The following is a 54,695-nucleotide window of genomic DNA, read 5'->3' on the forward strand; positions in this document are numbered from 1 at the left end:
CGCGGCACTGGCACCGCGGCGCACCCGGGCAGCCGACGCCGGACTGGGTGCTCCGGTTCTGCTACGGGATGTGGCTGGCGGCGTTCGCGTTCAAGCTGGTCGGCTCGTCGTGGGACATGTCGTGGCACTTCATGTGGCTGCGCGACGACCTGGCGCCGCCGCACCTGATCAACACCGTCGGCACGGTGATCATCGTGGTGCTGGTGGCGATCCACAGCTACACGGGCCTGGGCGCCGACCGCCGCTCCCTGCGCTTGATGCAGATCGGCCTGCTGGTGTTCCTGGTGGCGGCGCCGCTGGACGTCATCAACCACCGCGTCAACGGCCTGGACCTGACGGCGTGGAGTCCGTCACACATGATGCTGTACCTCGGCACGGGCATCATGCAGGCGGGCGTGCTGCTGGGCTGGCTGAAGTACGCGCCGCCCGGCCGCTTCCGCACCGGCGTCCTGCTCGGGCTGTGGGCGTTCTTCCTGGAGAACACGTTCTTCCCGAACGGCCAGCAGGAGTACGGGATCCTGGGGCTGCGCGCGTGGGAGCGCGGCGAGCCGGAGGCCGAGAAGTCCCTGCTGGACTTCGCGGCCAACCAGATCGGCCACCCGGTCGACCGCACGGCGGTGCTGCACTTCACGATGCCGATCCCGGAGTGGGTGTACCCGCTGTGGGGCATCGGCGCGATGGCGTTGATCTTGGTCTTGGCGCGCAAGACGCTGGCCTTCCGCTGGGCGGCAACCTCGGTCGCGCTCGCGTACGTGGCCTACCGGTCGGTGATGTGGCCGCTGCTGCTGGGCCTGGGGTTCCCGGTGTCGACGGTGCCGTTCTACCTGCTGTTCGTGGGCCTCGCGGTGGACCTGGCGTTCGCGATGGGTTCGGGCGTCCTGCGCGCCGGCGCGGGAGCCCTGCTGGTGACGGCGTTCGGCTACGGCGCGCTGTGGCTGCAGTCCCAGTTCCGCCCGTGGGTACTGGGCGACGCGCACACGGAGTCGGCCCCACCGGTCGCGTACTGGACGGCGGCGGTGGTCCTGGCGGGGGTGTTCGCCCTCTGGGCAGCGGCCGGCCCGGCGACGCGGCGGTGGTCCGCGAAGCGGGTAACGGCGTAGCACACGGTGCTACATTCGGCTGGTGAACGTCATCAGCCAGCGCGAGTTCCGGAACAACTCGGCGGCGATCATGGACGCTGTCGAAGCCGGCGAGACGTACCACGTCACCCGGAACGGCGTGGAGATCGCCGAACTGCGGCCGTTGTCCCGTCGGCAGCGGTTCACCGCGGCAGAGCTGGTCGAGCGGCACAAGCGACTGCCCCGGGTCGACGCGGCCGAACTGCGGCGCGATGCCGACGGGTCCTTCGGCGACGATCGCATCAGCGACGACGACAACCCGCGGGAGCGCGCTCGTGGCTGACCGGCACGCCACCGGCGTGCTCGACACCTGCACCTACCTCGAGCTCGGCAGCTTGGACCCGGCAACGCTCCCGGAATTCCCGGAGATCACCGCCGTGACCATGGCCGAACTCCACCAGGGCGTCGTCATGACCGCGGATCCGGCCACGAAGGCCATCCGGAACGAGCAACTGGGCGCGGCCATCGCCGAATTCACCCCGCTGCCGTTCGACGGTGAGGCCGCCGTGCGGTACGGCACGCTGGTCGCGCTGACCACCGCCGCGGGCCGGTCACCACGACCACGCCGGCCGGATCTGATGATCGCCGCGATCGCGTCCGTCAACGGCCTGCCGCTGTACACCCGCAACGCGAAGGACTTCCGCGGTCTCGAGAGCCTGCTGGAAGTCGTCGAGGTCTGAACACGACGAAGGGGCGGCACTTTCCCTGTGAAAGTGCCGCCCCTCCGCGCGTGGCTACTTGAGCTTCGTGCCCGCCGAGCCGAGAGCCTGGCAAGCCTCGACCACGCGCTGGGCCATCCCGGCCTCCGCGGCCTTCAGGTACGAGCGCGGGTCGTAGACCTTCTTGTTGCCGACCTCGCCGTCGATCTTCAGGACGCCGTCGTAGTTCTTGAAGAAGTGGTCCACGATCGGGCGGGTGAACGCGTACTGGGTGTCGGTGTCGACGTTCATCTTCACCACGCCGTAGGACACCGCTTCGCGGATTTCCTCCGGCAGCGAGCCGGAGCCGCCGTGGAAGACCAGCTCGAACGGCTTCGACCCGGCGTCGAGGCCGAGCTTCTTCGCCGCGGCTTCCTGGCCGCCCTTGAGCACGTCGGGGCGGAGCTTGACGTTGCCCGGCTTGTACACGCCGTGGACGTTGCCGAAGGTCGCCGCGAGCAGGTAGCGGCCCTTCTCCCCAGCGCCGAGGGCGTCGATGGTCTTGAGGAAGTCGCCTTCGGCGGTGTAGAGCTTTTCGTTGATTTCGGCTTCGACGCCGTCTTCTTCGCCGCCGACGACGCCGATCTCGACCTCGAGGATGATGTGCGCGGCCGCGGTCTTGGCCAGCAGCTCGGTGGCGATCTCGAGGTTTTCGTCGAGGTCGATGGCGGAGCCGTCCCACATGTGGGACTGGAAGAGCGGGTTCTGGCCGTTCTTGACGCGCTCGGCGGAGATCTCGATGAGCGGGCGGACGAAGCCGTCGAGCTTGTCCTTGGGGCAGTGGTCGGTGTGCAGCGCGACGTTGACGTCGTAGCGCGCGGCGACGACCTGGGCGAACTCGGCCAGCGCGGTCGCGCCGGTGACCATGTCCTTGACCTTCTGGCCGGAGGCGAATTCGGCGCCGCCGGTGGAGAACTGGATGATGCCGTCGCTCTCCGCCTCGGCGAACCCGCGGATGGCGGCGTTCACGGTCTCGGACGAGGTCACGTTGATGGCGGGGTAGGCGAACTCGTTCGCCTTCGCCCGGTCCAGCATCTCCGCGTAGACCTCGGGGGTCGCGATGGGCATCGGTATTCCTCCTTGGCAGGGATGGGTCCCGACCGCATCGTACGAGGTGTACCGCCGCCGCACACCGGTCCCCGCGCAGAAACTTTTCCGCACGTGGGATCGGTTCAGAAGGGGGTGCGTCCGACCGCCGGGCGCACCGGCGGCCGGACGGAGATCACAGCAGTTCGGCAGCCAGCGCCCGGTAGCCGGGCCACGGGTCTTCGTTCAGCACCTGGACGACCACCTGGTCCGCGCCCGCCTCCAGGTGGGCCGACAGGCCGCGGGCGATCGTCGCGGCGTCGCCGTGCAGGGCCAGCGCGTCGACCAGGCGGTCGCTGCCCTCGCCGGCCAGATCTGCGTCGGTGAACCCGAGTTTGCGCAGGTTGGCGACGTAGTTCGACAGCCCCAGGTAGTACTTCACGGTGTTCCGCCCGATCGCCCGCGCCTCGGCGGCGTCGGTACCCAGGACCACCTTGTGCTCCGGGGCCAGCAGCGGGCCCGCGCCCAGGATCTCCCGGGTGTCGCGGGTGTGCTCCGGCGTCGTCAGGTACGGGTGCGCGCCGGCCGTGCGCTCGCCCGACAACGCCACCACCTTCGGCCCCAGCGCCGCCAGCGCGCGACCGGCGACGGGGACACCCGCCTTGTCCAGGCCGTCCAGGTAGTCGACCAGCGCCGCGTACGGCTTCTTGTACTCCTTCGTCGCTTCGCGGTGGCCCGCGCCGACGCCGAGCAGGAAGCGGTCCGGGTACTTGCCCGCGATCCGCTCGTACACCTTCGCGATCGACGCCGGTTCGTCCTGCCAGATGTTCACGATGCCGGTCGCGATGACCAGCCGGTCCGTCGCCGCGAGCAGGTCGTCCACGGACGCGAGGTCGGCCGCGCCGGGCGAGCCGCCCAGCCAGATCGCCCCGTAGCCGAGCTTCTCCGCCTCCGCCGCGAACTCCGCGTCGACGTTAGCGTGGTACCGCCAGATCCCGAGCTTGCCCAGTTCGATAGCCATGGAACACTCCAACGCGTGGGACGGCGATTTTCCTCCCGGATCGGCGAACTAACGTCGGGGACATGACCAAGCTGGGAAACACCGACCTCGACGTGTACAGGCTCAACCTCGGCGGCAACGTCTTCGGCTGGACGGCCGACGAGCCGCAGTCGTTCGCCGTGCTCGACGCCTACACCGCCGCCGGCGGCAACTTCGTGGACTCCGCCGACCTCTACGGCGGAGGCGGCGGCTCCGAGGAGATCCTCGGCAACTGGCTGGCCGCGCGCGGCAACCGGGACGACGTCGTCGTCGCGACCAAGGTCGGTATGTGGGAGGGCCGGCCGGGCCTGTCCGCGAAGAATATCCAGGCCGCGGCGGAGGACTCGCTGCGCCGCCTCAAGACCGACCGCATCGACCTCTACTACGCCCACCTCGACGACGCGGACACCCCGCTCGAGGAGACGCTCGAAGCCTTCGACGCGCTGGTCCGCGCGGGCAAGGTGCGCTACCTCGGCGCCTCCAACTACACCGCCGAGCGACTCGCCGAAGCACTGTCCATTTCGGACCGCAACGGGTTCGCGCGGTACGCCGTGCTGCAGCCGCACTACAACCTCGTCGAGCGGGACTACGAGCGCGACCTCGCCCCGCTCGTCGAGCGCGAAGGCCTGGCCACGCTGCCGTACTTCTCGCTGGCGAAGGGCTTCCTGACCGGCAAGTACCGCACGAAGGGCGACGTGACCGACAGCCCGCGCGCCGCCCGCGCGGAGTCCTATTTGGACAACGGCGGCGAGCGCGTGCTGGCCGAGCTCGACGAGGTCGCGAGCGCCCACGGCGTCTCGGTCGCCACGGTCGCGCTCGCCTGGCTGCGGCAGCAGCCGACGGTCGCCGCACCGATCGCCAGCGCCCGCACACCGGAGCAGCTCACCGACCTGATCGCGTCCGTCACCCTCGACCTGACTCCCGACGAAGTAGCGTCACTTTCGTAGGGAAAGTGACGCCTACTCTTGGGTAGCTTACTGCGGGTAAGTTGAGGTACGGTGCCCTCAAGTGACATCAAGGAGGGCACCGTGGCCAACCCGTTTTCGCTGCTGAGCGGCACCAAGAAGGTCGACGGGAAGGTCGTGCTGATCACCGGCGCGGCCCGCGGCATCGGCGCCGGACTGGCCGAACGGCTCGCCGCGCGCGGTGCGAAGGTCGCCCTCGTCGGCCTCGAAGCCGAAGAGCAGAAGAAGGTCGCCGACCGGATCGGGCCGAACGCGCACGCCTGGGAAGCCGACGTCACGAGCTGGGACGCCCTCGAAAAAGCGACGAAGGGCGTCGTCGAGCACTTCGGCGGGATCGACATCGTCATCGCCAACGCCGGCATCGCGACCGCGGGCTTCGTCCGCTCGGTCGACAAGGCCGCGTTCGAGAAGGTCATCGAGGTCGACCTGCTCGGCGTCTGGCGGACGTTCCGCGTCACGCTCCCGCACGTCATCGAGCGCAAGGGCTACCTGCTCGCCATCTCGAGCCTCGCCGCGATCACGCACGCGCCGGGCATGGCGAACTACGCCGCCGCCAAGGCCGGCGTCGAGGCGTTCTCGAACAGCCTCCGCGCCGAGGTCGCCCACCTGGGCGTCAAGGTCGGCGTCGCGCACCCGACGTGGATCCGCACCGACCTGGTCGAGAGCGCCGACGCGCACCCCGTGTTCGGCAAGCTCCGCGCGTCGATGCCGGGCCTGATCGGCAAGACCTACCCGCTCGACACCGCGCTGGACGACCTCGAAGCGGGCATCCTCAAGCGCGCCCGGACCATCCACGTGCCGCGCTGGGTCGGCGGGCTCAAGCTGCTCCGCGCGTTCCTGCCGCCGATCATCGAGATCGGGTCCCGCAGCCGGGTACCTTCGGCGGACAAGGCCGCGCTGGCCGACATCGAGGCGCGCGGCGCGTTCGAATCGGCGGTCACCGGCCACGGCGGGCGAGCCGCCACCAAGGGGTGAACATGTCCCGTCGCGATCAGATCCGGATGACCGAGGACGAGGTCCGCGAGTACCTCGCCGGCCAGCAGGTCATCAACGTCGCCAGCGTCGGCCCGAACGGCCGGCCGCACCTCGCGCCGCTCTGGTACTTCCCGCACGAGGACGGCGTCGCGACCTGGACGTACGGCACCTCGCAGAAGGCCAAGAACTTCCGGCGGCTCCCCGAAGCGACCGTGCTGGTCGAGGACGGGGACAGCTACGAGAAGCTCCGCGGCGTCTCCTTCGAGGCCGACGTCGAGATCGTCGAGGACACCGCCGAGGTCACCCGGATGGGGATCGAGCTCATGCAGCGGTACGCGGGCGCCAAGCCGGGCGACCCCGTGCCCGACGAGCTGCGGGCCTTCATCGCAGGTCAGGCACCGAAACGCGTCGGGCTGATCTTCCGGCCGACGAAGGTCGCCAGCTGGAACCACGGCAAGCTCGGCGGGACGTACTGAACGGTAGGGAGTACTTCCAAGTAACTGTTACCTGAGGTAACGTCATCTGGGCAGCATCCTCGAAGCAGCGGAGGCCGACAGATGACCGAGCGGTTCAAGGTCGTGATCGTGGGCACCGGGTTTTCCGGGCTCGGCCAGGCGATCCAGCTCGAAAAGGCCGGCATCCGGGACTACGTGGTCCTGGAGAAGGCCACCGAAGTGGGCGGGACCTGGCGGGACAACTCGTACCCCGGGTGCGCGTGCGACGTGCAGTCGCACATGTACTCGTTCTCGTACGAGCAGAACCCGGACTGGTCGCGGTCGTTCTCGCCGCAGCCGGAGATCTTCGAGTACCTCAAGGGCGTCGCGGACAAGTACCGGCTGCGCGAGAAGATCCGGTTCGGCGTCGAGCTCACCGGCGCCCACTGGGACGAGCGCGAGCGCCGCTGGACGGCGACGACCAAGGACGGCCGCGAGTTCGTCGCGCAGTTCCTCGTTTCCGGCGTCGGCGGCCTGCACATCCCGCAGGTGCCCGAGCTGCCCGGGATCGCGAAGTTCAAGGGCCAGACCTGGCACTCCGCGCAGTGGAACCACGAATACGACCTGCGCGGCAAGAGGGTCGCCGTGGTCGGCACCGGCGCCAGCGCCGTCCAGTTCGTGCCGAAGATCGCCCCCGACGTCGCCGAGCTGACGCTGTTCCAGCGCACGCCGCCGTGGATCATGCCCAAGCCCGACCACGCGATGCCGTCGTGGGCGCAGACGCTGTTCAAGCGCGTGCCCGGCACCCAGCGGGTCTACCGCAACGCGCTGTACTGGCTGCTCGAAGCGCGCGCCATCGGCTTCAACGGCCACCCGGCGATCATGAAGGCCGGTGAGCTGATCGCGAAGCGCAACATCGCGAAGGGCATCAAGGACCCCGCGCTGCGCAAGAAGGTCACGCCGGACTACACCATGGGCTGCAAGCGCGTCCTGATCTCCAACGACTACTACCCGGCGCTGGACCGGCCGAACGTCGACGTGAACACCGCCGGGATCAAGGAGGTCAAGGCGCACTCGATCGTCGACTCCGCCGGCGTCGAGCACGAGGTCGACGCGATCGTCTACGGCACCGGCTTCAAGGTCACCGACGCGCTGGAGTACCTCGACATCACCGGCGTCGACGGCCGCGACCTCGCCAAGGAGTGGGCGGCCGAGGGGATGCGGACGCACAAGGGCATCACCGTGTCCGGCTTCCCGAACCTGTTCTTCCTGCTCGGCCCGAACACCGCGCTGGGCCACAACTCCGTCGTGTTCATGATCGAGTCGCAGTCGAAGTACGTCGTCGACGCCATCAAGCTCGCCGACTCCCGCGACGCCGCCGCGCTCGACGTGCGGCCGGGCGTGCAGGAGAAGTTCCAGCGGGAGATCCAGGACAAGCTGGTCAAGGGCGTGTGGACGCAGGGCGGCTGCAAGAGCTGGTACCTCGACGCCAAGGGCGTGAACCGGACGATCTGGCCCGGCTTCACCTGGCGCTACTGGCTCGAGACGCGCAAGGTCGACCCGGCGGACTACGAGCTGTCCGGCCGGGCGTCATGACTTCGCCGGACGAACAGCTCGTCCTGCACGCCCGGGACGTCGAGTTCGACTGGGCGGCGCTGCCGATGCACTGGATCCCCGGCGAACCGCAGGTCACGCACACCATCAACGTCCTGCACCTGGCGCTGCCGGAGGGCGAGCGCTGGTTCGTCGAGGTGTTCAAGCAGGCGGTCCCGCTGATCCGCGACGAGCGGCTCAAGGCGGACGTCCTCGGCTTCATCGGCCAGGAGGCGGTGCACGCCGAGGCCCACGACGGCGCGGCAGCGCACCTCGAAGCCGCCGGCGTGCGGCTGCGGCCGTTCATCGCCCAGATGGAGTGGCTGTTCCGGAAGCTGCTCGGCGACCGCGACCTGACCGGGAAAGCGGCCGAGGAGTGGCTGGTCGAGCGGCTGGGGATCGTCGCGGCGATCGAGCACTACACCGCGTTCCTCGGCCAGTGGGTGCTCGACGCGCCGCTGGAGGACGCCGGCGCCGACCCGGTGATGCTCGACCTGCTGCGCTGGCACGGCGCCGAGGAGGTCGAGCACCGGTCCGTCGCGTTCGACCTGTTCATGCACCTCGACGGCCGGTACACGCGCCGGGTCCGCAGCATGGCGGCGGTGACGCCGGTGCTGGCGTGGGTCTTCTCTCGCGGCACCCGGTACCTGATGCGCAACGACCCGACCCGCCCGGGCCGCGCGACCCTGCGGGGGTACCGCCGGGCGGCGGAACGGGGCTTGCTGCCGACCGGCCGCCAGTTGCTGCGCGAGATCCGGCCGTACTTCCGCAAGTCCTACCACCCGACGGAGACCGGGAACACCGAGCAGGCCGTGGCCTACCTGGCGAGCTCACCGGCCGCCCGGGCGGCGGACGCACCGAAGTGACCCCCTCGGATCCCGCACTTTCACGTGAAAGTGCGGCGCCCAGGTGGGCACTTTCACGTGAAAGTGCGGGGCTTGGGTGGCCGGGGCGGCTGGACGGGAGTGGCCGGACCGACCTGCTGCTGTCCACTTTGGTCGGCGTCGTGGGCGTTTACCGGCGGATGTCGGGGTTCAGCGGGAAGCGGCGGCCGCCGGTGCGGGCGGTCGACCGGAACCTTTCGCTCGTCGTCGAAGCGGTTCGGCCCGAAGCCGAGGACGTCGTCAGCCTGCGGCTTTCGAACGGCACGCCGTTGCCGGGCTGGCGGCCGGGGGCGCACATCGATCTCGTGCTGCCGTCGGGCCTGGTCCGGCAGTACTCCCTGTGCGGCGATCCGTCCGAAAAGGAGCATTACCGCATCGCCGTGCGGAAGATCGGCGTCGCTTCGGCCGAGGTCCACGGCCTTCGGCCGGGTACGCGGGTGACCGTGCGCGGCCCGCGGACGGCGTTCCCGTTCGTCGGCGCGGGCCCGTTCCGGTTCATCGCGGGCGGTATCGGGATCACGCCGATCCTGCCGATGGTCCGCGCCGCCGCCGCGAGCGGCGCGGACTGGCGGCTGGTCTACACCGGCCGCAGCCGCGAGTCGATGCCGTTCCTCGGCGAGCTGGAGGGCGACGACCGGGTCTGGATCCGGCCGGACACCGAGTACGGCGTCCCGGCGTCCGGCGAGGAACTGCTCGAAGGCATCCCCGGGAACGCGGCGGTCTACTGCTGCGGCCCGGTGCCGATGATCGCCGGCGTCCGAGTCGCACTGGCGCTGACCGAGGGCGCGGTGCACTTCGAGCGGTTCAGCCCGCCGCCGATCGTCGAAGGCGCGCCGTTCCGGCTGACTTTGCGCAGGTCAGGGCAGGTCCTGGACGTTCCGGGCGACCGCAGCGCCCTCGACGTCCTCCTGGCGACGCGGCCGGGCACGCCGTACTCGTGCCGCCAGGGCTTCTGCGGGACCTGCGCGGTGCCGACGGCCGACGGCGGATCGATGCGGATCTGCGTCGACCGCGGCCCCGCGGTGCTCGACCTATGACCCCTGGGGCAGCCAGGCGCCGATCACCGGCTTGAACTCGCGGACGGTCCGCTCGGCGATGACGCCTTCGAGCGCGTACGGGTCCTGGTCGAGCGTCTCCTTCAGGTGCGCCTCGTCGTCGGCCTGGTAGAGCGTGAGGCCGCCGGTGCCGTCGCCGAGCGGGCCGGCGACCGCGACGCGGCCCTGCTCGGCCAGCTTGCCCAGGAACTCGCGGTGCCGCGGCCGCACCTCCTGGAGCTTCTCCTGGACGTAGGTGATTTCGACGAGGTACCAGGCCATGTGGATCTCCGGGGTCGGGCGGGGGCGGGACGGAACCGACGCTACCCGGGTCGCCGCGGTGTCCCAGCATCCGATCTGTGGCGACGGGAGGCCAACCCGATAGGCTGGGCGTGCGTCAGTACCTGTGTGAGCGCTGTGAATACCGTGAACCTGCTGACGCGACACACCGTGCAAACCGGGGTCGGAGACAGGCAGGGGTTCATGCTCGAGGGCAATGCGGAACGCAGTGTCGAGGCAACCCTCGGCCACCTGCGGGTCATGGACGGTCCGGCCCCGGCGCAGACAGCCGCGCCGCTGACCCTCGAAGACCTCTACCGCCAGCACCGGATGCGGCTGGTCCGGCTGGCGATCCTGCTGGTCGACGAGCCCGCGACCGCGGAAGACGTCGTCCAGGAGGCCTTCACCGGCCTGCACCGCAACTGGGGACGGCTCCGGGACGCCGCGGCCGCCGTCGGCTACCTGCGCACCGCCGTGGTCAACGGGTCGCGCAGCGTGCTGCGCCGGCGCAAGACCGCCCGCGAGTACGTGCCGCCGCACGCCGTCAACGCCCGGTCCGCGGAGAGCCTCGCGATGCTCTCCAACGAGCACCAGGCCGTCGTGTCCGCCTTGTCCAAGTTGCCGCCCCGCCAGCGCGAGGTGCTGGTGCTCCGTTACTACGGAGGGCTGAGCGAAGCCGAAATCTCTGAGGCGGCAGGCATTTCCAAGGGTACCGTTAAATCGACCGCCAGCCGGGCGCTCGAGGCACTCCAGAAGGCCATGCAAGCCCCACAGTGACCCGGGTGGACCATTCCGATCACTGAGTCGTATCACCATGCTTGGTCCAGACCAATATATGCTGGGGTGCGTGAGAGGCGCCGGAGATTTCGTGATCATGGGCGGCCGGGTCGCCGCCCCGGACCGTGTACTCGACGACGGCTGGGTAGCCGTCTCCGACGGGCGGATCGCCGGCGTGGGTTCCGGGACCCCGCCGTCCGGCGAGCACGTGGACGTCGGAGGGGCGCTGGTCGTCCCCGGGTTCATCGACACCCACTGCCACGGCGGGGGAGGTGCTTCGTTCACCTCCCTCGATCCGGAGGAACTCCTGACGGCGGTGCGAGCGCACCGCCGTCACGGCACCACGACCATGCTCGCCAGCCTGGTCTCCGACCCGGTCGACATCCTGCGTGAGCAGGTCGCCGCGCTGCGTGAGATCGTCCAGGACGGCGAGGTCGCGGGCATCCACCTGGAGGGGCCCTTCATCTCGAAGGCCCGCTGCGGGGCCCACGACCCGGAGACGCTCCTCGAGCCGGACACCGGCACGGTCGAGAAGCTCCTGCGCGCCGGCCAGGGCGCGATCCGGATGGTCACCATCGCCCCCGAGCTGCACGGCGGTGTGAAGGCCGTCCGGCAGCTGGCCGAGTCCGGCGTCATCGCCGCCATCGGCCACACCGACGGCGTCGAGGAGCAGCTGCTGCCCGCCATCGACGCGGGCGCTTCGGTGGCGACGCACCTGTTCAACGGCATGCGCCCGCTCCACCACCGCGAACCCGGCCCGGTCGGGGCACTGCTCGACGACGAGCGCATCACGATCGAGCTCATCTGCGACCTGGTCCACCTGCACCCGACGGTGGTCCGGCTGGCCGCGAAGCACGCGGGCCGCAACCGCACGGTCCTCATCACCGACGCGATGTCGGCCACCGACGCGGCCGACGGCCGCTACACGCTGGGCCGCCTCGAGGTCGACGTCCACGACGGCGTCGCGACCCTCGCCGACAACGGCTCGCTGGCCGGCAGCACCCTGACGATGGACACCGCCTTCCGCAATCTGGTCCGGGGTGCGAAACTCGGCATCCTCGACGCGGTGCACGCGACCTCGCAGCGCCCCGCGGAGCTGCTCGGCATCGCGGACCGCACCGGCATGCTGTGCGCGGGCTACGAGGCCGACATCGTGGTCCTCGACCAGGACCTGCGGCCGTCGAAGGTGCTGCGCCGGGGTGAGTGGGTCGCCGAAGTGGGTACGGCTACCTTGAGCACCTAGGGTTTGAGCACGAGGAGACGGGCGGAGATGAGCGAGCCGAAGGACCCCGAGCAACTGCTGGCGGACGCCCTTCGCGCGCAAGCCGTCTTCGCCCCTTCGGCATCGCCGGCCCGCGACCCGGAACCGGCGACCGACGCCGTCCCGACCAGCGCGATCAACGAGCTGCCCTCGGCGTACGGCCTGCTCTCGGGCGCGAGCGCGGACTCACTGGAGCGCGAGCGCGCGGCACTGGACGGGGCCTCCGAAGCACCGACGGCGTACAACCCGCCACCGCCCGTCCCGCGTTCGTCGGCGCAGCTGCCCGCGTACTGGATCTTGCTGCTGGCGGTGCTGCTGGGCCTCGCGGCGGGGTCCGTGGTGGGCCTGCTGACGCTGGTCTGACGGGTCTCAGTAACGACTCAGGGTGACCCTGTACCGTTTTCGAGGTGATTCTCGCCCAGAGCACGGTCAACACGATGTCGCTGCTGCCGTCATGGCTGGACCCCTACGTCCTCCTCGACGGCGTGGCCGGTCCCGCCGTCGCGGTGCTGTGCCTCGTCATCTTCATCGAAAGCAGCATCTTCCCGGTGCTGCCGGGTGACTCCCTGCTGTTCACGGCGGGCCTGCTCATCGCCGGCGACAAGCTGCTGCCGCTCTGGCTGACCTGCGTACTGGTCACCGTGGCCGCGCTGCTCGGCAACGTCGTGGGCTACTACATCGGCTACTTCGCCGGGCCCAAGCTGTTCAACCGGCCGGACTCCAAGATCTTCAAACGGGAGCACGTCGACAAGACGCACGCCTTCCTGGAGAAGCACGGCCCGAAGGCGGTCGTGCTGGCCCGGTTCGTGCCGTTCGTCCGGACGTTCATCACGTGGATCGCCGGGATCGGCCGGATGGACCCGAAGCGCTACTTCACCTACACGGTGATCGGCGGCATCCTCTGGGCGGCGGGCATCACGGTGCTCGGGTACGTGCTCGGCGACATCCCCTTCATCGGCAAGAACATCGACGCGATCTTCGTGCTGATCGTGCTCATCTCGGTGGTCCCGATCGTCATCGAGTACCTGAAGGCGCGCCGCGAGAAGAAGGCGGCGCTGTCTTCGGCGGACCCGGAGGTCACGCAGCGGATCCCGCGGATCAAGGACTGAGTCTCGGCGAAGTTCGGGCCCCACCGGTCGGCGGTGGGGCCCTTTTCGTCTCCGGCTCAGGTCTGCTGAGGTGAGCCCCGGCGGCGAGGACCGGGGGCAGCTCGCGGGAGGGTCGCGAATGAGTCATTGGGGACCACCAACGTCCCGAATGAGTCATTCGCGACCCTCCCGAGCACCGGGCCAAGACCGAGCCGCCCGAAACTGTCGGACCCCGGCGGTAACGTGAAAACAGGGGTCCCCCGGGCGGGGACCCCTGCCGGCGCGGCTCAGGTGCGGCTCAGGTCATCGAGAACATCGAGCCCGGGTTGAACAGGTTCTCCGGGTCCAGCGCCTGCTTGATCTGCCGGTGCACCCGCAGGCCCACCGGGCCGATCTCCCTCGCCAGCCACTCGCGCTTGATCTTCCCGACCCCGTGCTCCCCGGTCACCGTGCCGCCGAGGGACAGGCCGATCTCGAGGATCTCGTCGAACGCGCGCTGGGCGCGGGCGAACTCGTCCGGGTCGTCGGGCTGGTAGACGATCGTCGGGTGCATGTTGCCGTCGCCGGCGTGCCCGACCACCGCGATCCGCAGCCCGACCTCCTCGCTGATCTTCTCGCAGCCGCGGATCAGCTCGGCGATGCGCGTCCGCGGTACGCAGACGTCGTCGGTCAGCCACAGCCCGTACGTCTCCAGCGCGGTCAGCACGACCCGGCGGGCCTGCAGCAGCATCCGCCCCTCTTCGAGGTCTTCGGTCGTGTACGCCAGGTCGGCGCCGCAGTCGACGCAGATCTGCTCCAGCGCCGCCAGCTCGCGGCGGGCGACCTCGCCGCCCGCGTCGGACTGGCCCAGCAGCAGCGCCTGGCAGTCCGAGCCCGCGCCCAGGTCCGTCTTCAGGTAGGTCTCGGACGCCTTGATCGACGACGCGTCCATGATCTCCAGCAACGACGGCACGAGCCCTTCGCGCACCACCCGCGCCACGGCCTCCCCGGCCGCTTCGGTCGTGCTGAAGCCCGCGACCAGCGTGGCCGGGGCCTGGGGCAGCGGCTTGAGCTGGACCGTCGCCTGCGTGATGACGCCGAGCGTGCCCTCGCTGCCGACGAACAGGCGGGCCAGGTCGTAGCCGGCCACGCCCTTGACCGTCCGGCGGCCCGTCTTCAGCAACGACCCGTCCGCCAGGACGACCTCGAGGCCGAGCACCGAGTCGGTCGTCACGCCGTACTTCACGCAGCAGAGCCCGCCCGCGTTCGTCGACAGGTTGCCGCCGATCGTGCACCAGTCGTAGCTCGACGGGTCCGGCGGGTAGAACAGCCCGTGCTTCTCCACGGCGTTGCGGAAGTCCAGGTTGACGACGCCGGGCTGCACGACGGCCAGCCGGTTGCCCGGGTCGATCTCCACGATCTCGTTCAGCTTGGTCAGCGACAGCATCACGCAGCCGTCGATCGCGTTCGCGGCGCCGGACAGGCCGCTGCCCGCGCCGCGCGGCACGATCGGCACCCTCGCTTCGGCGCACGCCTTGACGACCGCCTGCACCTGTTCGACGTTCTCGGGCAGCACCACCGCCAGCGGCCGGCCGGACGGCGCCAGCGGCATCATGTCGCGGGCGTACGACGCGGTGACGTCGGTGTCGGTGAGCACGGCGCTCTTGCCGAGCAGGTCGCGGAGCCGGGTGACCAAAGCTTCGTCGCTCATGGCCTCATCGTAAGCCCGGTCAGTCCGCACTGCGGAACTAAAGTTTCAAAACCAGCCACGCGGAGCAGCCCTCACCGAACCAAGCCGAGCAGCTTCTCGACGTGGATCGTGAGCAGAACCCGCTGGTCGGACACCATCGCCGCGCGGTACTCGGCCCAGTCCGGGTGCTCACCGGCCGCGCGGCGGTAGTAGTCGACGAGCGCCTCGACCGTCGAGTCGTCCGACGCGGCCGCCGGCGCTGTGAGCGACGCGCGGCCTTCCGCGACCACGTAGCTCCAGCCGTCCTCGCTGCCGACGTGGAAGGTCACCCGCGGGTCGCGGCGCATGTTCTTCGTCTTCGCCCTGGTCTCGGTGATCGACGCGACGATCGTCGCCGCTTCCGGGTCGTACAGGTGCGTGATGGTGGACAGCTGGGGCCGCCCGTCACGCCGGATGGTGGCGAGCACGCCGTGGCGGTGGGCGGCGAGGAAGTCCTTCAACGCTGTGTCGTCGGTCATACCTTCTCCAACCGACGAGGACCTCCGTTGTTCCGAGAGCAGCCCGGAGGAAATCTGCTTGCATACGGCAACTAAAGTGTGTTCGGACACACCGAGCGCCCGTCCGCTTGCATAACCGGTGGTGAAGGCACATCCTTGCCTGAGGCAACTAGTTGCAGCCGCCAACCAACGCCGTTGAAGGATCCCTCATGGCACCGAACAGCTCCGCCACCCGGCCCACGGCCGAACTCGACCTCGCCGACCAACTCGGCCACGAGCTCGTACGCCTGGTCCGCCTGATCAACAAGGCGAAGTCGCAGGTCTCCAAGCAGGGTCCGGACGGCATCGAGCGGGCGGCGTACGCGATCCTCTTCACCCTCATCCACGAGGGCCCGCAGCGCACCAGCCGGCTCGCGGAGTCGCTCCACTCCGAGATCTCCACGATCAGCAGGCAGTCGAGCTCCCTCGTCCAGCACGGCCTGGTCGAACGCCAGGCCGACCCCGAAGACGGCCGGGCGTGCCTGCTCGCGCCGACCTCCGAGGGCATGCGGGTGTTCGAAGAGAACCGCAAGCAGCGAAACCAGTGGCTGGCCGAAGTGCTCGGGGACTGGACGGACGGGGAAATCCAGACCCTGAACCGGCTCTTCGGCCGGCTCAACACAGGTATCGAGAACCACTCTCCACAACTGGCCGACGCGCACGCGTCCGCCGGTGCTCCGGCCAAGGGGGCCAACGCATGAGTTCCACCACCGAAGCAGTCGCCCAGCCCGAGGTGGGTCAACCACCCCGGCTGAGCCACCGCCAGATCGTCACGATCCTGAGCGGCTTGATGTGCGGCATGTTCCTCGCCGCGCTGGACCAGACGATCGTCGGCACGTCGATCGTCAAGATCGCCAACGACCTGCACGGCTTCGACCTGCAGGCGTGGGCGACCACGGCGTACCTGATCACCTCGACGATCGTCACGCCGATCTACGGCAAGCTGTCGGACATCTACGGCCGCAAGCCGTTCTACCTGGCCGCCATCACGATCTTCGTCGCCGGTTCGCTGGCCTCCACGTTCTCGCAGTCGATGTACGAGCTGGCCGCGTTCCGCGCGGTGCAGGGTCTCGGCGCCGGCGGTCTGATGTCGCTGGCCATGACCATCCTCGGCGACATCGTGCCGCCGCGCGAGCGGGCGAAGTACCAGGGTTACATCCTCGCCGTGTTCGGCCTCTCCACCGTGCTCGGCCCGGTGCTGGGCGGCCTGTTCGCCGGCTTCGACACCCTGGCCGGCATCTCCGGCTGGCGCTGGGTCTTCCTGATCAACGTCCCGATCGGCGTCGTCGCGCTGTTCGTCGTGGCGAAGGTCCTGAACGTGCCGCACACCCCGCACAAGCACAAGATCGACTGGTGGGGCGCGCTGACGCTGGTCGTCGCGGTCGTGCCGTTCCTGGTCGTCGCCGAGCAGGGCCAGAAGTGGGGCTGGGGCGACCAGAAGGCCATCTGGTGCTACGTCATCGGCGGCGTCGGCGTCATCGCGTTCATCGCGGTCGAGAAGCTGATGAAGGACGCCGCGCTGATCCCGCTGCGGCTGTTCAAGAACTCGACGTTCACCGTGGCGATCATCGGCGGCATCATCGTCGGTGTGGCGATGTTCGGCGCGATCACGATGATCCCGCAGTTCATGCAGGTCGTGCAGGGCTACACGCCGACCGAGTCCGGGCTGCTGATGCTGCCGCTGATGGCGGGCATCATGATCAGCTCGATCGTGTCCGGCCGGCTCACCGGGAAGACCGGGCGCTACAAGATCTTCCCGATCGTCGGCACCATCCTGATCGCCGGTGGCGCGTTCTTCTTCGCGCAGGTCGAATACGACTCGCCGCTGTGGCACCCGCTCGTCGCGGCCGCCATCATCGGCCTCGGCCTCGGCCAGTGCATGCAGACGCTGATCATCGCGGTGCAGAACGCGGGCCCGCGCAGCGACATGGGCGTCTCGACCGCGTCGGCGACGTTCTTCCGCCAGATCGGTGGTACCGCCGGTGTCGCGATCTTCCTGACGGTCCTGTTCAACACCCTGCTGCCCAACATCACCAAGGCGTTCGGCGGGCAGCTGCCGGCCGGCGCCGGGGCGGGCATCGGCAACCTGTCGGAGAACACCAGCGGCATCCAGAACCTCCCCGAGGCGATCCGGACCCCGGTGCTGATCGGCTTCACCGAGTCGATCACCACGGTCTTCTACATCGCGGGCGGCGTGGCCCTGCTGGCCACGATCGTGCTGCTGTTCATGAAGGAGATCCCGCTGACCAACGCGGCCCCGGCCGCGGCGGCCATGGAGGGCGGCGAGGCGCTGCTCGAGGAGGACGACTTCGCGGACGCTCCGACCGAGATCGTCGAGCCGGTCAAGCCGGCCGACCGCGAGCCGGCTCTGGTCGGCGGTGGGAAGCACGCGCTGAGCACCAACGGCCACGGCGACTACCAGGCCGTCTCGGGCGCGCTGCCGATGCCGATCACGAACTCCGTCGCGGACTCCGAGGTCGACACCCCGGTCGGCGCGGGCGGCGTGCCGGTGATCGGGCACGTGCGGCGGCAGGACGGCAGCCACGTCCCGGGTGCCGCGCTGACGCTGATCGACCAGCGCGGCCGCCAGGTCGCGCGGGCCACCGGCGCCGCGGACGGCAGCTACTCGGTGCCCAGCCAGGGCCCGGGCGCGTACGTCCTCATCGTGTCGGCCCACGGCCACCAGCCGCAGGCCTCCAGCGTCGTGATCAGCACCGGGCCGGCGACGGTCGACGTCACGCTCACCGGGTCCGGCGAGCTGACCGGCACCGTGCGGGCGGCCGCGACCGGCTCGCCGCTGGCGAACGTCACGGTGACGCTGACCGACAGCCGGGGCGAGGTGAACGGCGCGTTCATCACGACCGCGGACGGCACCTACGCCTTCGTCGGGGTCGGCGCCGGGGCCTACACCCTGGTCGCCAGCGGCGCGGGCTACCGGCCCGTCGCGCTCACGCTGACCGTGCCGGACAGCGGTGTGCTGCGCCACGACGTCGAGCTCGCCAGCTCGGTGCTGCTCGGCGGCACCGCGCGGACCGAGGGTGACCGGATCGTTCCGGACGCGCGGATCACCGTGCTCGACGCCGAGGGCAACGTGGCCGCGGTCGCGCGGACCGACAGCGAAGGCCGGTACGTGGTCAGCGACCTGCCCGCGGGTGCGTACACCGTGGTCGCGAGCGGCTACCCGCCGGCGACCAGCCAGGTGGAGCTGACCGGCGGCGAAGCGGACCACGACGTCCGGCTGAGCTACGACCAGGCCCTCGACGAGCTGGTCGACCGGTCATGACCGGCCTGCGCGCGACCTTCCGGACGGCCGAGGGCTGGGCGGTGGAGCACGCGGTGCTCACCGTCACGGACCCGGCCGGCCGGCAGGTCGCCCGGCAGGCGGCCGACGTCCGCGGGGAGGTCGTCACCGACGCCCTCCCGGCGGGCACGTACACCGCCGTCGTCACGGCGGCCGGGTACACCCCGATCGCCCGGACGGCGCAGATCGCCTCGGACGGCTCCGGCGCGCTCGGCGACGTCGTGCTGGCCCCGGTCGCCGAGGCGATCGACCTGCCGCCCGCCGGCCCGTGGGTGATCGACCCGATGCACTCGTCGGTCATGGCGACCGCCCGGCACCTGGGCATCGCGAGCATCAAGGCGCGGTTCCCGGACGTGTCCGGCCGGATCGAGATCGGCCGCCCGGCCGAGCAGTCGTCGGTGCACGCCGAGATCAAGGCGGCGAGCATCGAGACCGGCATCAAGATGCGGGACGACCACCTGCGTTCGCCGGACTTCCTCGACGTCGACGTGCACCCGGTGATCACGTTCACGAGCACCGGGCTGCGCCAGCGCGGCGTGGACTCGTGGACGCTGGTCGGCGAGCTGACGCTGCACGGCGAGCGCCGCGAGATCGAGCTCGAGCTGACCTACGGCGGCTGGGGCCCGGACCCGTGGGGCGGCGTGCGCGCGGCGTTCCACGCGGAGACGACGCTGCACCGGAACGACTTCGCGATCAACTACAGCGCGATGGTCCGCGCCGGGGTCGCGGCGGTCGGCACGACGGTGAAGATCGAGCTGGACGTCGAAGCGGTCCAGGGCGAGTCGCTGCCGCAGTTCTGAGCTCCCCCGGTTCACCGAAGGCCCTCTCACCGCTGGTGAGGGGGCCTTCACCGTTCGTAGAACTGAATATTCCGGACAGCCGGATTCGACCGTTCGCCGCGGGGTGTTCACCTGGGCCACGTAGGCTTCCGGTGTGAACGTCGTGAGCATCGAGGCCGCGGGCGTCGGCGTGAGCTGGCTGGACACCGCCGGTCCGCTGCTCGTCTGGGTGATCGTGCTGAGCTTCGTGCTGGTCGAATGCGCGCTGATCATCGGGCTGTTCCTGCCCGGTGATTCGCTGCTGTTCGGCGCCGGCGTGGTGCTGGCGCAGCACGGTTCGGACGCGAACGCGTGGTTCCTGTCGGGGGCCGCGCTGATCGTCGCCGTGCTCGGCAACCAGATCGGCTACTACATCGGGCGCACCGGCGGGACGAAGCTGATCGCCCGCCGCGACGGCAAGGTGCTGAACCGCCAGGCCCTCGAGCGCGCGCAGCGCTTCCTGGACCGGAGGGGTTTCTTCGCGATCGTGGCGGCCCGCTGGATCCCGTGGATCCGCACGCTGGCCCCGCTGATCGCGGGCGCGGCCCGGATGGACCCCCGCCGCTTCATGGCGGCGACCGCGCTCGGCGGCCTGCTGTGGGTGCCGACGCTGGTGCTGCTCGGCTACTACGGCGCCGGCCTGCTGGACGCCCTGCCGTGGGTGAAGACGGCGGCGTTGTGGGTCAGCATCGCGTTCTTCGTGGTCGGCACCGGGTACGGCGTGCTGCGCTACCGCCAGGAGATGCGGCGCCCGGTGGAAGAGCCGGACGACGCGCGGGCCTGAGGCGTCAGAGCTCCGGGTCGGCCCAGATCTCGAGCTGGATGCCGTCCGGATCGCGGAACACGACCACCTTCGAACCCTCGAACGTGCGCGACGGCGCCGTCGGCAGGTAGGAGACGCCGAACTCGGCGAGGCGCTCCTCCCATTCGGCCAGTTCGGCCGTCGAGCTCACCCGGAACGCGACGTGCTCGAGGCCGGCGCGGTGTTCGTCGAAGCCGCGTCTACCGGTGTCCGCGTGCTGCACCAGCACCACGGAGAACTCGTCACCGGCGGACCGGAGCACGACCTTGCGCAGACCCGTGTCCGGCTCTTCGCGCCGGAGGACCTCCTCGAGGTCGAGGACACGGGCGTACCACGGCACGCTGCGGTCCACGTCGGTCACGGTGAGCGCGAGGTGGTGCACGGACATGAGTTTGGCCATGGCTTCCGAAGCCGTCCTTTCGCGTGGCGGCTTCCCAGAGTTGCACAGCGTTCGCCTGCCGAAACCGAGGTGACCAAGTCCGCGTCCGATCGTGATCTCGCCGTCTCCGGCCGTCCCAGCAGGCGGACGCCGGTGACCGAAGGTCATTCACGTCTGCCGGATAGTACTCAGCCGGTCACCGGCCGCCACCGACCTCCAGCACCGCTCCGGTCGTGAAGGACGACGCCGTCGACAACAGGAACAGCACCGCCTCGGCGATCTCCGCCGGCTCCCCCGGCCGCCCCATCGGGATCTGCGGCGCGAGCCGGTCGAGCCGGTCCGGCAGCCCGGCCGCGTCGTGCAGGCCGGTCCGGACCATGCCCGGGCGGACCGAGTTGACCCGCACGCCTTCGCCGCCGACCTCCTGGGCCAGCCCGAACGTCAGCGTGTCCACGGCGGCCTTCGACGCCGCGTAGTGCACCCACTCCCCGGCCGAGCCGGTGCGCGCCGCCGTCGACGAGATGTTCACGATCGCGCCGCCGTGGCCGCCGTGGCGCGTCGACATCCGGCGGACCGCCTCTCGGCAGCACAGGAACACCCCCGTGACGTTGACGTCGAGGGTGCGCCGGACGACGGCCACGTCGTAGGAGTCGAGCCGGCCGGGGGTGTTGCCGGTGATCGCCGCGTTGTTGACCAGCGCGGTCACCGGCCCCAGCTCGGCGGCCGCGTCGAACAGCGCGACGACGTCGTCCTCCACGGAGACGTCGGCCCGCACCGAAAGCGCCTGCCGGCCGTCCGCCCGCACCCGCGAAGCGACCTCTTCCGCGGGCACCGGGTCACCCGAGTAGTTCACGACGACGTCGTAGCCGCGCGACGCCGCCAGCGTGCACACGGCGGCGCCGATCCCCCGGCTGCCGCCGGTGACGATCAGGACGCTCAAATCGCGAAGTTCGCCAGCGGCAGGTTCTCCAGCACCAGGTCGGCGCGGTCCCGCGTCTGCGAGATCAGGTCGGCGTTGCGCTGGTCCGAGCCCAGCGCGCGGCGGCGCGCTTCGACCAGCGAACGGCCGTAGCGGCGGTGGCGCGAGACCAGCCGTTCGATCCGCTCGGGCTCGTCCGGCGCGAGGAACCAGGCCTCGGTGAGCAGCGGCCGGATGGCGCTCCACGGGTCGTCCGGCAGCAGCAGGTAGTTGCCCTCGGTGATGACGAGCTGGACCTCCGGCGGCACGGCGACCGCGCCGGCGATCGGCTCCTCGATCTCGCGGCGGAACTCCGGCGCGTAGACCGTCTCGCGGCCTTCGGCGAGGCGGCGGATCAGGTGGTAGTAGCCGGCCGCGTCGAACGTGTCCGGCGCGCCCTTGCGCTCGGTGCGCTCCAGCCGGCGCAGCTCGACCTGCGCGAGGTGGAAGCCGTCCATGCCGACCACCGCGGCGCGCGAGCCGAGCGCGTTGGCCAGCGCCCACGCGAGCGTGGTCTTGCCCGACGCGGGCGCGCCGATGATGCCCAGCACGTTGCGCTGCCCGCGCACGGTCAGGCCCTCGGCCCGGGCCAGCAGGTCGTCGAACGCCGTCATTTCCTGTTCCTTCCTGCGATCGCGGCCGGCCACGACCGCGGTCCCACATGCCGCACCCGTTCGGCGGCCACCTCGTTGGCGAAGCGGATCCGGTCCGTCACCGTCGGTTCGCGTACCACGGCCACGGCGAGCGCGCCGTGCCAGACGTCGCCCGCACCTAGTGTGTCCCGCGCTTCGACGGCGGGCACAGGCACCTCACCCGAGCTGCCGTCCGCTGTGGACCACCGCACCGGACCGGGCCCGGCGGTGGTGATGACGGTGGGGACGCCCCGCGCGTGCAGCCCCGGCTCCGGCGCGGTGAAGTGCGCGGAGCACGCGGCGACGTCGACCAGCGGAAGCAGCTCGTCGAGCACGGGTTTCCAGCTCCCGGCGTCGAGCACGACCGGCGCTTCGGTTCCCCGCGCGACCGCCAGCGCCAGCTCCGGATGATGCCCATCAAGCAAAACGACATCAGCTGCCAAAAGCGGCACTTTCCCTATGAAAGTGCGGCCCTTGGCGTTGCGGGAGACGACGGTGCGCTCGCCGTCGCGGTCGCGGACGGCGACGGCGCTGACCGGCGGCGGGTCGGGCCGGTCGGGGGCCAGGTCGATCAGCCGGACCCCGTGGGCTTCGAGGTCGGCGCGGGCGAGGGCCGCCAGCGGGTGTGCGCCGAGGACGGTCAGCAGGGTCGCCTCGGCACCGAGCGCGGCCGCCGTCACCGCGGCGTTCGTCGCGGGCCCGCCGGCCGCGACGTCCACCGACAGCGACTGGACCTTCTCGCCCGGCGCCGGGAGCTCGGTGACCCGCTGGACGACGTCCACGGTGCACAGTCCCGCCAGCAGCACCCTCACTTCAAGCCGGCCACGTGGGTAGCGGCGGCGGCTTCTTCGACTTCGCCGTTCTCGTTGAGCCGCAACGCACCCGTGAGCAGGCCGACGACCTGGTTCATCGAGTGCGTCTTCGGCGACACGACCGCGACGCGCTTGCCGAGGCGGTGCACGTGGATGCGGTCGGCGATGTCGAACACGTGCGGCATGTTGTGGCTGATCAGCACCACCGGCAGGCCGCGGTCGCGGATCCGGCCGATCAGGTCGAGCACCTTGCCGGACTCGGCGACGCCGAGCGCGGCGGTGGGCTCGTCCATGATCACGGCCTTGGTGCCGAACGCGGCCGCGCGCGCCACGGCGACACCTTGGCGCTGGCCACCGGAAAGCGTTTCGACGGGCTGGGTGATCGACTTGATGTTGATGCCCAGCTCGTCGAGGATCCGCTGCGCCTCGGACCGCATGGTCCCGGTGTCGAGCTTCCGGAACAGCCCGAACGGTCCCTTGAGCCGCTTTTCCCGGCCCAGGAACATGTTCGACGCGATGTCGAGCGCGGGCGCGACGGCGAGGTCCTGGTACACCGTCTCGATGCCGTACCGGCGAGCGTCCAAAGGGGACTTGAAGTGGACGGTCTTGCCGTCCACTTTGATCTCTCCCTCGTCCGGGACCACGGCTCCGGACAGGGTTTTGATCAGCGAGGACTTCCCGGCCCCGTTGTCGCCGACCACGGCGAGCACCTCGCCGGGCAGGAGGTCGAAGTCGGCGCCGTCGATGGCGGTCACCCGGCCGTAGCGCTTGACCAGGCCACGGGCCTGCAGGATCGGTTCACTCATGACTGCTGCTGCCTCCTCGCGATCCGGTCCACCACGACGGCGGCGATCAGCAGGGCCCCGGTGGCGAGGTCCTGGTAGTTGCCGTCGACGTTCATCTGCGTCAGCCCGGACCGCAGCACCGCGACGACCAGCGCGCCCATCAGCGTCCCGAGCACCGAACCGCGGCCGCCGAAGAGGCTCGTGCCGCCGAGGACGACGGCGGTGATCGAGTCGAGGTTGCCCAGCTGGAACTGGTTCGGGTCGGCGTTCGGCGTCCGGCCGAGCGCCTGCCAGGCCGCGATGCCGAAGGTCAGCCCGGCCACGATGTACACCGACAGCACCGTGCGGTTGACCTTGATGCCGGACAGCCGCGCGGACTCCGGCGCGTTGCCGACCGCGTAGACGTGCTTGCCCCACGCGGTTTTCGTCAGCGCGTACCAGACGCCGAGGTACATCAGCAGCGCCAGCGTCATGCCGTAGGTGATCGGGATGCCGCCGAAGAGGTAGCGCTTGGTGCCGAGCCACTGCAGCAGCCCGTCGGTCACCGGCACGGCCTGGCCGCCCGCGACCAGCTTCGACACCGCCGTCAGCATCGTGAACGTGCCGAGCGTGATGATGAACGCCGGCAGCTTGATCCGCGTCGCGAGCCCGCCGATGAAGATGCCGACGATGATCGTCAGCACGACGCCGGCGAGCAGCGCGACGAAGCCGTTGGTCCCGGCCGCGGCGAGCTTCGCCATGATCAGCGTCGCGACGACCATCGAAGCCGCGTTGGACAGGTCGATGCCCGAGATGAGGATGACGAGCGTCTGCCCCAGCGCGAGCGTCCCGACGACCAGCGACTGCTGGACCACCGTGGACAGGTTGTCGAGGTCGAAGAACGTGTCCGTGGCGACCGAGAACACCACGATCGCGACGACCAGCGCGAGCGCCGGGCCGACCGCGGGGGCGCGGAGGAGGAATTCGCCGAGGGACTCACGTTCCTTTGTGGACACTGCGGTCGCGGTAGTCGCGTTGGTGGATGTCACCGTGTGCCTCCCCAGCAGTTCTGCAGGCCCCACGCGGAATCGTGGCTTTCGATCCCGGGTAGCGGCTTGTCGGTGATCACGGCGGACCCGGTGTTGACGAAGCCGGCCGGCTTCTTGCCGGTCTTGGCGTATTCGACGGCGGCGAGCACACCCTGCTCGGCCATCTTCTTCGGGAACTGCATCACGGTGGCGGCGAACTGCCCGTTTTTGACGTTCTGGACGCCTTCGCAGCCGCCGTCGATGGAGCCCATCACGATCCGGCCGGTGAGCCCGCGGGCGTTCAGCGCCGCGTACGCGCCGCGGCCCATCGGCTCGTTCATCGAGTAGACGGCGTTGATGTCGGTGCTGCGCTGGAGCAGGTTCTCCATGCCCTGCTGGGCGAGGCTCTGGTCACCGTTGGCCGCGGTGTGGCCCTTGATCTCCGGGGAGGAGTCGGTGAGCCCGATGCCCTTGAGGAACCCGGTGTGGCGCTGGGTGTCGACGGTGCTGCCCGCCGTCCCGTCGACCATCAGGAGCTTCGGCGGGACGCCCTTGAGCGAGGCCTTGACGTACGCGCCCTGCTGCTCGCCCGCCGCGAAGTTGTCGGTGGCGAACGTGGCGTCGACGGCGTCGGCCGGTTCGGTGGCGGTGTCGAGGGCGATCACCAGGACGCCGGCGTCGCGCGCGTCCTTGATGGCCTTGAGCACGCCGGTCGACGAGCTGGGCGTGATGAGGATGGTGTTCGCGCCCTGCTGCATCAGGTTCTCGATGGCACGGACCTGGCCGTCGTTGTCACCGTCGAACTGGCCGGCGAGCGCGCTGAAGTCGGCGCCGTTGGCCTGGGCGGCCGCTCTCGCGGCGTTGCGCAGTTCCACGAAGTACGGGTTGGTGTCGGTCTTGGTGACCAGGCCGACCTTGGCCTTGCCGCTCCCGCCGGTGTTGGTGTTGCCGCCCCAATGGCGTTCGACCGTGCACCCGGTCGTCGCGGCGAGGACGGCGGCCAGCACGACCGCGGTGAGACTTCGCTGTCTCATGGGTTCCCACCCTTTGTCTGGGTTCGAGGCTTGCCGATGGACGGGAAGGTAGACAGACTGCTCCGTGGACGCAAGCGTTTGCGCAAACGCTTGCCGGAAAGGATTGGCATGCCCCAGCCGAGGTCGTCGCGGCCGACCCAGCGCGACATCGCCGAGCTCGCCGGCGTTTCGATCACCACGGTCTCCCACGTGGTGAACGGGACGCGGGCGGTCGCGGAGGACACCAAGGCGGCCGTGCTGCGGGCGATCGAGACGACCGGCTACACCGGTGACGCGATCGCGCGTTCCCTGGTCACCGGCGGTACGCGGTCGATCGGGATGGCGATCTCGCTGGTCGCCAACCCGTACTTCGCGACGCTGATGCAGGCGATCGAGCGGGAGGCGTCGATGCACGGGTACACCGTGCTGCTCGCCGACACGCACGACACGGCGGACACCGAGCGTGACACGGTCCGCGCGCTGCGCTCCCGGCGGGTCGACGGCCTGCTCATCACCCCGGCCCCCGGCGACGGGCCGGTGATCGGTGAGCTCGTGTCGCTGGACGTGCCGACGGTGCTCATCGACCGGCTGGCCACCCGCACCGACGTCGACCAGGTGGGCTCGGAGAACATCCAGGCGACCTCGGCGCTGACCGCGCACCTGGCCACGCTCGGGCACCGGCGGATCGGGATGATCAGCGGCGCGCCCGGGCTGTCGACGAGCGAGGAGCGGATGCTGGGCTACCGGCTGGGGCTGGGCCGGTCCGGGCTGACCTGGTCGTCCGACCTCGTGGCCTGCGGGAACTCGTCGCGCGAGGGCGGTGCGCTGGCGTTGAGCACGCTGCTGGCGCTGCCCGAGCCGCCGACCGCGCTGGTCGTCGGCAACGACAGCATGATGGTCGGGGTGCTGCACGCGGCGCGGCAGCGCGGGCTGCGGATCGGGCGTGACCTGCCGGTGGTGGTCTACGACGACGTCGAGTGGGCGGACCTGGTCGACCCGCCGCTGACGACGATGGCGCAGCCGATCGAGGAGATCGGCCGCCAGGCGGTCCGGCTCCTGCTGGCCCGCATCAACGACCCGGCGCGCAAGGCCGAGACGGTCCGGCTGGCGCCCACCCTGCGTCACCGTGAGTCGTGCGGCTGCCCACCGGTTCACTCACATCAGTGATTCTGGAGTTTTGACGTCATCTCGCGGGCGTTCAGCGGATACCTTTCGGCTGAGCGTCTGCGAGGCCGTCACCAATCCGCCCGGAAGTAGGCGGACACGGACCGCGGCCGAGCTGCACAGGCGCCGGTTTCCGCCGTGGCTGCGGCGGAATGGTGACGAAACGGCAGAGCATGACGGCACTTTCGCCGGAGCTCCGGTTGTGGGACCCCCCGGTCACCTACCGGATCGGCGTCGCGATGGGTGTGCACGCGAGCCCCTACTCGGGTGAGCTGCTGCGTTCCATCAGGGCGGCCGCGGCACACGCGGGGTGCGACGTCGTGCTCGCGGACACCGCCGACGCGGTCGGCGAAGAAGCCGCGCTGGTCCGGGCCCTGCGGGCGGACCTGGTGGACGGCGTGCTGCTGGTCCCCTCGGCGGGCGACGAAGCGGTGGTCAACGGCCTGGTCCGGATGGGCGTGCCGACGGTGCTGGTGGACCGGGTCGCCGCGCGCAACGACGTCGACCAGGTGGGCACGGAGAACGTGCACGCGCTGGCGTCGCTGGTCCGCCACCTGACGTCGGGACGGCACCGCAAGATCGGCCTGATCTCGGGCGACGACGGTCAAGAGGTCAGCCGCGAGCGCGTCCGCGGCTACCGCCTGGGCCTGGAGCAGTCGGGTCTGCGCTACAACCGCGAACTGGTCGAAAGCGGTTTGTCGACATCCGGCGGCGCAGCCCGCGCGACAGCGAAGCTCCTGGACGGCTGGCCCTCCCCGACGGCACTGGTGGTGGCGGACGAGTCGATGCTGGTGGGCGTCCAGTACGAAGCCCACCGCCGCGGCATCCACATCGGCTCGGAACTGGCGGTGGTGGGTTACGGCGACATGGACTGGGCCCGCCGAGTGAGCCCGGCGGTGACCACGCTGGCCCAGCCGGTGGCGGACATGGGCCGGCGAGCGGTGCAGCTGCTGATGTCGAGGATGGCGGACCCGGACCGGCCTCCGGAGTCGGTGTGGCTGACCCCCAAGTTCCTGCACGGCGCCTCCTGCGGCTGCTGAAGCCGGTCAGAGCGTCGCCGCTGCCTCCAGGAGCATCCAGCCGCCCACCTGGACCGACAGGTCTCGCTCCGGGGCGTCGTCCGGCAGGGGGAGCGCGGGGGCCGGGCGGTCCCAGTACGCGCTGAACAGCGGGCCCTCCGGCGCGTCGAACGCACCGGACCAGCAGGCCTCCGCCGACGTCAGCACCAACGCGCGAGCCGTCGCAGCCTCCGGTTCCGGTAAGGACCGGGCCGCCAGTGCCAGGTACCGCGCCAGGATCGCCGCGAACAACCCGCCGTCGCCGCCGCCCTGGCCGCGGATCACCCCGCCCGGTGCGCAGTGCTCGGCGACCGCACGGACCGTCCGGGCGGCATCGTCCCAAGCGGACAACTCCAGGCAGGCACCCAGGTAAACCCCTTGGCAGTACGTGAAGATGTGCTTCACCAGCTCGCCCGTGTCCGCCCGGATGCCGTCCCACACCAAGCCCGTGCCGGGATCGACCAAAGTGGACGAAAGCCAGTCGCGCATCGCCTGGGCGCGGGTGAGGTTCCCCGACCGGGCGTGGAAGATCGCCGCCGGGCCGTTCGCCGGAGCGTTCTTGAAGTCGTCGCCGCGGCGCCACCAGATCCCGCCACCCGCCGCGGGTGTCCAGCCCGACAACAGCTGCGTGTCGATCGCCGCCAGTGCCGGGCCGACGTCGATGCCCAGCGCGGAAACCCGTTGCAGCGCAAGGCCGAGCCACGCGATGTCGTCGTAGTAGTCGTTGGTCCAGCGGCCGAAGTTGCGCAGCCGCACCGAACGCGTGAACGCGCGGATCGACGCCAGCCGCGCCGGCGATGGCGCGCGCGACTGGGCGTCGACCAACGTGTCCAGCAGGTGCGCCTGCCACCAGTAGTTCCAATGCCAGTGCAGCCGCTGACCGCCGGACGGGGGCCAGCCGCTGCGGCCGAGGACCGTGCCGGGCAGGCCCCACACCCGGCTCAGGTGGCGCGCTGTCACCGCGTGTTCGGCGGCCGAAACGTCCATGTCGCAATCGTGCCTTGCCCATCGACATACCGCTCGGTATGTTGAGTGGTCATGACGACCGCTCACGTCACCTGCCCGCTGTGCGAGGCCACCTGCGGCCTCGAGGTCACCCTCGACGAGAACCAGCAGGTCACCCGCGTGCGGGGTGATGATCAGGACGTCTTCTCGAAGGGCTACATCTGCCCCAAGGGCGCGTCGCTCGGCGCGCTGCACCACGACCCCGACCGGCTGACCGCGCCGCTGCTCAAGCGCGACGGCGAGTTCGTCGAGGTCAGCTGGCAGGAGGCCTACGACGAGATCGCGCGCCGCCTGCCGCCGATCCTCGAGGAGCACGGCCGGGACGCCGTCGCGGTGTACGCGGGCAACCCCGGCGTGCACAACATCGCGCTGACGCTCTACGGCCGCGTGCTCTACAAGGCGCTGGGCACCAAGAACTTCTACAGCGCGACCTCGGTCGACCAGATGCCGAAGCACTACTCCGCCGGCACGATGTTCGGCGACCCGCTCGCCATCCCCGTGCCCGACCTCGACCGCACGCGGCACCTGCTCGTCCTCGGCGCCAACCCGCTCGTCTCCAACGGCAGCCTGATGACCGCGCCGGACATCCGCGGGCGGCTGCGCGGGATCCGGGCGCGCGGCGGCAAGATCGTCGTCGTCGACCCGCGGCGCACGCGCACCGCCGAGTTCGCCGACGAGCACCACGCCATCCGGCCCGGCACCGACGCTTTCTTGCTCTTCGCGCTGGTCAACGTCCTGTTCGCGGAGAACCGCGTCGCGCCGGGACGCCTCGCCGAGCACCTCAACGGCCTCGACGACGTCCGCGAGCTGGCCCGGCCGTTCACGCCCGAGGCCGTCGCGCCGCGCACCGGCATCGACGCCGCCGAGATCCGCCGGATGGCCCTCGAACTGGCCGACGCCGAAAACGCCGTGGTCTACGGCCGGATCGGGACCACGACGCAGACCTTCGGCACCGTCGCCAGCTGGCTGGTCGACGTCCTCAACGTGCTCACCGGCAACCTCGACGAGCCGGGCGGCGCGATGTTCCCGCTGGCCGCCTGCCAGCCGACCGGGAACCGGCGGCCGTTCGCGGTCGGGCGCTGGCGCAGCCGCGTGCGCGGGTACCCGGAGGTCGTCGGCGAACTGCCGGTCGCGACGCTCGCCGACGAGATCGAAACCCCGGGCGAAGGCCAGGTCCGCGCGCTGATCACGGTCAGCGGCAACCCGTGCCTGAGCACGCCGAACGCGGGCCGCCTGACCGAGGCGCTGGGGAACCTCGACTTCATGATCTCCGTCGACGTCTACCTCAACGAGACGTCACGCCAGGCCGACGTCGTCCTGCCCGGCCCGTCACCGCTCGAACGCCCGCACTTCGACCTGGCCTTCTACCAGCTGTCCGTGCGCAACGTCGCCAACTGGACGCCAGCGACGCTGCCCTCGGCGCTGCCCCAGGAGTGGGAGACGATGCTGCGGCTCACCGGCATCGTCACCGGTCAGGGCCCCGAGGCGGACGTCGCCGCGCTCGACGACTTCGTCGCCGCCGACGTCGCCCGCCGCGCCGGGCTCGAGCTCACCCACGACCGCACCGGGCCCGCCCGGCTGGTCGACCTGATGCTGCGCGCGGGTCCGTACGACGTCACGCTGGCCGAACTCGAAGCGGCGCCGCACGGCGTGGACTTCGGGCCGCTGAAGCCGCGGATCCCGGAGGTGCTGTGCACCGCGTCCGGCCGGATCGAGCTGGCGCCGGGGCCGGTCGTCGCGGACGTCCCGCGCCTGCGTGACGAGCTGGCGAAGCCGGTGGAAGACGGCCTGGTGCTGATCGGGCGGCGGCACCTGAGCTCCAACAACTCGTGGATGCACAACCTGGCACCGCTGGTCCGCGGCGGCAACCGCTGCACGGTGCAGGTCCACCCCGCCGACGCGGCGCGCCTGGGGCTCACCGACGGCGGCCTCGCGGCGGTGACGTCCCGCGCCGGCAAGCTCGAGGTACCGGTGGAGGTCACCGACGTGGTCCGCCCGGGCGTGATCAGCATCCCGCACGGCTGGGGCCACGACGTCGACGGCGCGCGGACCCGGGTGGCGTACGCGCACCCCGGCGTCAACTCCAACCTGGTCGCCGACGAAACGCTGCTCGACGTGCCGTCGGGGACGTCGGTGCTGAACGGCATCCCGGTGGAGGTCGCGCCGGCCTGACGCTTGACAGCGGTGCGAAGCCGAGTGCATCCTCAGCGTCGCATGTTTACGTGAACATCGGAGTTCGCATGACCCGCTGTCTGCACGCCGTCATGATCGCGATCCTCGCCGCCGCCCTCCTCACGGTCCCCCGAGCGGCTGCTGCCACGACCGCCTTCCGCGGCGTGAACTGGGCGGACGCCCGCGACAACTACGTCGACGGCTGGGTCATCCCGACCGGTCTCACCGCCGGCGACAGCTACGACACCGTCCGCACGAAGGCGGACGGCATCCTCACCGGCTTCCAGCAGCAGCTCGGCGCGAACACCGTGCGGCTGCCGATCAACCCGCAGAGCGTGAACTCGGACTGGTGGGGCCGGTACAAGGGCGCCGCCGATTCCGCGCTGGCCCACGGCATGAAGGTCGTCTTCGGCTACTGGGAAGCGAACAAGGACGGCTTCGTCGACGACGTGACCGCGTGGAACACCATGTGGGACCGGGTCACCGCGGACTACGGCGGCGACGCCGGCGTCTACTTCGAGCCGATGAACGAGCCGTTCGGCTACAGCCTGACCGCCTGGGTTTCGCTCTGCTCGACCTGGCTGTCCCGGCACTCGGCCGTCCCGCGCGGCCGGGTCCTGATCAGCGGGACCGGCTACAACGACAACGTCACCGGGGTCGGCGCGGCGAGCGCGTTGAACGGAACGCTGCTGTCGCTGCACTTCTACGGCTTCTGGGCGTCGGACACCACGCGCTCCGCGTGGACGGCGAACCTGAGCAACCGGCTCGGCGCGTACTCGTCCCGGACCGTCATCGACGAGGCGGGCGCGCCGATGACGACCGGGCTCGACTACTCGGCGGGGCACCAGGACGGCAACAACTTCACCGCGTACTTCGCCGCCACCACGGACTTGACGCGGTCGCGGCAGATAGGCGTCGTCTACTGGCCCGGCCTGCGCTCGGGCGACACGTACTCGATCACCCGGCAGAGCGGCAGTGGCCTGGCGACGAACAACGCGTCGGGAGTCGTGCAGCTGCGGTGGGGCTGGGGGCTGTAGCTACCAGGCCGTGGTCAGGTCGGCGTGCTGGCGGACCCAGGCGTGCATGACGATCCCGGCCGCGACGCCCGCGTTGATCGACCGGGTGGTGCCGAACTGGGCGATCGACACGACCAGCGCCGCGGCCTCCTGCGCCGGCTCGGACAGCCCGGGGCCTTCCTGCCCGAAGAGGAGCACGCACTCGCGCGGGATGTCGGCGGTCTCGACCGGCTGCGACCCCGGCGTGTTGTCCACGGCGACGACGGCGAGCCCGCGCTCGGCGGCGTAGGTCACGAGCCCGGAGACGTCGTCGTGGTGGCGGAGGTGCTGGTAGCGGTCGGTCACCATGGCGCCGCGCCGGTTCCAGCGGCGCCGGCCGACGATGTGCACTTCGGCCGCAGCGAACGCGTTGGCCGTGCGCACCACGGTGCCGATGTTGTGGTCGTGCTGGAAGTTCTCGATGGCGACGTGGAAGGGGTGCCGTCGGCGGTCCACATCGGACACGATCGCCTCGCGGCGCCAGTACCGGTAGGCGTCGACGACGTTGCGGCGATCACCCTCACGCAGCAGTTCCGGGTCGTAGTGCTCGCCGGTGGGCCAGTCGCCGGGCCACGGGCCGACGCCGACCTCTTCGCGGCTCACCCACTCGGTGGGTCCGGCGTCGGGGGAGGTGCTCACGCCCCGATTGTCGCTCAGCCGAGGCGGACGCGGTGCGTCCGGGCGTCGTCCGCGTGGTCGCGGTGGCGCCAGCGGTGGTAGACACCGACGTAGGAGTAGGCGACCACCACGATCGCGACGATGCCGATCGCCGGCAGCCACGACCGCGGGAAGACGGTGTCGTACAGGTAGTACGCGTTGAACCCGCCGGGCAGGTCACCGAGGCCCTGCTGGTGGCGGAAGTAGTTCTCGAGCGCGGTGAACGGGCACGGCACCGGCGCGACGTTGACCAGGACGCCCCAGGACACGCCGAGCAGGTGGACGAAGATGAGCTTCGGCCAGCGCCACGCGACGAAACCGCCGAAACCGATGAGCACCAGGGCCAGCAGGTGCACCGCGACCGTCACGTCGGCCAGGAACTTCGCCATCACCAGCCCCCTTCCCCGAACCCCCTACCAGCGACTTTACTCCGCTGATCGGATCCGGCCGCCCTGAAGAGTGCCCCGGTGTGTGATGTTTAACCCACCGGAGCAACCCGTTCACCTGGGCGGTGACGGAGGCGTCACACCCGGTGGGAATTCCGGCGGGCGTTTCGCGGGGTACTTCGTCGGTTCTTCGTGCGGGTACTGGTTCGGTTTCTCCCGGTCGGGCTTGGTCCAGTCCGGCTGCGGCGGCGGGTCGTCCTCCTCCATGCGCTCGACGGTACGCCCGGGTCAGCGCGCCCGGACCCCGGATTTCGCCGTCAGCCGAATTTCCAGCCGCACGGGCAGGTCCTCGACTTCGAGGGCCTGCTTCAGCCGCGGCACGGCGTGGTCGGTGATGCGCTGCCGGATCGCCGTGGCATCGGCGTCGCGGTCGGTGGTGACGACCAGGAAGAGATCCGGCGCGTCCCGCGGCCCGGACAGCCACGCCGAAGCGCTCCTGACGCCGTCGTACCCCTCGACGTCGGCGGCCAGCGGGGCGGCGGCCGCACTCGATTCGAGAACGGTGACGCCGGTGTCCCGCTCGTCCCGCCAGGCGACGGTCTTCGGCCGCCGGAACGCCTGCGCGGCCAGCCAGCGCAGGCAGAGCAGGCCGAGGACCGTGGCGACAGCGATCGCAACCCAGAACACCCAGGTGGGTGGCGCGGCGGCGCCGGGCACGAGCGGCGCGGCGGGGTCGAGCAGGCGGAGCCGCCCGAAGTGCGTGGCCACGGCGAACCCGCCGCCGGCGAGAAGCAGGAGCCCGATGAGGCCGAGCAGGGTCCGGTTGAGCCCGGCCGGCCGGTTCATCGAGCACCTCCCAGCTCGTGAACTCGCCCCGCTGCGCCCGGTCCAAAGCACCCCAATGTGGCGTTGGTTGCGTCCAACGCACCGAACGCCACATTGGGTGCGCTGGACGCACCGAACGCCACATTGGGGCGCTTGACTGGGCGGTTCATCGCGCTCCTCCTCGCACTCGGACCCGCACCCGCGGCGTCTCCGCCAGGCCCACCTGCGCCAGCCGCCGCGAGACCGCCGTCCCGACCGCGGCCGCGAGGCCTTCCGTGTTCGTCCGGTTCGTCCGCACCTTCACCCTCACCTTCCGGCGCCGCAGCTTCACCGCGGCCGTCGCCACGCCGTCGACGCCCGCGGCCGCGGCGCGTACCGATGTGCGCAGGCCGTGGCGGGTCGTGCCCGCCTCGACGCCCGCGGCCGGCGCGAGCGCCAGGACCACCGGGCGCCCGCGCAGCACCGCCGCCGCCAGGAGCACGAGACCCGCCAGAACCGCTGCCCCGCCCCCGACGAGCACGGGCAGTTCGTTCCACGTCGTCTCGTGCACCCGGCCGGCGACCGCCTCGAACGACAGCAGCGGTGGCTCGCCGAGGAGGCGTTGCACCAGTGCCGTCACGACCAGCGCGCACGCCGCGAGCACGACCAGGGCCGTCAGCACCGCCGGCACGCTCCGCCGGGGGCGCCTCATCGGACCCGCCGCTTCGGCTGTTCGGGCCGGGCCACCGCGACCGTGATGTCGACGCGGTTCGCGCTCAGCCCGGTCAGTTCCGCCGTCCGGCCGAGCAGGTGCGCCCGGACCCGCTCGACCGTCGACGCGATCGGGGCCGGGTACGCCAGGGGCAGCCGGACGTCCAAAGTGGTCGATTCGCCGTCCACAGTGGCCTCGGCGGTCACGTCGCCGCCGACGCCGTCGACCTCGCAGGCGGCGTGCGCGGCGATGCGCCGCACCGCCCGCGGGGCCACGGTGGTCACTCCGCGTTCCACGGCTACCTCCGATCGCGCGCGGCGCCCACGAGGGCGGACAGGTCGAGCTTGCCGTCGAGCCAGCGCCCGGCCAGCAGGCCGAGCCCGCCCAGCAGGAACACCGCCACGAACGCACCGAACCCGCCGAACGCGGCGGCGAAACCCAGTGCCAGTCCGTACAACAGGCCGAGCAGCGTCGCGTTCATCGTCACTGCACCCGGTCCGAGGTGACGGGCTCGGCGTCGTCACCGGGGAGGTGGACGTCGTTGACGTTGATGTTCACCTCGACGACCTCCAGCCCGGTCATCTGCTCGATCGCGGTGATCACGTTGCGGCGCACCGCCCGCGCGAGGTCCGCGATGGCGACGCCGTACTCGACCAGGATCTGCAGGTCGACCGCCGCCTGCTTTTCGCCGACCTCGACCGAAACGCCCTGGCCGACGCTGGCGGACGCGCCCGGGATGCGGTCGCGGATGGCGCTCAGCGCGCGGGCCGCGCCGCCGCCGAGGGCGTGGACGCCGGTGACCTCGCGGGCGGCGAGCCCGGCGATCTTCTGGACCACGGTGTCGGCGATGGTGGTGGTGCCCTGCTTGGTGACGAGGGCGCTCTCGGTGGTGGTGGTGGCCACGGTGTTCTTCTCGGCCGTCGCGGTCATGGTGTCCTCCCTGGATGTCCGGTGCCTCAAGGCTTTTCGCCTCGTTCGTAGCTAAGGACCCAGCGGCGGGGAGAACGTCACTTACCCTTTCGTGTGACTTGGGTCTCCGGCGAACGCGGCACCGTCGAGGTCGGTGACGACCAGCCGCAGGCGCGCTTTCTCCCACTCCGTGCCCACCAGCACCGGGCGCACGAGTTCCGCCGCCCGGTCCAGCAGCGGGGGAATCGGCAGCCGGGTCGCGATCAGGCGGATCTGAACGACCTCCGCCGAAAGGTCGACGGCCATGCCGGCCCAGTCCACCGGCAACCACGTCGTCTCGGGGGAAACCGGCGTCGCCGGGCGGAGGCCGTCGATCTCCTTCAGGGCGCCGACGATCCTCTCGACGGCTTCGTCCGCGGTCACCGGCCGACCGGTTCGATGTCCATGATGGACACGGAAACCTCGTCGACGACCAAGCCGGTCTGCTCCCCGACGAACCGCGTCACCGCGCGCTGGACCGCCCGGCCGACCGCCGCCGCCTGGTCGCCCGACGCCGTGATGAGGTCGATGTGGACCGTCACGCGGCCGTCCGCGGTGCGCACCCGGACGCCGTCCGCCGGCGCCGGGTCGAGTCCCTTCCAGCGTTGGCGGGCCGCGCGCGTCCACGCCGTCACCAGGCCGCGCAGGCCCGGCTCGAGGCGCACCACACCCGGTGTGGTGATCGCCGCCCGTGCCGCCACGCTGGCGATCACCGGGTCGGCCACCACGTAGTCAACGCTCATTCCCCTGGCTCCCCGACCGCGTCTTCCGCATAGATGTCGTCCACGAGCAGGTCGAGCTTCGCCAGCGTCAGGCCCACCCGGGCCGCGGCCGCCGCGGTCACCCGCTCCCGCACCTTCGCCAACGCTTCACCACCCGTGGCGTTCCGCATACTCACCGCGAGGGTGAGTTCGACTTCGACGACCCCGTCGGCGCCGGTGCGCACGCGGCAGCGCCGCGCCCGGATGCCGCCGACCGTGTCGGCCGCGTACCGCAGCACCGCCGCCACCGCCTGCTCGCTGATCTCGACGAACCCGGGTTCCGGGGTGGGCAGCCGCACCATCCGGTCCCGCCGCACCTCGGCCCGCACGGCCGACATGATCCGGCCGAACAGGTCCGGCGACGGCACGTCCTCCGCCACCACCAGCTCCGCGGTGGCCTCGCGCAGCGCCAGCAGGCTCTCGCGCGCGGCCCGGCAGTGCGGGCAGGTCAGTTCGTGTTCGTCGGCCAGCCCGGCGCCGACCGCGTCGAGCCGGTCCCACACCTGCTCCACGTCACGTTCGCAGGGCAGCTCGTAGTCTGTCATCGCCATGGCTTCATCACCTCCGCCAGCTGGGCCCTGGCCCGCGCGATCCGGCCGCGGACCGCGGTCGTGTTCGCACCGACGACCTCGCCGATCTCTTCGTAGGACCGGCCGTGCACCTCACGCAGCAGCCAGCACGCTCTCTGCTCGGGCGTCAGTTCGGCCAGCGCCGCGTTCAACGCCGCGAGCTGCCCGCTCACCTGGGCGGCCCGCTCCGGCTGCAGATCGGTCCGCGGCGACTCGGCGGTGTCCAGGTCGACGTCGGCCTGCGGCCGGCGCGCGCGGATCGCGTTGAGGCAGCGGTTCGTGGTGGCCCGGTAGAGCCAGCCGACGAACGCGGCGTCCTCGCCGAGCTGGTCGAGCTTGCGCCAGGCGTTGAGGAACACCTCCTGCACGACGTCTTCGGCGTCGCCGCGGTGGGCGAGCATCTTGACGGCGAGCCGGAACATCGGGCCCTGGTAGCGCAGCACGAGCTGCTCGTACGCCCGGACGTCGCCGTCCCGCGCGCGCCCGACGAGGGTCGCGTCGTCCAGCGGCGTTGCGGTTGTCGTCACGGCACCTCCTCGGGAAGAGGACACCGGTGCGCGGAAATCGTCACGCACCGATTCTGGGTGACGGTGGTCACCGGGGCGAGTCCGTGACGATCACGCGTCGCGGTGGTCCTTCCGGTACCAGGGTGCCCCGCCGGGGCACCGCCGGAACGGGAGGTGCCCCATGTCTTTGGGCGACAAGATCAGCAACAAGGCCGAAGAGCTGGGCGGCAAGGCCAAGGAAGCGGCCGGTGACGCCACCGGGAACGAGCAGCTGCAGGCCGAAGGCCAGGCCGACCAGGCGAAGGCCGGGCTCAAGGGCGCCGTCGAAAACGTGAAGGACGCCGCGAAGGACCTGTTCAAGAAGTGAGCCGCGCGGACCGGGGACCCAGCGGTCCCCGGTCCCGGTTCTCAGTTCAGGCCGAGGTCGTCGAGCCCGAGGATGTACCGGTACTCGAGGCCTTCCTTCTCGATGGCCTCGCGCGCGCCGGTGTCGCGGTCGACCACCGTCACCACGCCGATCACGGTCGCGCCCGCCTCACGCAGGGCCGCGACGGCTTCTAGCACGCTGCCGCCGGTCGTGGAGGTGTCCTCGACCGCCAGCACGCGCTGGCCCCGGACCTCCATGCCCTCGATGCGGCGCTGCATGCCGTGTTCCTTGACGGACTTCCGGACCACGAACGCGTCCAGCACGACGCCGTCGGTGGCCGCCGAGTGCAGCATCGCCAGCGCGACCGGGTCGGCGCCGAGGGTCAGGCCGCCGGCCGCCACGTAGTCCCAGTCCGCCGTCAGCTGGCGCAGGAGCTTGCCGATCAGCGGCGCGGCCGCGTGGTGCAGCGTCGCCCGCCGGAGATCGATGTAGTAGTCGGCTTCCTTGCCGGACGCCAGGGTCACTTTTCCGTGCACCACGGAAAGATCGGTGACCAGCCTGGCCAGTTCGAGTTTCGCCGCTTGATCCAACCCGGGGTTCGCCACGGCCGAGAGTCTTACACACCGCCGTCCTCACTCCCCGATCGATGTGGCGTCGACCGCACGCCCGCGGGTCGCCGCCCAGGCCGGAACCAGGATCGCGGCGAGCGAGAGCACCACGGCGATCGCGAGCACCACCAGGTAGACCGCGAGCGGGCCGGTCGGCAGCACCGAGCCGCTCACCACGAGGCAGAACGGCACGATCGCGCCGGCCGCGGTGGCCGTGCCGAGCAGCACGGCGATGGTGGCGATCAGCCCGCCTTCGACGCCGGCCATGCGCAGCACCTGGCCGCGGGTGAACCCGCTCAGCCGCTGCAGCCCGAACTCCCGGCGCCGCTTGGCGGTGGCCATCACCAGCGTGTTCACCACCGAAATCACCGTGTACGCGATGATCATCCCGACGAGCAGGTAGTTGACCCAGGCCCCGACCTCGTTGCCCTTCGCGTGCGCCGCGATCAGCGTCTCCCGGTCGCCGACGACCACCGGCAACCCGGCTGTCGCCTCGTGGAGGCGGGCGGTCAGCGTCGCGGTGTCGACGCCGTCGGCGGCGCGGACCAGCAGCTGGGGCGCGAGCCCGAGCGTCGTGTGCGGCGCCAGCAGCCCGGCGGGCAGCACGAGCTTCTCGAACCCGGCGCGCTGGCTCACGACGGCGGCCACCCGCACGTCCACCGGAGCACCGTCGCCGAGCCGCAGCGACAGCGTGTCGCCGACCTGGCGGCCGAGCGTCGTCGGCACCTCGATCGCGTTCCCGGTCAGTTCGCTGACGCCGAGCGCGGGCCAGCCGTCCTTGTCCTGGTTCGACTCGAACGGCTTCTCGATGAACACCGTGCTCGTGACGTACTCGGACGCGCCGGCGACCCCCGGGGCCGACCGCACCCGCCCCAGCACCGACGGGTCGAGCCCGCTCGGCGCGCCGACGACCGCGTCCGCGCGCAGGTCCTCGGTGTACGCCTGGTTCGAGACGGCTTCCTGGGTGGTCTGCAGGTAGATGTTGGCGGTCGCGATGCCGACCGCGAGCATGATCGGGGTGACCGCGCCCGCCGTGCGCACCGCGCCGACACGGGTGTTGCGCAGCGCGACCCGGCCGGTGACGCCGGTGATCGCCTGCACCGGCCAGCGCAGCAGCGACGCCGTCAGCTTCGTCACGCCCGGGCTGATCGCCGCCAGGCCGAACGCCCACAGCATCACCGCCGGGCCCGCCGTGCTGGCCGCGACCGGGCCGGTCATCACGGCGACCGTGACGATGGCCAGCGCCGTCCCGCCGGCGAAGCAGAGGAGCGCGGTGATCAGCCGGATCGGCGTCAGCCAGCGCCGCTCGACGGCGGCTTCGGCCAGCGCTTCGGTCGGGCGGACCTTCGACGCCCGTCGTCCGGCCACGAAGGACGCGGCCACGACGGCCAGCAGCGACGCGCCCGCGGCGACCGTCGCCGGCAGCCAGCCCTGCTCGAACCGCAGGACGTCGGGGACGACGTGGTTGGCCGCGAGCTGGTCGAACAGCCACTGCCCGAGCACCGGGCCGAGCGCGACCGCGGCGGCGACCGCGAGCAGGCCGACGACCAGCGCCTCGCCGAGCACCATCCGCCGCAGCTGGCGCGGGGTCGTGCCGATCGCGCGCAGCAACGCGAGTTCGCGCTGGCGCTGCTGGGTCGACAGCGTGAGCGTGCCCGCGACGACGAACACCATGACCATCGCGGACAGCCCGCCCGAGACGGCAGCCAGCACGATCAGGTCCTCGCCGCTCTTGTTCACCTCGGGGAACTCCAGGGCACCGCGGTCGGCGCCGGTCGCCACGACCCCCGCGTCCCCGACGGCCGCCGTCACCGCGGCGACGTCGTCGCCGAAGACGCCGATGGTGTCGAAGGTGCCTGGGTGCCCCGAGAGCCGCGAAGCGTCCGACGGCGCGAAGAACACGGCGGAGTCGCGCATGGCCTGCGGTGCCTGGGCGATCCCGGACACGCGGTACTGGCCGACGACTCCGTGCGCCGCGACGGGCAGCGTGTCCCCAGCGGCGAGCCCGAGCGCGGCGTCGACGACGACTTCACCGGGCTGCGGCGGCTGACCGCTCAGCGTGTACGGCGTCAGCACGGCGGAATCCCAGGCGTGCCCGAACGCGCTCGCGCTGCCGATCTGCGCCGGGAAGCTGACCTCGCCGACGACGTCCGTGACGCCCGGGACCGCACGCAGGCGGTCGGCCAAGGAGGCGTCGAGCCGGACGCGCTCCGGCAGGGTCGCGTTGTCGAACTTGTGCTTGTCGTCGGGGTCGAGGGTCGCCGGGTCGTCCTCGGGCAGCTTCAGCGTCTGCTGCCCGCCGACGACGATCGGCGCCGCGGCCAGCCGCTGCACCGGCGTCTCGGACCGGATGCCCGACTCCATCAGGCCACCGCACGCCGAAACGATCAGCGCGCCGAAGAACACGGCGACGAACGTCGCCAGGAAGCCGCCCTTGCGCAGGCGCAGCGTCCGCATCGCGAGGGAGAACATCACGCCGCCACCCGGCCCCACGCACCCAGGTGGGTCATCCGCTCGGCGACGGCTTCCGCGGTCGGGCGCGCGAGCCGCCCGGCGATCCGGCCGTCGGCCAGGAACACGACCTCGTCGGCGTAGGACGCGGCGACCGGGTCGTGCGTCACCATGATCACCGTCTGGCCCGAAGACCGGACGGAGTCGCGCAGCAGGCCGAGCACGTCGGCGGCGGTCCGGGTGTCGAGCGCGCCGGTCGGCTCGTCGGCGAACAGCACGGCCGGGTCGGTGACCAGGGCGCGCGCGATCGCGACGCGCTGGGCCTGCCCGCCGGACAGCTGCCCCGGCAGGTGCTTGCGGCGCCCGTCCAGCCCGACGTGCGCGAGGATCCGCGCCACCAGCCGCTTGTCCGGGCGCTTCCCGGCCAGCTGCAGCGGCAGCACGACGTTCTGCTCGACCGTCAGCGCCGGCAGCAAGTTGAACGCCTGGAAGACGAACCCGACGCGGTCGCGCCGCAGCTTCGTCAGATAGGTCTCGCTCTTGCCGTCGAGGTCCTGGCCGTCGAGCACGACGCGGCCCGACGTCGGCCGGTCGAGGCCCGCCGCGCAGTGCAGGAACGTGCTCTTGCCCGAACCGGACGGGCCCATCACCGCCGTGAAACCGCCGCGAGGGAAGGAGATCGAGACCCCGTCCAGCGCGACCACACCGCCGTACTCCTTGCGCACGGCCTCGAGCCGAACTGCCTCAGTCGTCATGGGGAAAACGCTATTGAGGCAGCCCCCGAACCACCCTGGTGCGCACGCGCCTCTTCGAGGTGGGGACAGCCCTACCGTGTCACTTTCCCTATGAAAGCTCCGCGGAGCTTTCATAGGGAAAGTGACGGCTCAGGTGCGGCCGCGGCCGCCGCTGATCCGGCGCAGCACCGCGCGGGGCAGCAGGCCGCCGATCGCGACGACGGCCTTGTACTGCAGGCTCGGCACCGAGATCACCTTGCCGCGCCGCAGGTCCGCGAGCGCTTCGCCGACCACCTGTTCGACACCCAGCCAGGCGATTTTCGGCCCGGGTTTGCCGATGCCGGCGCGCTCGTGGAACTCGGTCGCCGTGAAGCCGGGGCAGAGCGCCATCATCCGGATGCCCTTGGGCAGCGAAGCGGCGATGCCTTCGGTGAACGACGTGACCCAGTTCTTGCTGGCCGTGTACGTCGAACCGCGGCCGCTGAAGAACCCCGCCACGCTGCTGACCTGGATGACGTCGCCGTGGCCGCGCTCGATCATGCCCGGCAGGACCGCCCGCGTCAGCCGCAGCACGGCGGTGACGTTGACGTCGAGCTGGCGCTGCAGCGCGTCCGGCGGGATGGTCCAGAAGTCGCCGTTCAGCCCGAACCCGGCGTTGTTCACCAGCAGGTCGACCGGCCCGGCGGCGAGCCGCTCCTCGACCGCGGTCCGTCCGTCCACTTCGGACAGATCAGCGGCGAGCACCTCGACGGCGACACCGTGCTCTTCCCGCAGCTCAGCGGCGTACGCCTCCAGGCGCGCGGTGTTCCGGGCGACGAGCACCAGGTCGTACTTCTCGGCGGCGAGCGTGCGCGCGAACTGCGCGCCGATGCCCGCGGTGGCTCCGGTGATCACGGCGGTGGTGGTCATGTGGGTGAACCATACCCGCTGGTCACGGGCAGACATGCGTTCGAGCCGACGGGGAAGTATGGTCCGGCGCATGGGTAAGCACAGCAAGCGGAAAAGCGGCTACCTGCCCAAAGTCGCCGCGGGTGCGGCGCCCGTCGCGCTGCTCTTCGCGGCCCCCGCCGCCGCGCTGGCGAGCCCCACCGACATCACGCTGCCGCTGGACGGCGTCTCCCTGCCCGTCGACCACCAGCACGCCGGCAAGCTCGACGGCGACGGCCTCACCGCGGCCCGCCGCGACGTCTTCGCCAAGCGGGTCGGCGAAGCCCGGTTCCTCGCCGATGTCGGCGAGGCCGCGGGCGCCGGTTCGTCCGGGGCCTTCGCGAACCGGGCCGGCCGCCAGGACGTCGGGGTCGGCCAAGCCGTCGTGACCGCCGGCGACGAGCAGCGCCTGGCCGGCTCGACCACGCCCGCCCGGCTCGGCACGAGCGACAGCGCGCACCACGGCGTCTGGCTGAGCAACGGCGTCGACGTGCTGAGCGAACACGCCGAGCGGATCGACAGCGGGCTGAGCCCCTCGGGGCGGTTCGCCGGCGACCTCACGGGCGGGCTCGCCGTGCGCCGCTCGTCCGGGCAGGCCGTCGACCTCGGCCGGCTCGGCGCGGTCGGCACGTCGTCGGAGCAGCACGCGAGCGGGCAGTTCGCCGGCGACCTCGACCTCGGCCAGGAGCACGAACTGGGCGGCCAGCTCGGCCCGGCCGGTGGCCTGGTGAAGGCGTCCCACGACCTTTCGTCCGGCTCGATCAGCGGCGACCTCGGCGTCGACCACGTCGTGCACGTCCAAGCCGGGGCGGCCACGGTGCGCGGCACCCTCACCCCGGCGTTCTCGGGCAGCCTGTTCGACCGCCCGCTGAACCGCTAGTCCTGCTGCGGCGGGTCCGCGGGCGGCTGCTGGACCGGCGTCCCGGCGGCCGGGGTGGGCGGGTTGCCCGCCGACGACGGGATGGGCGCGCTCGCCTGGTGCCGACCGGCGTCGTAGTCCTCGTCGAACGGGTCGACGATGTCCGCGATCTCGCCGAGGTCGCGCAGCAGCCGCTCGAGCCGCGAGGGCCCGGCGGTCGGGACGACGCTGGCGAGCACCCACTCGTTCTCCAGCCAGGCCACGCCGACGTCGCCGCCGAGCTGGTCCGCGGCGTCCACGAGCTCCTGGGTGATCACGACGCGGGCGCCGTCGGCGTCGTCCGCGAAGGCGTAGCGCGAGCCGATCGGGCCGAGCATCTCGGGCATGTCGGCGCGCTGGAACGGCACGCTGGACAGCCACATCTCGATCGGGATCCGGTGCTTCTTGTTGCAGCGCACGGCGACGACGACCGCGGGGATCTGCCCCTCGGACTCGATGTCGAAGATGAACACCGGCCGGCGGCCGTCGGAGGTGAAGGTCGAACCCGCGACGACGTTGACGGCGGCGTCCGCGCCGAAGTAGCCGATCGCCCCGCCGGACCACTGCTGCGGCAGCCGTTCGTCCTCCTCGACGAACTGCCAGCCGCGCAACTGCGCCCACCGCATGCGCTCGCGGTTGCGCGAGCCCTCCTTCGCCCGGTCGGCCGCGAGCAGCCCGAGGCCCGCCACCAGGGCGACGGCCGCGATGACGAACCAGATCCACGCCGGAATACCCACGACGTGCAGGGTATCGCCTGCTAGGCCGAAGAGATGATGGCCGGTACCCGTGTCGCCGGGCCCATTCGGATCATTTCGCCGCACCGAGTCGACAAGTCTCTACTGTGGACGCCCCGCCTCGTGAGTGTTTAGGGCGGTTAGAACCGCCCTAAACACTCACGAGGGGTCAGACCCGGGTGACGGTCAGCGAGTCACCGGCTTCCAGCTCCGGGATGTCGACGCGCACCGTGTCGCCGTCGCGGATCTCGCCCGACAGCAGTTCCTTCGCCAGCTTGTCGCCGATCGCCGACTGGACCAGCCGCCGCAGCGGGCGGGCGCCGTAGATCGGGTCGAAGCCGTTGAGCGCGAGCCACTCGCGGGCGCCGTCCGTGACGTCCAGGTGCAGCCGGCGCTGGGCGAGCCGCGCGGCCAGCCGGGCCACCTGGATGTCCACAATGGACGTCAGCTGCTCGGTGCCGAGCGAGTGGAACACGACGATGTCGTCGAGCCGGTTCAGGAACTCCGGCTTGAACTGCCGCTGCACCACCGAGAGCACCGCGTCCCGCCGCTGCCGCTCGTCCAGGTTCGGGTCGGCGATGGCCTGCGAGCCGAGGTTCGACGTCAGGATCAGGATGGTGTTCCGGAAGTCCACCGTCCGGCCCTGGCCGTCGGTCAGCCGCCCGTCGTCGAGGACCTGCAGCAGCACGTCGAAGACGTCCGGGTGGGCCTTCTCCACCTCGTCGAGCAGCACCACCGAGTACGGCCGGCGCCGGACGGCCTCGGTCAGCTGGCCGCCCTGGTCGTACCCGACGTAGCCCGGCGGGGCACCGACCAGGCGCGCCACCGAGTGCTTCTCGGCGTACTCGCTCATGTCGATGCGCTGCATCGCGCGTTCGTCGTCGAACAGGAACTCCGCCAGCGCCTTGGCCAGCTCGGTCTTGCCGACACCGGTCGGGCCGAGGAACAGGAACGAGCCGGTCGGGCGGTCGGGGTCGGCGACGCCGGCCCGGCTGCGGCGCACCGCGTCCGAGACGACCTGCACGGCCTCGGCCTGCCCGATGACGCGCCGGCCGAGCTCGTCCTCCATCCGGAGCAGCTTGCCGGTCTCGCCCTCCAGCAGCCGTCCCGCCGGGATGCCGGTCCACGCGCTGACCACGTCCGCGACGTCGTCCGCGCCGACCTCTTCCTTGAGCATGACGTTCTGCTGGCTGGCCTCGTTCGCCGCGGTGGCCGCTTCGAACTCCTTCTCCAGCGCCGGGATCCGGCCGTAGCGCAGCTCGGCGGCCTTGCCGAGGTCGCCGTCGCGCTCGGCGCGTTCGGACTCGCCGCGCAGCTGTTCGAGCTGCTCCTTGAGCTCGCGGACGCGCTCGATGGAGCCCTTCTCGTTCTGCCAGCGCGCGGTGAGCGCCGTCAGCGTCTCGCGCTTCTCGGCCAGTTCGGCGCGCAGGGCGGCGAGGCGCTCCTTCGAGGCGGCGTCGCTCTCCTTCGAGAGCGCCATCTCCTCGATCTCCAGGCGCCGGACCGCGCGCTCGACCTCGTCGATCTCCACCGGCCGCGAGTCGATCTCCATGCGCAGCTTGGACGCGGCTTCGTCGACCAGGTCGATCGCCTTGTCCGGCAGGAAGCGCGCGGTGATGTAGCGGTCGGACAGCGTCGCGGCGGCGACCAGCGCGGCGTCCGTGATCCGGACACCGTGGTGCACCTCGTAGCGCTCCTTCAGCCCGCGCAGGATCGCGATGGTGTCCTCCGGCGACGGCTCGCCGACGAGCACCTGCTGGAAGCGCCGCTCCAGGGCGGCGTCCTTCTCGATGTGCTGGCGGTATTCGTCGAGGGTGGTCGCGCCGACCATCCGCAGCTCGCCGCGGGCGAGCATCGGCTTGATCATGTTGCCCGCGTCCATCGCGCCTTCACCGGTGGCACCGGCGCCGACGATGGTGTGCAGCTCGTCGATGAAGGTGATGACCTCGCCCGCGGAGTCGGTGATCTCCTTGAGCACGGCCTTCAGCCGCTCTTCGAACTCGCCGCGGAACTTCGCGCCGGCGACCATCGAGCCGAGGTCGAGGGCGACGACGCGCTTGCCGCGCAGCGATTCCGGCACGTCCCCGGCGACGATGCGCTGGGCCAGCCCTTCGACGATGGCCGTCTTGCCGACACCCGGCTCGCCGATCAGCACCGGGTTGTTCTTGGTGCGCCGCGACAGCACCTGCACGACGCGGCGGATCTCGGTGTCGCGGCCGATCACCGGGTCGAGCTCGCCGTTGCGGGCGCGCGCGGTCAGGTCGACGCCGTACTTCTCGAGCGCCTTGAACGTGCTCTCCGGGTCTTCGCTGGTGATCCGGGCGGAGCCGCGGACCTTGACGAACGCCTCGCGCAGCGCGTCCGGCGTCGCGCCGTGGCGCTTGAGCAGGTCGGCGACCTGGCCGCCCTCGGTCGCGAGCCCGACGAGCAGGTGCTCGGTCGAGACGTACTCGTCACCCAGCTCGGTGGCGAGCTTCTGGGCGCGGGTCAGCGACTTGACGGCGTTGGTGTCGAACTGCGGGGTCGACACGGTCGCGCCGGTCGCCGAAGGCAGCGCCGCGATGAGCGGCTCCAGCTCCTTGTGCACCACCTCCGGGTCGGCCCCGACCGCGGTCAGCAGCGGTGCGGTCAGCCCCTCACCCTGCGCCAGCAGGGCGCCCAGCAGGTGCGCGGCCGACACGTGCGGGTTGCCCGCCATCGTGGCCGCCTGCGCCGCCGACGAGATCGCCTGCTGGGTCTTCGTGGTCGGGTTGAAAGCGTCCATCCCTCACCTCATGCTCGATAACTCAAAAGTCCTGGTGACCGGCCTGACCATGACCCGTCACTATCCTTAACGCACGAAAACTTGAGTCTGTTCCGCTCAACTCTGACCAGGTGCCACCGCGCTCGCCGGCAGCCGCGAGCCCAACGTCCCGAGCCCGGCCACGGCGAGGGCGGCACACGTCCCGACCAGCACCCAGGGTAACCAGTCGGCCACCGAAAACAACGCGACCACGACCGGCGCGATCACCTGCGCCACGGCGAACGCGTACTGGTACGCAGCGAGATAACGACCACGGGCGACCGGAGGTGCCGCGGCCTCGGCCAGCGCCCCCGAGCGCGGCCCGAAGACCAGGTCGCCGGCGGCGAACACCAGCGTCGACGCCAGCAGGTAGGCCACCTGCCAGTCGTCGGGCACCAGCAGCACGCCGAGGCTGACCAGGCACCACACGGCGAACAACGCCGAGCCCGCGCGCATCGCCGCGAGCCGCGTCAGCCGGGCGGTGAGGCGCAGGGCGACCGTGCCGCCGACGCTGGTCAGCACGGTCAGCAGGGCGAGGATCGCGCCGGGCAGCCAGGCCGGGCCGTGCAGCCGGTCGAGCACGAACACCGGCATGCCGATCAGGAAGAAGTCCAGCGAGAGCCCGAAGAGCCCGCTGAACAGGATCAACGCGAGGTACGGCCGGTCCCGGAGCACGCGGACCGTCCGCTCGGCGTGGCACCTGGCCGGGCGAGCCAGCCGCACGAAGAAGACCAGGACCGCCGCCGCCGCGAAGAACGTCAGCGCGTCCAAGGCGAGCGCGATGCGGTACCCGGACGCGCCGACCCACGTCAGCAGCGCACCCGCCGCGAGACCACCGAGGCCGAAGCAGCCGGCCCGCACCATCCCCACTTCGGCGAACGGCCGATCCTTCGGGACGTCGCCCGCGACGTCGGCGATGAGCACGAACAAGGAGCTGTAGAACAACTGCTGCCCGGTCGCGAGCAGGACCGCCGCGACCACCACCGGGCCCGGGCCGTCGGCGACGAGGTACGCGCCCGCCCCGGCCGCCTGGAGCAGCTGGGCGCCGATCACCACCGTGCGCGGCCCGACGCGGTCGACGAGCCGGCCGGCGAGCGGCGGCACGACGAGGCCGCCGACGGTGCCTAGGGTGACGGCGGTGCCCGCGACGGCGAGCGGCACGCCGACCACCTGGGTCACGTAGACCAGCGCCAACGGGAGGAACAGACCTGAGCCGAAGTTGTCGGTCCCCAACGCGCACAGCAGTGCGACCCGGCTACGCGTCACCTACCGAAGTTAACCCGGCCGAACACCGGGAAGTCAGGCCCGAACGGACAAAGTACGGCGGCGGAAAGGCAACTGCGGGTGGCACCTCGGCGGCACCGCGTCACTTGGTCGAGTCGGCTCCGCAGGCCGCGCTGCCGAGCGCGCGGCGGAGGTCTTCGTTCATCCCTGCGAGCCGCTCGGTCAGGTCGGTGACGCGCTCGTCGTCCCAGCCGCCGAGCGCCTTCTCCATGAACTCGAGGTAGTTGGCACGCCAGCGGGCGAGCTCGGCCCGGCCCTTTTCCGACACGCTCACCAGCGACGCCCGGCCGTCTTCGGGCGCGGGACGGCGGTCGACCAGCCCGGCGGCGGAGAGCTGGGCGATCTGCCTGCTCACCACGGAGAGGTCGACGAACCGGCGTTTCGCCAGCTCGGACGGCCTCGCCTCGCCGTTCTTCGCCAGGTCCGAGAGCAGCATCGCGGCCGCCGGGTGCAGCCCCGGCTCGCTCTGCCAGGCCTGCATGATCCAGGCGTGCTGGAGCTGGGAAGCGGTCTTCAGCTCGCGCATGAGCTCGACCCGGACGTCATCGTCGGTGTCGTCGAAGCCCATCGGAACCTCCCTTAGTTGTGCAATACAAGTTTATTGCCGGACGCTTGCTCAGGGCAACCATCCGGCCGGTGAGGTCGCCCACGCCGTGACCGGGGGAAATACACCCGGTCGGAGCAACAATGCGGGCAAAAGGCCGCCCGGCGGCTACCCTGCGGACGGGCCGTGCGCGCGGCGCGTTCGAGTGACGTTGAGTGACGAGGTGGCAGCAGTGGCGATGGACCCAGGAGGCGGCCGTGAGCGGAATTGCCGTCTTCGCGCCCGGGTCGGCGGTGCATGATCGGGTGCCGCCCCGCAACCGTCCCCGACCCGTGAACCCCCACCCATGACAGCCGACTCGGTCAGCCCGCTCCCCAGGTCTTCCTCGCCGCGCGAGGCCCCCGCCGCCGTCGTGGCGATGGTCCGGCTCATCCGCGAGAGCTGGGCCAAGTCCGAGCCGTACATCGCGGACATCTCGCAGTTCTTCTACGGGATGCTGTTCACCCTCGCCCCGACCACGCGCGACTTCTTCCCCATCAACATGGAGATCCAGCGCGGCCGGCTGGTGCGCGCGCTGGTGCACATCGTGCAGATGGTGGACCGGCCCGACGACCTGGCGCCGTTCCTGCGCCAGCTCGGCCGCGACCACCGCAAGTTCGGCGTGGTGCCCCGGCACTACGAAGCGGTCGGGACGGCGTTGCTCGCGTCGCTCAAGAACCACCTCGGCCGGGAGTGGACGCCCGAGGTCGAACGCGCGTGGGCCGAGGCCTTCACCATCGCCGCGCGGGCCATGCAGGACGCCGCCGCGGCCGACCAGAACCCGCCGTCGTGGCAGGCCACCGTGGTCGAGCACCGGCGGCTGACCTGGGACCTCGCGCTCGTCCGGCTGCTGCCCGAGCAGCCGGTGCCCTACCACCCCGGGCAGTACATGAGCGTCGAAGTGCCGCAGCGGCCGCGGCTGTGGCGCTACCTCTCCCCGGCGAACGCGCCGCGCGAGGACGGCGGCATCGAGTTCCACGTCCGCGCGGTCGACGGCGGCTGGGTCTCCCGCGCCATCGTCAGCCACACCCAGCCCGGCGACGTCTGGCGGCTCGGCCCGCCACTCGGCAGGCTGACAGTCGACCGCGAAGCGTCACGGGGAGTGCTGATGATCGCCGGCGGGACCGGCGTCGCGCCGCTGCGCGCGATCCTCGACCACCTGGCGCTGTGGGGCGAGAACCCCAAGACGCACCTCTTCTACGGCGGCCCGGCCCGCGAGAACCTCTACGACCTCGAAGAACTGCGCGCGCTCGCGGCCACCAACCCGTGGCTGACCATCTCGCCGGTGGTGGAGCGCGGCGGCGACGTCCCCGGCTTCGAGCAGGGCACGCTGGCCGAGGCCGTTACGCGCTACGGCGCCTGGCCCGGCCACGACATCCTCGTGTCCGGTTCGCCGGCGATGATCCGCGCGACGGTGTCGCGCATGCTCGTGGCGGGCAGCGCACTGGACCAGATCCAATACGATCCGTTCACGATCGACTGATTCCCGTAACAGCGGAAAGGCAATACTCCTGTCCGGTGAACATTCACTTTAACTGATCGTTTTCACGCACCGCCAGATCGAGTTGACCGCTTGTGGCCAAATTGGTCCGTTCGAGCGGGACCGCGCGGAATCGCGCGCATCTGCACGGGAATGCGCCTAGAGTCGGGAACCCTCGGGGGCGGCACCGCGACAGCGACGCCGCATGGACGGCGCTTTTACCTGTGCACGACTGGAGATTACCGTTCCCGATGAATGCTGAATCCGTGAAGATCTCCACGCTGCCCGAGACACTTCCTGTTTCGGCTGTGGAAGGTCGCGAACTCGCTCGATTGATTCGTGAAAGTTTTGCGGCCATCGAGCCGAGAGCCGACGAACTGGCGCAGTACTTCTACGGCGCGTTGTTCGTGATCGCCCCCGATTGCCGCGACCTGTTCCCGGTCACCATGACGACCCAGCGGAGCAGGCTGCTGCGCGCGCTCGTGTACGTGGTGCAGATGGTGGACCGGCCCGACGAGCTGGTCACCTTCCTCGGCCAGCTGGGCCGCGACCACCGCAAGTTCGCCGTCGTCTCCCGCCACTACGACGCCGTCGGGCTCGCGCTGATCTCGGCGCTCAAGCGGTTCCTCAAGGAGAAGTGGACGCATGAGGTCGAGGCGGCGTGGACGTCGGCGTACGGCCTCATCGCCAAGACCATGCGGGAGGCGGCCCAGGCGGAGACCGGGCCGGCGGCGTGGTCGGCGACCGTGCTGGAGCACCGGAAACTCGCCCGCGACGTCGCACTGGTGAAAGTGCGCACCGAGGGCCTCCTGCCGTACCGCGCCGGCGGGTACGTCAGCGTGGAAGTGCCGCAGCGGCCCCGGTTCTGGCGGTACCTGTCGCCGGCGAACACGCCCCGCGGCGACGGCCAGCTCACGTTCCACGTGCGCGCGGTGCCCGGCGGCTGGGTCAGCGGCAGCATCGTCAACCACACCCGGCCGGGCGACGTCTGGCGCCTCGGACCGTCGATGGGCGCGCTCAACGTGCGGCCGACCACCACCAAGCGGCGGCTGCTGATGATCGGCGGCGGCACCGGGATCACGCCGCTGATGGCGATCCTCGACGACCTCGCGCGCTGGAAGCGGAACCCGCCGGTGCACCTGTTCTTCGGCGGCCGAAGACCGGAGGACCTGTACGCGCTGGACGAGCTGCGCCGGATGGCGGCGACGGCCAAGTGGCTGACCGTCACGCCGGTGACCGAAGAAGGCGCGGTGGCCGGCGGCGACCGCGGCACGCTCGCGCACGCGGTGACCCAGCGAGGCTCGTGGAAGAACCACGACGTCCTCGTTTCCGGCTCGCCGCCGATGATCCAATCCACCATCGCCAAGCTGCTCGCCAAGGGGATCGACCTGGAGCGAATATCGTACGACCCGTTCACCTTGGACTGAGCGCGCTATCGTCGCCGATATGGAGACGACGATTCCGGTTTCGGACGGCACGATCGGCGGTTACCTGGCGGAACCCGCAGGCGACGGGCCGCACCCCGGCGTGGTGCTCATCCACGACGCTTTCGGGCTGAGCCAGGACACGAAGAACATCACCGACCGATTCGCCGCCGAGGGGTTCCTGGCGCTCAGCCCGGACATGTATTCGCGCGGAGGCATGCGCCGTTGCGTGCGCCGGGTTTTTTCGGACATGTTCGCCAACCGGGGACGCAGCTTCGACGACATCGAGGCGTCCCGCGCGCTGCTCGCCGCGCGCCCGGACTGCACGGGCCGGATCGGCATCGCCGGCTTCTGCATGGGCGGCGGTTTCGCCCTCGTCGCGGCGGCCCGCGGGTTCGACGCGTCGGCGCCCTACTACGGGCAGCTGCCGAAGAACCTGTCGGTGCTCGACGACGCCTGCCCGGTCGTCGCCAGCTTCGGCAAGAAGGACTTCTCGCTGCGCGGCGCGGCGGCGAAGCTCGAGACGGCGCTGACCGAGCGCGACGTCCCGCACGACGTCAAGGAGTACCCGGGCGCGAGCCACGGGTTCGCGAACAAGGTCGACGTCGCGCCGCCGCTGAACCTGCTGCTCAAGGTCGTCGGGTTCACCTACCACCACGAAGCGTCGGAAGACGCGTGGCGCCGAGTGACGTCCTTCTTCGGCGAACACCTGCAGCAACCGGCCCGACCTTCGCACTGAGCCGAACGGATCAGCGAAATCGTCGAACGGCGGTAGTTCGTTGACCGTTGTGCCCGAATCGCCTTATGGTCTAGACCACATCTTCCCCGGATGTGCTCGTTCGTCCTCCCCCCGGAACAGAGCTGTTCCCCCTCGAGGAGCCGAAATGACCTGGAAACGAAAGCTCTTCGCGGCCGCTGCCGGTGCCCTGCTGGCGCCGGTGCTGGTCGTCGTCCTCCCCGCGGCCACCGCGAGTGCCCACGGGTACATCTCCGACCCGCCCAGCCGGCAGGCCAACTGCGCGGCCGGGAAGGTCCCGAACTGCGGCGAGATCATCTACGAACCGCAGAGCGTCGAAGGCCCGAAGGGGCTGCGCAGCTGCAACGGCGGGCTGTCCCAGTTCGCCCAGCTGAACGACGAGTCGAAGCCGTGGCCCGCGAAGTCCGTCGGCAGCACAGTGACGTTCAACTGGGTGTTCACCGCCCGCCACTCGACGACGAACTACGAGTACTACGTCGGCAACACGCGCGTCGCGGTCTTCAACGGCAACAACCAGCAGCCGCCGCCGACGCTGTCGCACACGGTGAACCTGGCCGGGTACTCGGGCCGGATCAAGGTGCTGGCCATCTGGAACATCGCGGACACGGCCAACGCGTTCTACAGCTGCGTCGACCTGCAGGTCGGCGGCGGTGGCACGACCCCGCCGCCCACCACCACGCCGCCCCCGACCACGACCCCGCCGCCCACCACGACCCCGCCCCCGACGACGACCCCGCCGTCGACCGGCACGTGGTCGGCGGGCACGGCGTACAAGGCGGGCGACGTCGTGACGTACAACGGCGTGAGCTACCGCTGCCTCCAGCCGCACACGGCGATCGCGGGCTGGGAGCCGCCGAACACCCCGGCCCTCTGGCAGCGCCAGTGAGGCTGGTCCTGGCCGTCGTCGCGCTGCTGCTGACCGGATGCGGCAGCGGCGCGACGTCGGCCGCCCCGTCCCACAACGCGGCCGACGTGATGTTCCTGCAGATGCTGATCCCCCAGAACGAGCAGGGCATCGAGATCGTCCGCCTGGCCGCGGGACGTTCGGTACCCCCGCCCCTGAAGGAACTCGCGGCGGCGATCGAGGTGACGCAGCGAACCGAGGTCGACCAGATGAAGGGCTGGCTCCGCGCCTGGAACGAGCCCGAAACGATGGACGCGAACCCCCAGGCCCACGCCGGCCACGGCGGCATGAAGATGACGGCCCCGGACCTGGTGGGAGCGCTGAAGTCGGCACCGGACCCGGAGTTCACCCGCAAGTTCCTGGACGTGCTGACGGGCCAGCAGCAAGGCGCGGTCGAGCTGGCCCAGACGGAGAACGGAACGACCGGCGGGGTGCACCCCGAGGCCCGCGACCTGGCCCGCCGGGTGATCGAGTCGCGGACGGCAGAGGTGAAGCAACTGCTGAACTTCAAGACCTGATCCGCGGCGCGGAACCGCGGGCAGCCGGGAGGGGCTGCTCGCGGTTGCCCGATATTCGCTTGGCCGCCGCCACTTCCGCGAGCTAGCCTCGCGATCATGTACTCCTGTCCCGTCTTCATGAGGTTGCGGATCCGCCGCTGACGGCGGTGCACCCACCTTTCTGCCCGCCGTTCCGGTCCTCGCCGGGCGGCCGCTTCCGTGCTGCCCGGCTCCCTCCTGAGCCGCGGAGCAACCTTTGTCTTCTGCCCTTTCCACCCTGACCCAGCACGCCCACCTGCGCGCGGAAGGCGTCGGCGTCACCCTGGGCTCGCGCCGGGTGCTGCACGACGTGAGCGTCACCGTTTCCGCCCGCTCGCGGCTGGCCGTCGTCGGCGAGAACGGGCGTGGCAAGACCACGCTGCTGCACGTCCTCGCCGGTCTTCGCGCGCCCGATCACGGTGTCGTCCACCGGACCGGCACCGTCGGCGTCGCCCGGCAGGCGCTGCCGTTCCGGTCCGGGGAGACCGTCGGGACGCTGACCACCGAGGCGTTGCGGGAGGTCCACGCCGCTCTGCGCACCCTCGA

61 protein-coding genes (2 of these 61 running past the window's edge) are annotated in these 54,695 nt (G+C 70.9%); 29 read left to right on the top strand and 32 right to left on the bottom strand.

Translation table 11 applies throughout. From position 1 onward, the window contains the following. The 3 genes in view from AB5J73_RS10750 to AB5J73_RS10760 are tightly spaced (at most 22 nt apart) and all read left to right on the top strand, a layout consistent with a single transcriptional unit that may run on beyond the window. Positions 1-1,100, top strand: the 3' portion of a protein-coding gene (locus AB5J73_RS10750) for a hypothetical protein (protein ID WP_370969548.1). It extends 73 nt beyond the left edge of the window; only the last 1,100 of its 1,173 coding nucleotides appear in the window; the start codon falls outside the window, past its left edge; it ends in the stop codon at positions 1,098-1,100. A gap of 22 nt (positions 1,101-1,122) precedes the next feature. Then, entirely contained in the window at positions 1,123-1,401 is a 279-nt protein-coding gene (locus tag AB5J73_RS10755) for a type II toxin-antitoxin system Phd/YefM family antitoxin (protein WP_370969549.1), read from the top strand. Continuing rightward, complete coding sequence (locus AB5J73_RS10760; RefSeq protein WP_370969550.1) at positions 1,394-1,798, top strand: type II toxin-antitoxin system VapC family toxin; 405 nt, start codon at positions 1,394-1,396, stop codon at positions 1,796-1,798. Before AB5J73_RS10755 ends, AB5J73_RS10760 begins: the two co-directional genes overlap by 8 nt. 54 nt (positions 1,799-1,852) lie before the next feature. Here AB5J73_RS10760 and fbaA read toward each other — a convergent pair whose 3' ends face one another. Further along, on the bottom strand, positions 1,853-2,884 hold the full coding sequence (gene fbaA / locus AB5J73_RS10765; RefSeq protein WP_370969551.1) for a class II fructose-bisphosphate aldolase: 1,032 nt from the start codon (positions 2,882-2,884) through the stop codon (positions 1,853-1,855). A 154-nt stretch (positions 2,885-3,038) separates the two neighbouring features. Further along, positions 3,039-3,863, bottom strand: a complete 825-nt coding sequence (locus AB5J73_RS10770; RefSeq protein ID WP_370969552.1) for an LLM class F420-dependent oxidoreductase — start codon at positions 3,861-3,863, stop codon at positions 3,039-3,041. Between the two features lie 62 nt (positions 3,864-3,925). Here AB5J73_RS10770 and AB5J73_RS10775 point away from each other — a divergent pair, with 62 nt between their 5' ends. The 6 genes from AB5J73_RS10775 (at position 3,926) to AB5J73_RS10800 (ending at position 9,769) form a co-directional block, all read left to right on the top strand. Next, entirely contained in the window at positions 3,926-4,828 is a 903-nt protein-coding gene (locus AB5J73_RS10775) for an aldo/keto reductase (protein ID WP_370969553.1), read from the top strand. 81 nt (positions 4,829-4,909) lie between these two features. After that, positions 4,910-5,821, top strand: a complete 912-nt coding sequence (locus AB5J73_RS10780) for an SDR family oxidoreductase (protein WP_086857579.1) — start codon at positions 4,910-4,912, stop codon at positions 5,819-5,821. 2 nt (positions 5,822-5,823) lie between these two features. Next, positions 5,824-6,297: a pyridoxamine 5'-phosphate oxidase family protein gene (locus AB5J73_RS10785; protein ID WP_370969554.1), complete on the top strand. Its 474-nt coding sequence runs from the start codon at positions 5,824-5,826 to the stop codon at positions 6,295-6,297. 81 nt (positions 6,298-6,378) lie between these two features. After that, positions 6,379-7,851, top strand: a complete 1,473-nt coding sequence (locus AB5J73_RS10790) for a flavin-containing monooxygenase (RefSeq protein ID WP_370969555.1) — start codon at positions 6,379-6,381, stop codon at positions 7,849-7,851. Then, on the top strand, positions 7,848-8,714 hold the full coding sequence (locus AB5J73_RS10795; protein ID WP_370969556.1) for a metal-dependent hydrolase: 867 nt from the start codon (positions 7,848-7,850) through the stop codon (positions 8,712-8,714). The genes AB5J73_RS10790 and AB5J73_RS10795 overlap by 4 nt, the downstream gene beginning before the upstream one ends. Next, positions 8,711-9,769, top strand: coding sequence for a 2Fe-2S iron-sulfur cluster-binding protein (locus AB5J73_RS10800; RefSeq protein ID WP_370969557.1), 1,059 nt, complete (start codon positions 8,711-8,713; stop codon positions 9,767-9,769). The genes AB5J73_RS10795 and AB5J73_RS10800 overlap by 4 nt, the downstream gene beginning before the upstream one ends. Here AB5J73_RS10800 and AB5J73_RS10805 read toward each other — a convergent pair. Next, positions 9,764-10,048 (bottom strand): YciI family protein, encoded by a 285-nt coding sequence (locus AB5J73_RS10805; RefSeq protein WP_370969558.1) that lies wholly within the window; start codon positions 10,046-10,048, stop codon positions 9,764-9,766. The genes AB5J73_RS10800 and AB5J73_RS10805 overlap by 6 nt on opposite strands. Before the next feature lie 201 nt (positions 10,049-10,249). On the opposite strand from AB5J73_RS10805, the gene AB5J73_RS10810 reads away from it, so the two are divergent. From AB5J73_RS10810 to AB5J73_RS10825, 4 genes are all read left to right on the top strand, one after another. After that, entirely contained in the window at positions 10,250-10,822 is a 573-nt protein-coding gene (locus AB5J73_RS10810; RefSeq protein WP_290062186.1) for an RNA polymerase sigma factor, read from the top strand. A 91-nt stretch (positions 10,823-10,913) separates the two neighbouring features. Continuing rightward, positions 10,914-12,065 (top strand): N-acetylglucosamine-6-phosphate deacetylase, encoded by a 1,152-nt coding sequence (nagA, locus tag AB5J73_RS10815; protein WP_370973063.1) that lies wholly within the window; start codon positions 10,914-10,916, stop codon positions 12,063-12,065. 27 nt (positions 12,066-12,092) lie between these two features. After that, positions 12,093-12,446 carry a hypothetical protein gene (locus AB5J73_RS10820; protein ID WP_370969559.1) on the top strand — a complete coding sequence of 118 codons (354 nt, stop codon included), beginning with the start codon at positions 12,093-12,095 and terminating at the stop codon, positions 12,444-12,446. A gap of 44 nt (positions 12,447-12,490) precedes the next feature. Then, complete coding sequence (locus AB5J73_RS10825; protein ID WP_370969560.1) at positions 12,491-13,192, top strand: DedA family protein; 702 nt, start codon at positions 12,491-12,493, stop codon at positions 13,190-13,192. A gap of 277 nt (positions 13,193-13,469) precedes the next feature. Here AB5J73_RS10825 and AB5J73_RS10830 read toward each other — a convergent pair whose 3' ends face one another. Together AB5J73_RS10830 and AB5J73_RS10835 are read right to left on the bottom strand one after the other, a co-directional pair. After that, on the bottom strand, positions 13,470-14,861 hold the full coding sequence (locus AB5J73_RS10830) for an FAD-binding oxidoreductase (RefSeq protein WP_370969561.1): 1,392 nt from the start codon (positions 14,859-14,861) through the stop codon (positions 13,470-13,472). A 71-nt stretch (positions 14,862-14,932) separates the two neighbouring features. Continuing rightward, positions 14,933-15,358, bottom strand: coding sequence for a PPOX class F420-dependent oxidoreductase (locus AB5J73_RS10835; RefSeq protein WP_370969562.1), 426 nt, complete (start codon positions 15,356-15,358; stop codon positions 14,933-14,935). 188 nt (positions 15,359-15,546) lie between these two features. Between AB5J73_RS10835 and AB5J73_RS10840 the strand changes: the two genes are divergently transcribed. The 4 genes from AB5J73_RS10840 to AB5J73_RS10855 all read left to right on the top strand — a co-directional run bounded on the left by AB5J73_RS10840 (position 15,547) and on the right by AB5J73_RS10855 (position 20,279). Next, on the top strand, positions 15,547-16,077 hold the full coding sequence (locus AB5J73_RS10840) for a MarR family winged helix-turn-helix transcriptional regulator (protein ID WP_370969563.1): 531 nt from the start codon (positions 15,547-15,549) through the stop codon (positions 16,075-16,077). Further along, the gene (locus AB5J73_RS10845) at positions 16,074-18,659 is read left to right on the top strand and encodes an MFS transporter (RefSeq protein WP_370969564.1); all 2,586 of its coding nucleotides are present in this window, start codon (positions 16,074-16,076) and stop codon (positions 18,657-18,659) included. Before AB5J73_RS10840 ends, AB5J73_RS10845 begins: the two co-directional genes overlap by 4 nt. After that, the gene (locus tag AB5J73_RS10850; RefSeq protein WP_370969565.1) at positions 18,656-19,477 is read left to right on the top strand and encodes a YceI family protein; all 822 of its coding nucleotides are present in this window, start codon (positions 18,656-18,658) and stop codon (positions 19,475-19,477) included. The genes AB5J73_RS10845 and AB5J73_RS10850 overlap by 4 nt, the downstream gene beginning before the upstream one ends. A gap of 133 nt (positions 19,478-19,610) precedes the next feature. Further along, positions 19,611-20,279 (top strand): DedA family protein, encoded by a 669-nt coding sequence (locus tag AB5J73_RS10855; protein ID WP_370969566.1) that lies wholly within the window; start codon positions 19,611-19,613, stop codon positions 20,277-20,279. 4 nt (positions 20,280-20,283) lie between these two features. Here AB5J73_RS10855 and AB5J73_RS10860 read toward each other — a convergent pair whose 3' ends face one another. The 7 genes from AB5J73_RS10860 to AB5J73_RS10890 form a co-directional block, all read right to left on the bottom strand. Next, the gene (locus tag AB5J73_RS10860; RefSeq protein WP_125308915.1) at positions 20,284-20,697 is read right to left on the bottom strand and encodes a VOC family protein; all 414 of its coding nucleotides are present in this window, start codon (positions 20,695-20,697) and stop codon (positions 20,284-20,286) included. Positions 20,698-20,872: 175 nt separating this feature from the next. After that, positions 20,873-21,616 (bottom strand): SDR family oxidoreductase, encoded by a 744-nt coding sequence (locus AB5J73_RS10865; protein ID WP_370969567.1) that lies wholly within the window; start codon positions 21,614-21,616, stop codon positions 20,873-20,875. Beyond that, positions 21,613-22,248: a nucleoside/nucleotide kinase family protein gene (locus AB5J73_RS10870; RefSeq protein WP_125308919.1), complete on the bottom strand. Its 636-nt coding sequence runs from the start codon at positions 22,246-22,248 to the stop codon at positions 21,613-21,615. Before AB5J73_RS10870 ends, AB5J73_RS10865 begins: the two co-directional genes overlap by 4 nt. Continuing rightward, positions 22,245-23,072 carry a PfkB family carbohydrate kinase gene (locus AB5J73_RS10875; protein WP_370973066.1) on the bottom strand — a complete coding sequence of 276 codons (828 nt, stop codon included), beginning with the start codon at positions 23,070-23,072 and terminating at the stop codon, positions 22,245-22,247. The genes AB5J73_RS10870 and AB5J73_RS10875 overlap by 4 nt, the downstream gene beginning before the upstream one ends. 2 nt (positions 23,073-23,074) lie before the next feature. Further along, positions 23,075-23,884, bottom strand: coding sequence for an ATP-binding cassette domain-containing protein (locus tag AB5J73_RS10880; RefSeq protein ID WP_370969568.1), 810 nt, complete (start codon positions 23,882-23,884; stop codon positions 23,075-23,077). Further along, a complete protein-coding gene (locus AB5J73_RS10885; protein WP_370969569.1) occupies positions 23,881-24,858 on the bottom strand; it encodes an ABC transporter permease in 978 nt (325 codons plus the stop codon). The genes AB5J73_RS10880 and AB5J73_RS10885 overlap by 4 nt, the downstream gene beginning before the upstream one ends. Positions 24,859-24,887: 29 nt before the next feature. Next, complete coding sequence (locus tag AB5J73_RS10890) at positions 24,888-25,904, bottom strand: substrate-binding domain-containing protein (RefSeq protein ID WP_370969570.1); 1,017 nt, start codon at positions 25,902-25,904, stop codon at positions 24,888-24,890. 108 nt (positions 25,905-26,012) lie between these two features. Here AB5J73_RS10890 and AB5J73_RS10895 point away from each other — a divergent pair, with 108 nt between their 5' ends. Beyond that, entirely contained in the window at positions 26,013-27,050 is a 1,038-nt protein-coding gene (locus tag AB5J73_RS10895) for a LacI family DNA-binding transcriptional regulator (protein WP_370969571.1), read from the top strand. A gap of 170 nt (positions 27,051-27,220) precedes the next feature. Then, positions 27,221-28,087 carry a LacI family DNA-binding transcriptional regulator gene (locus AB5J73_RS10900; protein WP_370969572.1) on the top strand — a complete coding sequence of 289 codons (867 nt, stop codon included), beginning with the start codon at positions 27,221-27,223 and terminating at the stop codon, positions 28,085-28,087. A 6-nt stretch (positions 28,088-28,093) separates the two neighbouring features. Here the strand turns inward: AB5J73_RS10900 and AB5J73_RS10905 are convergent, their stop codons facing one another. Then, positions 28,094-29,092, bottom strand: coding sequence for a glycoside hydrolase family 76 protein (locus AB5J73_RS10905; RefSeq protein ID WP_370969573.1), 999 nt, complete (start codon positions 29,090-29,092; stop codon positions 28,094-28,096). A 51-nt stretch (positions 29,093-29,143) separates the two neighbouring features. Here AB5J73_RS10905 and AB5J73_RS10910 point away from each other — a divergent pair, with 51 nt between their 5' ends. Next, complete coding sequence (locus AB5J73_RS10910) at positions 29,144-31,282, top strand: molybdopterin-dependent oxidoreductase (protein ID WP_370969574.1); 2,139 nt, start codon at positions 29,144-29,146, stop codon at positions 31,280-31,282. A gap of 68 nt (positions 31,283-31,350) precedes the next feature. Beyond that, positions 31,351-32,319: a cellulase family glycosylhydrolase gene (locus AB5J73_RS10915; RefSeq protein ID WP_370969575.1), complete on the top strand. Its 969-nt coding sequence runs from the start codon at positions 31,351-31,353 to the stop codon at positions 32,317-32,319. Here the strand turns inward: AB5J73_RS10915 and AB5J73_RS10920 are convergent, their stop codons facing one another. From AB5J73_RS10920 to AB5J73_RS10970, 11 genes are all read right to left on the bottom strand, one after another. After that, positions 32,320-32,976, bottom strand: a complete 657-nt coding sequence (locus tag AB5J73_RS10920; RefSeq protein ID WP_370969576.1) for a TrmH family RNA methyltransferase — start codon at positions 32,974-32,976, stop codon at positions 32,320-32,322. 14 nt (positions 32,977-32,990) lie between these two features. Further along, entirely contained in the window at positions 32,991-33,383 is a 393-nt protein-coding gene (locus AB5J73_RS10925) for a DUF2784 domain-containing protein (RefSeq protein ID WP_370969577.1), read from the bottom strand. A 285-nt stretch (positions 33,384-33,668) separates the two neighbouring features. Further along, positions 33,669-34,226, bottom strand: coding sequence for an alkaline shock response membrane anchor protein AmaP (locus tag AB5J73_RS10930; protein WP_370969578.1), 558 nt, complete (start codon positions 34,224-34,226; stop codon positions 33,669-33,671). A 145-nt stretch (positions 34,227-34,371) separates the two neighbouring features. Then, a complete protein-coding gene (locus tag AB5J73_RS10935; protein ID WP_370969579.1) occupies positions 34,372-34,866 on the bottom strand; it encodes a DUF6286 domain-containing protein in 495 nt (164 codons plus the stop codon). 26 nt (positions 34,867-34,892) lie between these two features. Beyond that, on the bottom strand, positions 34,893-35,180 hold the full coding sequence (locus AB5J73_RS10940; protein WP_370969580.1) for an Asp23/Gls24 family envelope stress response protein: 288 nt from the start codon (positions 35,178-35,180) through the stop codon (positions 34,893-34,895). Between the two features lie 14 nt (positions 35,181-35,194). Continuing rightward, positions 35,195-35,377 carry a hypothetical protein gene (locus AB5J73_RS10945; RefSeq protein WP_370969581.1) on the bottom strand — a complete coding sequence of 61 codons (183 nt, stop codon included), beginning with the start codon at positions 35,375-35,377 and terminating at the stop codon, positions 35,195-35,197. A gap of 2 nt (positions 35,378-35,379) precedes the next feature. Continuing rightward, complete coding sequence (locus AB5J73_RS10950) at positions 35,380-35,826, bottom strand: Asp23/Gls24 family envelope stress response protein (RefSeq protein ID WP_370969582.1); 447 nt, start codon at positions 35,824-35,826, stop codon at positions 35,380-35,382. An 81-nt stretch (positions 35,827-35,907) separates the two neighbouring features. Continuing rightward, on the bottom strand, positions 35,908-36,228 hold the full coding sequence (locus AB5J73_RS10955; RefSeq protein WP_370969583.1) for a hypothetical protein: 321 nt from the start codon (positions 36,226-36,228) through the stop codon (positions 35,908-35,910). Further along, on the bottom strand, positions 36,225-36,587 hold the full coding sequence (locus AB5J73_RS10960) for an Asp23/Gls24 family envelope stress response protein (protein WP_370969584.1): 363 nt from the start codon (positions 36,585-36,587) through the stop codon (positions 36,225-36,227). Before AB5J73_RS10960 ends, AB5J73_RS10955 begins: the two co-directional genes overlap by 4 nt. Beyond that, complete coding sequence (locus tag AB5J73_RS10965) at positions 36,584-37,156, bottom strand: Asp23/Gls24 family envelope stress response protein (protein ID WP_370969585.1); 573 nt, start codon at positions 37,154-37,156, stop codon at positions 36,584-36,586. Before AB5J73_RS10965 ends, AB5J73_RS10960 begins: the two co-directional genes overlap by 4 nt. Then, the gene (locus AB5J73_RS10970; RefSeq protein WP_370969586.1) at positions 37,147-37,701 is read right to left on the bottom strand and encodes an RNA polymerase sigma factor; all 555 of its coding nucleotides are present in this window, start codon (positions 37,699-37,701) and stop codon (positions 37,147-37,149) included. Before AB5J73_RS10970 ends, AB5J73_RS10965 begins: the two co-directional genes overlap by 10 nt. 160 nt (positions 37,702-37,861) lie before the next feature. Between AB5J73_RS10970 and AB5J73_RS10975 the strand changes: the two genes are divergently transcribed. Beyond that, on the top strand, positions 37,862-38,047 hold the full coding sequence (locus AB5J73_RS10975) for a CsbD family protein (protein ID WP_370969587.1): 186 nt from the start codon (positions 37,862-37,864) through the stop codon (positions 38,045-38,047). 41 nt (positions 38,048-38,088) lie between these two features. Here the strand turns inward: AB5J73_RS10975 and pyrE are convergent, their stop codons facing one another. From pyrE to AB5J73_RS10995, 4 genes are all read right to left on the bottom strand, one after another. Continuing rightward, entirely contained in the window at positions 38,089-38,652 is a 564-nt protein-coding gene (gene pyrE, locus AB5J73_RS10980) for an orotate phosphoribosyltransferase (protein WP_086856475.1), read from the bottom strand. Between the two features lie 27 nt (positions 38,653-38,679). Beyond that, on the bottom strand, positions 38,680-41,127 hold the full coding sequence (locus AB5J73_RS10985; RefSeq protein WP_370973068.1) for an ABC transporter permease: 2,448 nt from the start codon (positions 41,125-41,127) through the stop codon (positions 38,680-38,682). Next, complete coding sequence (locus AB5J73_RS10990; RefSeq protein ID WP_370969588.1) at positions 41,127-41,861, bottom strand: ABC transporter ATP-binding protein; 735 nt, start codon at positions 41,859-41,861, stop codon at positions 41,127-41,129. The genes AB5J73_RS10985 and AB5J73_RS10990 overlap by 1 nt, the downstream gene beginning before the upstream one ends. A gap of 129 nt (positions 41,862-41,990) precedes the next feature. Next, positions 41,991-42,749, bottom strand: coding sequence for an SDR family NAD(P)-dependent oxidoreductase (locus AB5J73_RS10995; protein ID WP_370969589.1), 759 nt, complete (start codon positions 42,747-42,749; stop codon positions 41,991-41,993). A 70-nt stretch (positions 42,750-42,819) separates the two neighbouring features. On the opposite strand from AB5J73_RS10995, the gene AB5J73_RS11000 reads away from it, so the two are divergent. Then, positions 42,820-43,647: a hypothetical protein gene (locus AB5J73_RS11000; protein WP_370969590.1), complete on the top strand. Its 828-nt coding sequence runs from the start codon at positions 42,820-42,822 to the stop codon at positions 43,645-43,647. Here the strand turns inward: AB5J73_RS11000 and AB5J73_RS11005 are convergent. The 4 genes from AB5J73_RS11005 to AB5J73_RS11020 form a co-directional block, all read right to left on the bottom strand. After that, positions 43,644-44,402: a hypothetical protein gene (locus AB5J73_RS11005; RefSeq protein ID WP_370969591.1), complete on the bottom strand. Its 759-nt coding sequence runs from the start codon at positions 44,400-44,402 to the stop codon at positions 43,644-43,646. The two genes, AB5J73_RS11000 and AB5J73_RS11005, sit on opposite strands and share 4 nt — an antisense overlap. A gap of 166 nt (positions 44,403-44,568) precedes the next feature. After that, the gene (gene clpB / locus AB5J73_RS11010) at positions 44,569-47,163 is read right to left on the bottom strand and encodes an ATP-dependent chaperone ClpB (RefSeq protein ID WP_370969592.1); all 2,595 of its coding nucleotides are present in this window, start codon (positions 47,161-47,163) and stop codon (positions 44,569-44,571) included. Between the two features lie 96 nt (positions 47,164-47,259). Beyond that, positions 47,260-48,447, bottom strand: a complete 1,188-nt coding sequence (locus AB5J73_RS11015) for an MFS transporter (protein ID WP_370969593.1) — start codon at positions 48,445-48,447, stop codon at positions 47,260-47,262. A gap of 100 nt (positions 48,448-48,547) precedes the next feature. After that, entirely contained in the window at positions 48,548-49,033 is a 486-nt protein-coding gene (locus AB5J73_RS11020; RefSeq protein ID WP_370969594.1) for a MarR family winged helix-turn-helix transcriptional regulator, read from the bottom strand. Positions 49,034-49,355: 322 nt separating this feature from the next. On the opposite strand from AB5J73_RS11020, the gene AB5J73_RS11025 reads away from it, so the two are divergent. The 6 genes from AB5J73_RS11025 to AB5J73_RS11050 form a co-directional block, all read left to right on the top strand. Next, a complete protein-coding gene (locus tag AB5J73_RS11025; protein WP_370969595.1) occupies positions 49,356-50,531 on the top strand; it encodes a globin domain-containing protein in 1,176 nt (391 codons plus the stop codon). A 248-nt stretch (positions 50,532-50,779) separates the two neighbouring features. Next, on the top strand, positions 50,780-51,955 hold the full coding sequence (locus AB5J73_RS11030; protein ID WP_370969596.1) for a globin domain-containing protein: 1,176 nt from the start codon (positions 50,780-50,782) through the stop codon (positions 51,953-51,955). A 19-nt stretch (positions 51,956-51,974) separates the two neighbouring features. Next, positions 51,975-52,691 (top strand): dienelactone hydrolase family protein, encoded by a 717-nt coding sequence (locus tag AB5J73_RS11035; RefSeq protein WP_370969597.1) that lies wholly within the window; start codon positions 51,975-51,977, stop codon positions 52,689-52,691. A gap of 145 nt (positions 52,692-52,836) precedes the next feature. After that, positions 52,837-53,595, top strand: a complete 759-nt coding sequence (locus AB5J73_RS11040; protein ID WP_370969598.1) for a lytic polysaccharide monooxygenase — start codon at positions 52,837-52,839, stop codon at positions 53,593-53,595. Next, complete coding sequence (locus tag AB5J73_RS11045; RefSeq protein WP_370969599.1) at positions 53,592-54,131, top strand: DUF305 domain-containing protein; 540 nt, start codon at positions 53,592-53,594, stop codon at positions 54,129-54,131. Before AB5J73_RS11040 ends, AB5J73_RS11045 begins: the two co-directional genes overlap by 4 nt. 235 nt (positions 54,132-54,366) lie before the next feature. Further along, positions 54,367-54,695, top strand: the 5' end (the start) of a protein-coding gene (locus AB5J73_RS11050) for an ABC-F family ATP-binding cassette domain-containing protein (RefSeq protein WP_370969600.1). Its footprint extends 1,252 nt past the window's final position; the window shows 329 of its 1,581 coding nt (coding positions 1-329); the start codon lies at positions 54,367-54,369; the stop codon falls past the right edge of the window.

This window comes from Amycolatopsis sp. cg9 (assembly GCF_041346945.1).
Classification (GTDB): Bacteria; Actinomycetota; Actinomycetes; order Mycobacteriales; family Pseudonocardiaceae; genus Amycolatopsis.

Bases quoted from the DNA above. Each gene is read 5' to 3' on its own strand.
- fbaA (WP_370969551.1), bottom strand. From the start codon at position 2,884: ATGCCCATCGCGACCCCCGAGGTCTACGCGGAGATGCTGGACCGGGCG.
- AB5J73_RS10770 (WP_370969552.1), bottom strand. From the start codon at position 3,863: ATGGCTATCGAACTGGGCAAGCTCGGGATCTGGCGGTACCACGCTAAC.
- AB5J73_RS10775 (WP_370969553.1), top strand. From the start codon at position 3,926: ATGACCAAGCTGGGAAACACCGACCTCGACGTGTACAGGCTCAACCTC.
- AB5J73_RS10785 (WP_370969554.1), top strand. From the start codon at position 5,824: ATGTCCCGTCGCGATCAGATCCGGATGACCGAGGACGAGGTCCGCGAG.
- AB5J73_RS10790 (WP_370969555.1), top strand. From the start codon at position 6,379: ATGACCGAGCGGTTCAAGGTCGTGATCGTGGGCACCGGGTTTTCCGGG.
- AB5J73_RS10795 (WP_370969556.1), top strand. From the start codon at position 7,848: ATGACTTCGCCGGACGAACAGCTCGTCCTGCACGCCCGGGACGTCGAG.
- AB5J73_RS10805 (WP_370969558.1), bottom strand. From the start codon at position 10,048: ATGGCCTGGTACCTCGTCGAAATCACCTACGTCCAGGAGAAGCTCCAG.
- AB5J73_RS10810 (WP_290062186.1), top strand. From the start codon at position 10,250: ATGCTCGAGGGCAATGCGGAACGCAGTGTCGAGGCAACCCTCGGCCAC.
- AB5J73_RS10820 (WP_370969559.1), top strand. From the start codon at position 12,093: ATGAGCGAGCCGAAGGACCCCGAGCAACTGCTGGCGGACGCCCTTCGC.
- AB5J73_RS10830 (WP_370969561.1), bottom strand. From the start codon at position 14,861: ATGAGCGACGAAGCTTTGGTCACCCGGCTCCGCGACCTGCTCGGCAAG.
- AB5J73_RS10835 (WP_370969562.1), bottom strand. From the start codon at position 15,358: ATGACCGACGACACAGCGTTGAAGGACTTCCTCGCCGCCCACCGCCAC.
- AB5J73_RS10840 (WP_370969563.1), top strand. From the start codon at position 15,547: ATGGCACCGAACAGCTCCGCCACCCGGCCCACGGCCGAACTCGACCTC.
- AB5J73_RS10845 (WP_370969564.1), top strand. From the start codon at position 16,074: ATGAGTTCCACCACCGAAGCAGTCGCCCAGCCCGAGGTGGGTCAACCA.
- AB5J73_RS10850 (WP_370969565.1), top strand. From the start codon at position 18,656: ATGACCGGCCTGCGCGCGACCTTCCGGACGGCCGAGGGCTGGGCGGTG.
- AB5J73_RS10860 (WP_125308915.1), bottom strand. From the start codon at position 20,697: ATGGCCAAACTCATGTCCGTGCACCACCTCGCGCTCACCGTGACCGAC.
- AB5J73_RS10870 (WP_125308919.1), bottom strand. From the start codon at position 22,248: ATGACGGCGTTCGACGACCTGCTGGCCCGGGCCGAGGGCCTGACCGTG.
- AB5J73_RS10880 (WP_370969568.1), bottom strand. From the start codon at position 23,884: ATGAGTGAACCGATCCTGCAGGCCCGTGGCCTGGTCAAGCGCTACGGC.
- AB5J73_RS10890 (WP_370969570.1), bottom strand. From the start codon at position 25,904: ATGAGACAGCGAAGTCTCACCGCGGTCGTGCTGGCCGCCGTCCTCGCC.
- AB5J73_RS10895 (WP_370969571.1), top strand. From the start codon at position 26,013: ATGCCCCAGCCGAGGTCGTCGCGGCCGACCCAGCGCGACATCGCCGAG.
- AB5J73_RS10900 (WP_370969572.1), top strand. From the start codon at position 27,221: ATGACGGCACTTTCGCCGGAGCTCCGGTTGTGGGACCCCCCGGTCACC.
- AB5J73_RS10905 (WP_370969573.1), bottom strand. From the start codon at position 29,092: ATGGACGTTTCGGCCGCCGAACACGCGGTGACAGCGCGCCACCTGAGC.
- AB5J73_RS10910 (WP_370969574.1), top strand. From the start codon at position 29,144: ATGACGACCGCTCACGTCACCTGCCCGCTGTGCGAGGCCACCTGCGGC.
- AB5J73_RS10915 (WP_370969575.1), top strand. From the start codon at position 31,351: ATGACCCGCTGTCTGCACGCCGTCATGATCGCGATCCTCGCCGCCGCC.
- AB5J73_RS10925 (WP_370969577.1), bottom strand. From the start codon at position 33,383: ATGGCGAAGTTCCTGGCCGACGTGACGGTCGCGGTGCACCTGCTGGCC.
- AB5J73_RS10930 (WP_370969578.1), bottom strand. From the start codon at position 34,226: ATGAACCGGCCGGCCGGGCTCAACCGGACCCTGCTCGGCCTCATCGGG.
- AB5J73_RS10945 (WP_370969581.1), bottom strand. From the start codon at position 35,377: ATGAACGCGACGCTGCTCGGCCTGTTGTACGGACTGGCACTGGGTTTC.
- AB5J73_RS10950 (WP_370969582.1), bottom strand. From the start codon at position 35,826: ATGACCGCGACGGCCGAGAAGAACACCGTGGCCACCACCACCACCGAG.
- AB5J73_RS10960 (WP_370969584.1), bottom strand. From the start codon at position 36,587: ATGAGCGTTGACTACGTGGTGGCCGACCCGGTGATCGCCAGCGTGGCG.
- AB5J73_RS10965 (WP_370969585.1), bottom strand. From the start codon at position 37,156: ATGGCGATGACAGACTACGAGCTGCCCTGCGAACGTGACGTGGAGCAG.
- AB5J73_RS10975 (WP_370969587.1), top strand. From the start codon at position 37,862: ATGTCTTTGGGCGACAAGATCAGCAACAAGGCCGAAGAGCTGGGCGGC.
- AB5J73_RS10985 (WP_370973068.1), bottom strand. From the start codon at position 41,127: ATGTTCTCCCTCGCGATGCGGACGCTGCGCCTGCGCAAGGGCGGCTTC.
- AB5J73_RS10990 (WP_370969588.1), bottom strand. From the start codon at position 41,861: ATGACGACTGAGGCAGTTCGGCTCGAGGCCGTGCGCAAGGAGTACGGC.
- AB5J73_RS10995 (WP_370969589.1), bottom strand. From the start codon at position 42,749: ATGACCACCACCGCCGTGATCACCGGAGCCACCGCGGGCATCGGCGCG.
- AB5J73_RS11000 (WP_370969590.1), top strand. From the start codon at position 42,820: ATGGGTAAGCACAGCAAGCGGAAAAGCGGCTACCTGCCCAAAGTCGCC.
- clpB (WP_370969592.1), bottom strand. From the start codon at position 47,163: ATGGACGCTTTCAACCCGACCACGAAGACCCAGCAGGCGATCTCGTCG.
- AB5J73_RS11020 (WP_370969594.1), bottom strand. From the start codon at position 49,033: ATGGGCTTCGACGACACCGACGATGACGTCCGGGTCGAGCTCATGCGC.
- AB5J73_RS11025 (WP_370969595.1), top strand. From the start codon at position 49,356: ATGACAGCCGACTCGGTCAGCCCGCTCCCCAGGTCTTCCTCGCCGCGC.
- AB5J73_RS11030 (WP_370969596.1), top strand. From the start codon at position 50,780: ATGAATGCTGAATCCGTGAAGATCTCCACGCTGCCCGAGACACTTCCT.
- AB5J73_RS11035 (WP_370969597.1), top strand. From the start codon at position 51,975: ATGGAGACGACGATTCCGGTTTCGGACGGCACGATCGGCGGTTACCTG.
- AB5J73_RS11040 (WP_370969598.1), top strand. From the start codon at position 52,837: ATGACCTGGAAACGAAAGCTCTTCGCGGCCGCTGCCGGTGCCCTGCTG.